This is a genomic window from Formosa haliotis (assembly GCF_001685485.1).
Taxonomy (GTDB): Bacteria; Bacteroidota; Bacteroidia; order Flavobacteriales; family Flavobacteriaceae; genus Formosa; species Formosa haliotis.
In genome coordinates, this window is the sequence record NZ_BDEL01000001.1 from 2,888,326 (window position 1) to 2,945,996 (window position 57,671).

Sequence of the window (57,671 nt, forward strand, 5' to 3'; positions counted from 1 at the left end):
TTTAAAGAGCAGTTTATTAATCATGCAAGGTGTTAATAAAGCGTAGCGATTCGTGTTCGTCTTGTTGTAATTGTGTTTTTAGGTCTTCAACAGAATTGAATTTTTTTTCATCACGAAGGCGGTGTAACATTTCAATCTTTAATGATTTTCCATAAAGATCGTCATCAAAATTAAAGAAATGAATTTCAATATGCTGTTGTGTGCTGTCGGTAATAGTAGGGTTGGTGCCTATATTCATCATCCCAAAAACCGTTTTGTTGTTCATTTCAGATTTTACCACATAAACACCATGTTTTGGTATAATCTTATAAGCTTCTTCTATTTTTAAATTAGCGGTAGGGTATTGTAATTGTTTTCCAATTTTTTTACCCGAGACAACAGTGCCATTTAAACAAAACGGATACCCGAGATAGGTGTTTGCTTTGGTAATGTCTCCTGCATCTAGCGCTTTTCGTATTTTGGTAGAACTTACGGCAACTTCGTTAACATCCTCGGCAGAAATTTCTTCTACTTCAAATCCGTAAAGCTCACCAAACTTGCGTAAATCATCAATATTAGCCGATCGGTTTCTTCCAAAATGATGATCGTATCCTATAATAACGCGCTTAGCGTTTAGCTGATCTACTAATATGGTTTTTACAAAATCTTCGGCAGTCAATCTAGAAAAGTCTTTGGTAAATTTTTGTACACATAAATAATCGACTCCCGATTGCTCTAAAATTGTAGAGCGTTCTTCTATGGTGTTAATCATTTTTATATTCGCATCGTTTTGAAGTACCATTCTAGGGTGCGGGAAAAAGGTTAAAACAACCGATTTTAAATGGGTTTCTTTTGCTGTATTTACAAGGCGTTTTAAGATTTTTTGATGTCCTAAATGAACGCCATCAAAGGTGCCAATAGTTACAACTGTTAAAATATTGGAGTCTAGATTATTAAAATTTCTGACTTTTTCCATTTAATTAAGAGTAATCGTTAAGTAATTATTTAAAAACATTATTTTCGCTTACATTAAAGCAAACATTTAATGATGTAATTTAAAATTTAAGCAAAACTACGTCATGTTTTTACAATGACCATAATTTATATTAAATTAAAATACTGTTTTAATTGCCTAATATAAAAGATTTATATTTATGAAAACCCATTATACGAAAACCCTTTTCTTGCTTTTAGCTCTGTCTTTTAATGCTAACCTTATTTTTGCACAATCGGGTTCGAAATTTTGGAAAGATGTTTCTCAAGAACGTGTTGCGAGTAAAACGTTAAGTAGAAAAACAAACCCTGAAAGTTTTAAAGTATATCAATTAGATTTAGAGGGATTAAAAACGGCTTTACAACAATCGCAAGGAAGCCAAACGCGAAGACATGCAGCGGTTATGGTTATGGAATTCCCTATGGAAGACGGGACATTCCAGAAATTTCAGGTAACAGAATCGTCTATTATGGGACCGAAATTGGCGGCTAAATTCCCGATGATTAAAACGTACAAAGCTGTGGGGTTAGATGATAAAACAGCAACCATGCGCTTTAGTATTACCCAACAAGGCTTGCATGCCTTTTCGCTTTCAGGAAAAAGAAGTTCTGTTTTTATAGATCCTTATACCGTAGATGGGAATAAATATATGGTGTATAACCGTTCGGCTTTAGGCATAGATACGCAAGATTTTGAATGTTTGGTAGATGATAATATCGATTTGAAATCTTTAAAAAATGATCAAGGATCAAGATTGCAAAACACAGACGATCGTACTTTACGCACGTATCGTTTGGCCTTATCGTGTAACGCAAAATACGGTGCTTTGTTTGCCGGTTCGGGTACAGATGCTCAAAAGAAAGCCAATATACAAGCCCAAATGGCTATTACCATAAATCGTGTTAATGAAATTTACGAACGCGATTTGGCGATTAAATTGGTATTTATAGACAGAAATGATGAGTTAATTTATTACGATGTAGACAACGATCCGTGGGGAACCGAGTTTAACGAAAAAACACAACAAGTCATTTCAACCACTTTAGGCGATGAGTCTTTATATGATATCGGACATAATTTTAATACCTCAAACGGAGGAAACTCGGGGTGTGTGGGTTGTGTTTGTGTAGATGCTGTAGCGCCTTATACTGGAGAAGTGTCTAAAGGAAGAGGGTATACCGGAACGGCTAATCCTACGGGAGATGCTTTCGATATTGATTATGTGGCGCATGAAATGGGACATCAATTTGGTGGATTTCACACTATGAACACTTGTTCGCGTTCTGGAAATGGAAAAACAGAAGTAGAGCCTGCATCGGGAAGTTCGATAATGGGATATGCCGGAATTTGCGGTTCAAATAACGTCCAAGCAAATACCGATGCGCATTTTAATTATGTAAATATTAGAGATATTTCTGAAGAAATACAACCGGGAGGGGTTAGCGCTTGTGGCGAACAAACGGCTCTAGATAATAGTCCTCCTGTGGCAAATGCAGGGCAGGATTATACCATACCGGTATCTACACCTTATGTTTTAAGAGGTGCCGCAACCGATCCAGACGGGATAGAAACCTTAACCTATAATTGGTCTCAAAACGATCCGCAACGTGCGCCAGCAGATGGTGCGCCACAACCTACTTGGACGGTCGGGCCTTTATATCGTTCTTTTTTGCCAACAACATCGCCTAATCGTTATATGCCAAATATTCAAGATGTTGCAGCTGGTAATATTACTCCAAAATGGGAGGTAACTCCTGCTGTAGCTCGCACCATGAATTTTGCTCTTACAGTAAGAGATAATGGTAGTGGTTATCCTATAGGAGTTGGGCAAACGGATAGCGATTTAATGACCGTTACTGTAGTAGATGGCACACCTTTTACAGTAAATAAACCAAATACTGCTGTCGATTGGTATGTTGGGATGACACGTGATATTGCTTGGCAAGTAGGGGAAACTTTTAATGCACCCATAAATTGTAAAAAAGTAAATATTAAGCTGTCTTTAGATGGTGGAATAACCTATCCAATTACTTTGGCTTCAAATGTGGATAACGATGGATTAGAGACTATAACTGTTCCAGATAACGAAAGTGCTAACTGTAGAATTATGGTAGAAGCAGCCGATAATATTTTCTATGATATTTCTGATGTTGATTTTAGTATTATAAAATCTGGACCAAAATTTGTTTTAGAGCAAACAAACGAGGATGACATGTATACCGTTTGTAATAATTCTGAAACGTTTAATATTCCGTTTAAATATATTACCGTTTCGGGTTTTAACGAGCAAACCACGTTTAATGTATCGAATTTACCTGAAGGTGTTACAGCCTCTTTTGCACCAGCATCTACACAAACAGATACCGATGTTGTGTTAACGCTAAGTAATTTTGATTCAGCAATAATTGGGAGTCAGGTTATTTCAATTACCGGGGTTGCTAGTTCATTATCATCGACTGTTACCGCAACTTTAAATATTGAAGCTTCAGAAATAGATAGTCCAAATTTAATAAGTCCGGAAAATGCACTTTCCGAAGTTTCGGAAACTGTTACTTTAACTTGGGAAGCTTCACTTCACGCCATGCAATATGAGTTAGAAGTGTCTACCGCTTTAGATTTTTCAACTAATGTGGACAGCTATGTATTAACAGACACCTTTTTTAATTTAACCGATTTAAAATTGTTAACCACTTACTATTGGCGTGTTAGTGCTATTAATAATTGCACGGTAAGCGACAATTCGCCGACCTTTAGTTTTTCAACCATAAATTGCAAGGCTTGTGAATCTTATGGTAACACCTTGTTTAAATTAGAAACATCTACTACCCGAGTTGTTTTTAATACTATAGACAATGTTTCAGGAAAAACCGACTATAGCGATTTTACATCTATATCGACTACGTTGAACAGGGGAGAAGATTATAGTTTATCTACCTATGTAAATACTTCTGGAAACCATACCACCAACACGGTGGTTTGGATAGATTGGAATGACAATTGTAGTTTTGATGATGCAGGGGAAATGTATGAACTTGGCGAAGCTACCAATGTAAGTAATGGCATTACTTCTGCGTCTCCTTTAATTATTACTGTGCCTCTTGATGCTGTATTAACAGAAAAAACTACAATGCGCGTTGCGACGAAGTTTATGACTAAGCCTACCGCTTGTGAAATAGATTATGATGGCGAAGTGGAAGATTACAGTTTACAAATAGAACCAACCTTAAGCATAAAAGATTCTGAGTTTAGTGATTTTAATATTTGGCCAAACCCGAACAAAGGCGTGTTTACGGTATCTTTAAAAGCGACCTCGGCTAATGATGTGCATATGGTGTTATACGACATTAGCGGAAGGCAAGTGTTTTCTAAATCGTATGTAAGTAGCTATAATTTTAGTCAGCATGTTGAGCTTAAAAGTGTAGCTTCTGGAATGTATTTGTTAGAGGTTAATAATGGCGTGCATAAAACCATAAAAAAGGTACTAATTAAGTAGTTAGTATCTTTTAAGAATACTAAGAGCTTGGCTGGAACCTTGTTTATGAATTAGAACTCCTGTCTACCAGTAAGCATGGCAATGCACATTCTCTCCTGAATACTTATTACTGTGATGTGATTCTGAAATACATTTAGAATAACGAATATTAATATTTTTCGGAGAATTTCCTACTTTCCGTTAAACGTATTCATGGTGTTGTTAAGACCTGCAGTTCCGAAAGATTTAATAAGTTCTACAGATTTGTCTAAACGTTCTGGAAGTGTCTCGTTTTCTTCAACAGTCCATTCGCCTAATACATAATCTATTTGGCGACCTTTGCTAAAGGCATCACTAATACCAAATCGGAAACGGTTGTATTGTGTGGTTTGTAATTTATCCTGAATATCTTTAAGTCCGTTATGTCCACCATCGCTACCTTTTCCTTTAAGACGAATACTACCGAAGGCTAAATTTAAATCGTCTGTAATAACAAGTAAGTTTTCTAACGGAATATTTTCTTTTGTTAGCCAGTACTGCACAGCTTTTCCGCTTAAATTCATATACGTACTAGGTTTTAGTAGTATAAATGTGCGTCCTTTAAATTTATAGGTTGTTAAGTCGCCTAATTTTTGAGTTTCGAAGGTTAGCGCTTCTTTTTTAGCTAAATGGTCTAATATTTTAAAGCCAATATTATGACGTGTGTTTTCGTATTTTTCGCCAATATTACCAAGGCCAACCACTAAGAATTTTTTCATAATGTCTTCCGTTTTTATGTTCGTAGATTTTGGTTTAAACAGGGATTTTATAAAAGAGAACATAACACTTTAGTTTTTGCTAAAATAAAAAAAGCATCCTGAATACAGAATGCTTTTAATTTTATTGAATGTTAAAGACTAAGCTTCAGCAGTAGCTTCTGGAGCTGCAGCATCTGTTCCTTCTTCTTCATCTTCTTCATCATCCATAACAGCTGCTCTAGAACGTCTTACTTGACATACTACAGTGTTGTCTGGGTGCATAAATTTGTAAGCATCATTCTCTAAAGTAGTGATGTATAATTTACCACCAATTTTAAGAGGAGAAATATCTGCTTCTACAGTATCTGGTAAGTTAGCAGGTAAAGCTTTAACTCTTAAACTACGCTTGTTTTTACGTAAAACACCACCATTTCTAACACCACGAGAGTTACCTACGAAAGTTACAGGAATGTCCATAGTGATTTCTTTGTCATCAAATAATTGATAGAAATCTACGTGTAAAATTCTGTCAGTTACCGGGTGAAACTGAATGTCTTGCATGATTGCATTGAAAGATTCTCCACTAGCTAAAGTAATTACAACTGTATGCGCATTAGGTGTGTATACAAGTTTAGAGAATGCCAATTCTTCTGCTGTAAAATGAACTGGTTTATCTCCTCCGTATAATACGCAAGGAACCTGACCAGCATTACGTAAGGCTTTTGTTGCTTTCTTGCCCACGCTTTCTCTAAGAGATCCGTTGATTGTAATTGATTTCATTTTTATTTATAATATTTAATTAATATTCACTTTTAATCACAACATTTTGGTGTTGTTTAAACTACATTACAAATTTAGAACTGATAGATTTGTTGTAGTGTACATTTTGCATAACCCCTGCAAATAAATCGGCACAGGTTAACACTCTTATCTTATCGCTTTTTTGGCGTAACGGAATAGAGTCTGTAACGATTAATTCTTGAAGTTTAGATTTTTCTAATTTTTCGTAAGCATCACCAGACAAAATCGGGTGTGTACAAATAGCTCTAACGCTTAAGGCTCCGCGTTCCATCATTAAATCGGCAGCTTTAGTAAGCGTTCCTGCAGTATCTACCATATCGTCTACTAACACAACATTTTTTCCTGTAACGTCTCCAATTAATTCCATATAAGAAATAACATTGGCTTTAGCACGCTGCTTATAACAAATAACAACATCGCTTTCTAAGGCTTTAGAATATGCATAAGCACGTTTAGAGCCTCCCATGTCTGGAGATGCAATGGTTAAGTTGTCTAAGTTTAGGGATCTTAGGTAAGGTAAAAAGATTGTGGATGCAAAAAGGTGATCGACTGGTTTTTCGAAAAACCCTTGAATTTGATCGGCGTGTAAATCCATAGTAATAATACGCGTTGCACCAGCAGTTTCTAGCATTTTAGCTACTAATTTAGCAGCAATTGGTACTCTAGGTTTATCTTTACGGTCTTGTCTTGCCCAACCAAAATAAGGTAAAACAGCGGTAATGTGTCTGGCAGAGGCGCGCTTAGCGGCATCTATCATTAACAACATTTCCATTAAATTTTGCGGACCTGGATGTGTAGAACCTATAATAAATATACGTGTACCACGAATAGATTCTTCGTAAGAAGGCTGAAATTCGCCATCGCTATACGTTGAGGTAATAACATTTCCTAGGTGTGTCCCGTAAGAAGCTGCAATTTTCTCGGCTAACTCTCTACTTTGCGTACAGGTAAATATTTTAGCGTCTGTTGTAACGTTAGGCATGGTAACTTATTGTTTATTAGTGTAAAACACTACAGGTTTTTAAATTGGCTGCAAATTTAGGGATTTATTTTTACTTGGATAGAATTATATGCTGAATTTTTTAGGAAGTTTAAATAAAAATGAATTATTTTTGTGCTCTCTCGGAATGAAAATTCTAAGTAATGCTCAAGTGGTGGGTTAACCTGCCGTAAGCAGGATTGGTAGACCTGTCTGCCGACAGGCAGGCGCGTTAAAAGTGGTAAGTTCTTAATAATATGTTTTATATTTACGCCATATCAAGTATTCATAGAAATTATATTTATGTTGGTATGACTGAAAATTTGGAAGCTCGAGTTGAAAGACATAATAGCGGAAGAGAAAAAACAACCAAACCTTATAGGCCTTTTGAATTGATTTTCACGGAGTCTTTGGACGTAGAAAGAATGGAAGCTAGGAAAAGAGAAAAATATTGGAAATCTGGAATTGGTAAAGAGAAGCTAAGACAGATTAGAGATTGTAAATAATATACCAAAATAATATAAATGCTCAAGTGGCGGAATTGGTAGACGCGCTGGATTCAAAATCCAGTTCTTTCGGGAGTGTGGGTTCGATTCCCACCTTGAGTACTTTTTAAAATCGTAATTGCTTTATTTATAAAGTGTTACGGTTTTTTTGTCGCAAAAAATGAACACGTTTTGCACACAAAGAAAAAAAAGAGAGGTATGTCAGCCTCTCTTTTCTTATTTGTTGAATACTAAACTCCCGCGTGTAGTATGTCATAGCAATATACAAAAAGAATAATGTTAACCTTAACAATACTTGACAATTATAATCCCAGTAATTCTCAGTAATTTTTAGAGAAACATAATTTTCAATTCGGTCAATTTCGGTCAATTTTAACCCGAGTAATTCCGAGTATCTTTCTGAATCACATCTTTAAATGTTTATTGATATCCCTATCAGCTTTTCGATCCAGACTGGTTTTCCATTTTTCAAAAGGAATATCCCCGCCATTTTTGTCTAACCATTCAATGTATTCGTCATACATGGCATCGTTTTCAAACTTCAATCGGTGCATTTGGATATAAGGATTGTCAGCTTTGGAAAGGCGTTGTTTTTTAATCTCTAGGCGTTTAATTATAGGATTAAAAATAGCATTTATGAGCTTCACCCATCCATAAATTAGAGCTGCCCCGACTAATACAAGTAAGGTTATTACAAAACCCATAAAATCTTCTTTAGAAGTAAATTAGTAATGTAATATATTACTTTTTTCTATGTCAAAAAAACCTCATTCAATTCCTATAGGTCATAAAATACCATAAAGAGTTCTGGTTATAATAGAAATTTATTGAAAAGGAAATTAAAAAAGCAGCATGTTTAAAGGGCTCAAGGAGTGTTAACTGTTAATAATTTAATATAAGTGAGAATTGCGTTAGGTTCATAATTTATGGCATTAGAAATGCCATTTTATGCAAAAGCGGATGTAAATTGCCTTACACCCGCTTTCTATTTAATCCAATTAACAAATTTTTTTGTCTCAAAAATGACACAAAAACTATATTTTACTTCATTATCCTAATGTTTTTTAGATTTGGTACAACTTCATGGTTTTCATTTCCAGTATTTTTACTTTCAACTATTTTTAGCCTAAAACAAGTTTGATAAACATCAATGTTAGCAATGATTTTGTTCCCAATTAATTTATTCATTAAGTCGCTTAATTGTTTTGCATCTTCCAATAATTCATTCTGTTGGATTGATTTAGTATAATAAGTATATTCTTGTTCAATCATCTTTTGAACGTCTTCACTCATGATAACATTACCTGAAGAAATGCTGGCATTTATAGTCTTACTTCTATTTACTACATGGTTAAGGGCTAATTTTGCATTGGTTCCATCCTTTCCGTTAAGATCCAGTAGGGTCTCTATTTTTGCATTTGGAAAATTTAACTTTTCTCTCATGAGGCCCTCAACAGCTTTCCAACCTCCGGACATAATATTTGTTAGCTGTTCATCTGTAAGAGGCTCATCAAACAACTCTTTTGTAACGTCAAGCCCTTTTTGAATGTAAACTAACCATTCTTGATATAATTTGTTTGTGGCTGTAATTCGCTCTTCTTCTCGATATAAAAAGATTGGTGTAAATTCTGTTTTTGTGTTCATTTTTATAAAATTTTATTGATTAATTTCCTTTATCTACTGTGAATGCAAACAGTTCTATTCGCAATTTATTAACAGCTCCTGCTATTTCACGAATACCAATCTTTACGGCTTGGGAGTGAACTACTCTAATAATTGGCGCACAAAAATCATTATGACTATTTAAATTTGTGTTATCAGTAAAATAACTAACAACTAGTTTCTTGTTAGAAATTGACTTAGATAAGTTAAGAGTTATTTCGCAATCTGGACCTCCTAAACTTAAATAACTCATGCTCTGAACTATTCCAGTACCGTTACCGTTATCGTTATACTCAACAATATTACCATCTGTAGATCCTGGGTCAAAGAAATCTGAAGAACCCCACAATGGAGGTACGTTTGCTGATTGCGCCAATATCTCGGCTAAAGTGTATTGATTGTCATACTTTAAGTTTGCTAGATAATCATCAATAAGGTTGAAATAAGAATCCCTGAAATCAGCAAGAACACTTCTAATCATCTCAGCGGTGATTTCCTTATTGTTGTTGTCGCGAACATTACCTTCGATCGCTTGTGTAATATTGTTCCTGTCTTTTTGTGCCATAGTATTTAATTTAGATTTTGTTTTATGTAGTTAACAATTACATATTCGCACCATTAACTACTGAGTTATAATTATTGACTCCTGAAATAATGTCTTTAACATCGGTTACTTTTAGCAAATCGAAGTACCTCCAGAAAAACTTCATTGAAAGAACATATCGTGTTATTTCAGCTAATTGCAGATCGTTTAAATCGTTATCTTCTTTAGCCAGGGTTAGAATTTTAACCCTAATTCTATCTATGTCTAACTCTTCATTAAAAGCCATTGTTTCTCATTTACGTCGTTAACATCTATTTTCTTTTAAAAGTGAATCTGGAATTGGTCTTTGATGACTTAGGTACGCTTATGTAGGTAATTGTGCCTTTGTTGATAAGCATTAGAATATTACCAACCTTAAAATTCCCTAAGATGTTTCCTTTGCCGTTTACCAGGACCTTGTTGTTTACTTTATACGCGGAGTCCTTCATAGCAAAAATTTCAATTTTGTTGCCTTTTGAACACCTTAATGTTGTCTCTGGCTTAATTGGGAAATGAATGAGTTTAGAACTTGTGGGATCTAGTTGTTCTATGGAGGTAATAATCCCGTTTTCATACTTAATCAATCTTAGATCCGGCATTAGCGCTTCCCCTGTTAGGTTCTGTTTTTCGTTAACCCAAATTTCGTCACCCACTTCTGGAACGTCATTGATATCAACTGTTGGAAAAGTTAATTCGTCTCCTGTGCAATCGAACTCTAATTTGTTTTTAATTTTCATGATTTATTGTGGTTTTTGGTATTTGCCTAAGGCAATTCGTTTTATAGACTCTGTAATAATGCCGTATTCTATAACGGTGTTTGCTGTGCTGATGCTGTACCCTTCTTTTATTACCAGTTTTAGTAAATCCTTTCTGGTAAATTCATTTGGTAGCTTACTGATAAAGTAATCGTGTGTTTCCATTTATACTTGGTTTAAAATTGATTAGGCCTGTTTTTAAAGAGCTCTTTATATTTTAAGTACCTGTTGAGCACTTTGGTCACGTATTCCGCATTAAATAATTGAAAATGGGGTGTAGGGTCGCCATGATATCCGTGTCTGTCAATCTTAAAAGCAAAACTTAATTCGTTTAAGCTAATTGTTTTGAACCTAGTCAATAGTAAATCTGTAATATCCTCTTTGTTGATCTCTGGAATTTCACCTTTAAAGCCTGATAAAATAGCTACACGAGAAAAGATATAGCCTAGCCCAGCTTTTCTCGTGTCTGGATCAAGGTTTCGTAATTGTGTTTCTGGCTCCCGGTATTCGCAAATTTCTTTGCTTCCAAATGGTCTATTAACCAAATCCAATGCTGTTTTTTGTAGCGCTGGTAAATGTTTGTCCGTTAACTCTAGGCTCTTGTTGATTTTTCTTGTCATTTTGATTGTTATTTTGATTGTTATTTGGGTTATTATTATCGGTTGCGTTCCATTTTCTAACTGCAGCTTTCCAATCTTTCATTTTATTTTTACCTACCATCCATCCGTTACTTTCATAATGATTCCAAAATTTCTTTGGATTAACGGTTTGGTAATTCTTATCCATTATAAATTGTTCAACTTCATAAAGCTCTGGGGGCGTGAACTTCTCTCTCTTTGTTTTAGGTTTATTGGTTAAATGGTTAAATGGTTTATTTATATTACCTCCGCTGTATTCTTGCTGTATAATTGCCGAATCAAGTGGTGACTTACTCGCTGACTTACTCGCTGACTTACTCGCTGACGCATTTTTTGATACACCGTTTATTCTGATTAAATTAGGTGTGTTTTGGTTTGTAGCCTTTTCAATAATATCTATGAAACCCCAATCTGCTAAGTCATGAAATGCCTTGTAATAAGTGTTCTTTGAGCTAATTCCAGAGGCTTCCATAGAATGTAGAGTTGGAAGCCTGAATTTTTCTTTCCATCCTAAACGATTGCATAACTCTATCATCCAAAAATATACTGCATAATGTGATGTCTTTGCTTTACCTGGATTCTCAAAACACCAGTCAAACCATTCTCTGGAAAGTGCGTATCCGTTCATTTTAATTCAATATTGATTCCGTAAATAAATCAGGATTGGTTGTATAGTAATTAGCCTCATGTTTTGAGATCTTACAAAGCCCATTTTTAACCACCATAATTTTATCCTCAAAGCGCAATTCTGCCACATATCTACAAATACTCGCTCGGTAGATCCCTGTTTCCCTACTAACCATTAGCATGGTCTTTGGTGCATTGAAAAATGCCTGAAAAACCCTGTTGATTTGTGAATGGGAAAGCGTATCTTTACGCTTGTCATTTACTTGATTAAGACGATTGTTACTATTAGTGCTATGGGGTTTCTTTAATCTCATAGCATTACTTGTTTACGGCTGTAATAGCACTCTCAATGTCTGAACGTTTGTAGTATCGCTTACCACCAATAGCATAACTTTTTAGTTTGCCTTTATTTTCCCAGCGGTATAGGGTGGGATTAGAAACCCCAAGGAGTTCTCGGGCTTCTTTCTTTTCGATGAAGTTTTTTAGAGGGTCGGGCTCTTGCTCATGGTTTAAATTAAGATTGTTTAAGCGCTTTGTTAGCCTCTCTTCAATAATGTCGACCAGATCACTGGCTGTTATCCCTTGTAAAATTATTTGATGGCTCATGTGTCCTAGATTTTGATTTCTAGAACAAAGGAAGTATTGTGTTTGGCCTACAGCAAGGCCGAATTTAGCCTATTTTTAGGCTTTATGCTTTTTATGAAACCATTCTAACGCCTTTGATAGGTTATTTTCCCTTTCAATGCTATCAGATTTATCTAAAGATTTGATTTGAGAAACTTCTACACCATATTTCCTTATAAGGAAATTTATGAATTCAGGTTGTGTCGAGATGATATATTTAGGATCTGAAAAACATAGACGTTGATAATAGTAGCTTACAACAGTTTGAAACCCTCTTTGATTAGGTTTTTCTAGGTAGTATTTTATATTATTTTCAAATAAGTGCTCCCAAAGGACATAGCCGTTATTAGCAAATATATCATCATGTTTCGGAATTTGAGGTGTGCTGCTTGTAATGCCAGAATCACTTGTTTCAACCTCTGGAATTCTCTGGAATTCATCAATCAAACCATACTGCTCATCCAAAGTATTTTTGACGTAAAGCTCAACAAAATATTCCTCAAGCCGTAACAAGGTATCTGAATCGCATGGGATCTTGTTAAGCTCACTTCGTAAAGAATCATAAAAATAAGTAAGGAGTTCATCTGTATTCCTTAAATGGTATTGCTGAAGGGTAGTTGCTATCATTTCCGTTTCCCAAAAACGATCAATTAATTTTTCATTCCATTTATTCGAGAGATAACTATCAATTTGTCTTTTATAATCATTAAATATCCTTTCTGATCGTTCATGATTACAACTTGATCTAATCGCCTTCAAGTGCTCTTTAAATTGATCAATATAATCCCAGTAGAAAGTCTTAGGGATATCCTCTTTAAATAGATTTTTTACATCTTGGACTAAGTCGAGTATTTTAATTTCTTGCTTCATTAGTTTAATTGTTGCTGATCAAGCCATTTCATAATTTCTTCATCTTGATCAGTCGCTGGATGGATAATATCTTCATACATCATTGCCATGCTTAAATCGTGTTCGTACTCGATCTCATTAAAGTTTATTTTAGATTCCATATCAATGATCGCTTTTCTAACTACAGACCATTTTTTACCTAAATTAGAAATCAGGGTTTCTTTTAAAAGGTTACTGTATTGATCATCAAACTCATTTAATCGATTAATAAGATACTCTGAGCATGATTTTGTGTACTGCTGTAATGATACTACTTCCCCAGTGTTAAGGGTTATGTTTGCTTTGTCTAAAAGATTTTCAATAGTTGTTTTCATGTTTTTTATATTTTACGTTAATCGATCCACATTGTTATTGCACCGGACTGGTTAATTATTGGAAGAACCCTGTTTTCGCCAAACATTTCTTGGCCTTTGTAGTAGTCTTTAATTTTCTTCTTGTAATACTGTTTTTGACTATCTGAAAATGTAGGGTTGTTTGATAACTCAAATATTTCTTGAATTGAAATATCGATAGTAATCTCAATTGGAACTCCCTCTTTATTCTTGTTGAGTTCGAAAAACTGGGATATTCTCTCTCTTTCGTTGGATAACTTGTGCCTTATTGCTTTTGTTGTTTTCATTATTGTTATTTATTTTTGATTCATTTTTAGAAAATATTCGTAGGCATCAAATGCCAGGTCTTTTTGTCCTTTACCAATGTATTCGAGGAACATTTTTTCAGCAGAATGACCAGTTATACCAATTAAAAAAGTCGTTGGTAATTTTCCATAATAGTTTGTAGCGAAGGAACGCCTCCCGATGTGGCTTGTTATTAGTTTGTATTTAGGGTAGGAGCCTTCAACCTTTCTCATGATTGTTTGGTGCTCATCCTCTGAAATGTTTTTGGTGATACGTCCTTTGATCATTTCGTTAATTTCAGCTCTCTTGCATACGTCTTTAATGTATTGGTTGTATTTCTGATCACTTATTGGGGTTGGAAATTCTCCAGAGCGCTTGTCAAGTATTGCCCTTACTTCTGGAAGTACGGGGATGGACATATTCTTGTCGGTCTTAATTTGGGTGAATTCTAAAAGAGGTACACCGCTTTCAAATCTCAGCATTGATTTGTTAAACCTCATGAAATCGCTTATTCTCTGACCTGTATAACATGAAATTAAAAGCCAGTCGCGAGCATTGTTTAAGTAGTTTGGTAGATCCGCTAGTTCTTGAATTGCTTCCAGCTCTTTGAAACTTAAAAATATTTTGGGTGCTTTTTCTTTTTTGAGGTTTATAGTTTCGAATTCGGGATTGATTTCTAGTCCTTTCATACGGGCGTGCTTCACTATGGTTTTTACGTATTTTAAATCCCTGTGAATGGTGTTCTGTGAATAATTTTCTTGATTACACCAGGAAACGAAAAGTTTATTAAAGTCTTCGTTAACGTGTTTTATCATCAAATTAGGATTATACCTTAGTAATTTGTTTTTAACGACATTGTAGCGACCTTTGTGAGCTTCTGTTAATTCGTGTTCTCTGGTTGTTAAATAGAAATCTATGTATTCAGATACTTTTTCAGGTATTTTAATCTCTTTTGGTTTAACATAGAAGGTTTCAATCGTGTTTTTGAACCATTCTTTGTTCACATCAGAAAGATTGACCTTGTCTAATTCTTCAAGGACGTGCTTCTGTAAATCATAAATATGATCGTTAATTTCTTTTCGAAGATTTATCTTTTCCTCATCCTTGAAGTTTGTATTCTTCTTGAGTTCATTCCAAAATTCTTTAGTGACTTCAATTCTGGAACGCTTATAAAATGAGAATGGCATTTCTTTTCCAGACTTAGATAGGTTCTTTCCTGGGATTCTAAATGACAAGCGAGCCTCTAAAAAGGCTTTTGGCTTATCGGAGCGATAAGAAAAAGTGACTGTGGACATATTTTAGTATTCAACATGTCTAAGGTAAAACAATTTGCACACAATTTGCACACAAAAATGAAATTATTTGAAATGGAATGATGATATTTTTTGAAAGTAATGTAATGTGTTACTTTTGATTATAAGGTTTTGTGTTAAAATTTTATATCATAGTGTTTCAAGTTGAATCATTTAACTTGCTCCCACCTTGAGTACTTTAAAACCCTTATAAGCACAGTGTTTGTAAGGGTTTTTTATTTTATGGGGCAACAAAAGGGGCAATGTATATTCTACCATTCCTATTTTTCAATCTTTATTTTTTGAGCTGCTACGTTTAAAATCCTAAGAATATTACTATAACTGCATTATCCTCATTATCCACATTTTTATTTGTAAAACACATATATTCAATTATTTAAGGGTGTTTCAAAATGCAATCAAAATGCACAAAATGCAAAGAGAACAGTAAAATAATGCAAAAATGGGGCTAAGATAAAAACTAACTAACATATTCTCTCATCTTTACGTCCAGTCTAATATAGGAAGTCCAACAGCGGTTTTTTTGTTTTGGGGTGTGGAATATTGCAAGAATTAAAATTTAAAATGAAGTGTTCTGAGCAACTTCACTAAGCAAGGTTAATTTATAAAACGGTTTGTTTTTACGGTAAGCCGTAATATTTCTTACAAGAAAGTAATATATTTAGAGATTAAATGAACGATATCTCTTTATCTTCTCTAGATATTGTGAGATTTAGTGCGGATAAAAGGAGTTAGGCACAATACGAAAATCCTTCTGCAAATTGAAAAACATCGCTAAAATCTTTTATCTCTGTCTAATAATCCAACTTTATGGTTGTGGATTTGGAGATTGGGACGTAACACTTTACGAACAAAAAATAGAAGATTCTTCAAACGTTATCTATGAATTCGATGCTTGGGGTGGATTAGATTCACATAGCGCAGGATATGTTATAATGGATTCTACTAAACAATTTAAAGTCAATTCTGCGAGAAAATTGCCGATTTATTATCTAACATCACTTCCGAACAAAAGAAAAATAAAAGCAATCGGATTAAAAAACCAGTAAACAATGACAGTATTTCATTAAATATTATTGATAGTAAAAAAATCAAAGAATCTGGAATTGATATTGAAATAGACTATTATGAGAAATATTCTGGATATTCGAATGCTACTTGCCTTTTAAATGAATATAAGTTTTCAGAATTTAAGGAAGTGAAAGACAGTATTTATTTCTACGGTATTGAGAAAAAATTTGGGAATAATAAAAAAGACACTACCAATGTTTCTTTTCAAAAAGGGAATATTAAGATAATTGCAGATGACAATGGAAAAATATTTCGTTTAGAAATTAGCGAACTTTTTAAAGACAATGCTACTAAATTTAAATACAAAAAAGGAACTAATGAACTGACTGAAAAAATTGAAAATAGTCCAGTAGTTTGCATTCGAACTTATTATCTAATTCCAAAAAATGAAATTTATGAATCTGAATTTTCTAATTATGGAATTTATAAACGTGTAAAATAAAGTACTGTGCCTAACATTGTGTATAATTCATTACTAGTAAAGGCTTACTTACGAAAATTCCGCTGGAATTTTCTATCCGTGATTATTTGCTAACTTTAGTGCCTAAACACGCAACGAAATCATACACTTTACCGTTGTGGCTAATACCAAAAAAAGTGATTTCTATTTAAAATGTTTAAATACACACCAATAAATTCATATTCTTTGCGAAATCTTCAGAACGGACAGATTTATTTCAACAGTCCGTTAAATTTCAATGACCCTTTTGATACTTTTCACCCAGCCAGAATAACTGAAATAGGTAATTCCAAATTCATTGAACTTTACTGCAAATCAAACAAACGTACATTCAATAAAAAGCATTTAATCGGAATTCTAGATAAAACTATTTCAAAGAAAGAATTCTACAACTTCTGCGAAGAACATATTGATTATATCTTCGATTTCGATAAAACCAATGAAAATCAATTATTTCATAATAAGACTGATTTTTTAAATCAACTCAAAAATGTAGAGGAAACAGAAAATGACTTCCTTGAGAATATTAGTCGGTTTTTTATGACCGTTAAGTCAAGACTTCAAAATACTATTCTCGAAACACTTTTTAATATTCGACAAGAGAAATTTGCAAAGATTGGTGTTTGTTGTTTTTCAAGAAATAACGATAACCTTTTAATGTGGTCTCATTATGCTGATAGTCATCAAGGTATTTGTCTGGAATTTGATACAGAATACGAACCTTTTTCAAAGGCATTTGATGTAGAATATCAAACTGAAATCCCTGATGTGAATTCTGACTTATTATTTGAGGAAGAGGATAATGCAGAGTGGACTTGCAACAAAAAACTGGACAATTAGTTGAATGACTATGCTGCTAGTTCATGATTATACATATCTAATTCAAATTCTCTAATACTTCTGTTTCCTAAAAAGGAATGTCTTCGTCTATTATTATACCATGTTTCTATCCATTCGAAGATAGATAACTCAGCTTCGGACCTTAGTTTATAGTTGTGTCTATATACCCATTCTACTTTTAATGATTTAAAAAAGGATTCTGCCACAGCGTTATCCCAACAGTTTCCTTTGCGACTCATAGATTGCTTGACTAACCCTTCATAGCTTTTAATAATAGAGGTAAACTTTTGGCTTGCATATTGTACACCTCTATCAGAATGAAAAATTAGAGGTTCTTGCAAGGTTGTGTTTTTAATAGCCATGTTCCAAGCTCTTACAATAGTGTTATCTGTAGTAAGATCTTTGCTTAAAGACCATCCAACCACTTTTCTATTAAATAAATCGATAATAACCGTAAGATACAGCCAACCTTGTTTGGTTTGAATATAAGTGAGGTCACTTACCCAAACTTGTTTTTCTCGATTAACATCAAAGCATTGGTTAAGCAAATTAGGAGCTATTGGATAATTATGATTACTATCTGTGGTTGTTTTAAATTTACGTTTTCGTTTAGCAAACAAATAATTAGCGCTCATAATACGGGCTACTCTAGGTTTAGACACCTTATAGCCTAATGCCTCCAATTCTGATTTTATCCTTGGAGAACCATAGCTTTGAAAACTCTTCTCAAATATGCTTCTAACAAGCGAGCTTATCTTTTGGTTTTCTATCCACAACTTACTTGGTCCTGATTGTAACCAGTGATAATAACCGCTTTTGCTTACCTTTAATACTTTGCACATCGCCTCAACAGGAAATTTTAATAGGTGTTGTTTTATAAACCTGTATTTTTCTTGTCGCTCACGGAGAAGATGCCAATCGCCTTTTTTAAGATATCACGCTCTAATTCGGCTTCTTTTAAAGCCTTTTTTAAACGATCTATCTCTTTCTCTTCATCTGTCATTTTAGGCTTACCCCGACCAGGAAAACTGTTTTTACCGTAATCTTTTAACTCTTTACGCCAACGATAAAGCACAGATGGAAATATGTCCAAGTCTTCACAGACTTGCTTTACATTGTCTTTGGCATAACTTAATTCTACTGCCTTTTGCTTAAACTCTAATGTGTAATGTTTCGGTTTACTTCTCATAATTGCTAAATTAATAACTAGAAAACAAATTCTCTCAACTTAGTGTCTAGTCTAATGTAGTAATTCCAGAGTCAATCAAAAAATTACTCTCTTTTAAGTCCATAGATTGGAAACACGAAGAAGAAATGAGAATTTTTCATCAAGAATCTAACAAAAGTTACTTCTATCCTATTCGTTCGCTAAAAGCAATTTATTTCGGCCTTAAAACAAATTCTAGTGATATCGAAATGATTTGCTCGCTTTTCAAATCTAAAAACCCTGACGTAAAGTTTTATCGAATGAAAAAGTTAGATAAAACTTTCGGAATCGTTCCGGAACAATTTCATTATAGCACAGTAATTGAAATTCAATCAAATCTGATTTTAATTATTTCTCATTTGTTTAGCAATAATGAATTTACTCAAGAACAGCTTGTATCGAAAGGAAAAGTCGAAATTCCAGAAGTGCAATTAAAGGCTCATTTAGAGGATTTAAAAAACAAGAATATTTTAATCAAACAGAACGAAAAATATAAATTGAATAGATAAAGTACTAGCCACAACAACGTGTAAGCGCAATAACGGCGGAATTTTCTGTAGAAAATTCTCGCCTTTTTGCTATCTTGTTTGTGTCAACGGAAAATACTCGCGTATTTTTCCGTTACTGACGCTTACACAAAACCGTTGCCAGTAATTTGAAAAAACAGCAGAATTTGAAAAAAACAGCATATTTAGATAATAATATTTTCGTTGACATTGAACAGAATTCATTGTCGATTAACAACTTGTTGAAAAATATTGACCAAAATATAACTGATTTTTTCTATTCAGCATCGCATCTTCAAGAAGCGAATGAAATGACTGCTAAAACAAAAAGCGAACTGAATAATAGACTTATAAAGCGTTTTCAAACAATAAGTTCTGTAACAAACAACAACTATCTTTTTCAAGAATTACCTTCAAATAAAGTTCATAAATTAAAAGAAAAACCTAACGTAGTTTATAACACAATTAATGATGTTCCATTCGCAAGAAATATGATGAAAGGAATGATGAGCACAGTAAATGAAGAACAAAAAGCGGAATTTAGAAAACAACTGAATATAGACCCAATCCGAATTAATAATTATTCGCCTAAAGAAGTTATTGAACAAATCAACTCGAAAAGTGACTTAATGGGAGGATTTTCTCTTGTTGGAATGATTGAGAAAGCAGTTGAACTTCATCCTCAAGGCAAAGAAATGGGACTACATAATCGGTTCGCAGGAATTTTTGAAATGTTAGATATGGTTGGTTATTGGAAAGACAAATTCAATGAAAAATCTAATTACGCTAGACTTTGGGATTCAAGCCATAGTCATTTTTCAAGTTACTGTGATTATTTTATATGTAATGACAAACGAACAAGAAATAAAGCAAAAGTAGTTTTTGAAATATATGGAATTGAAACTAAAGTGTTAGATTCAAGCGGAAAGGAATAAAAACTACTGGCAACAACGTGTATAATTAATGGCTGGTTCTCGCCTACTTACGAAAATCCTCGCGGATTTTCTATTCGGTTTTTATTTGCTAAATTAGGTGCTTAAACACGCCACTAATCATACACAAAACCGTTGTACGCAATGATGAAAAACCTACTTATAATATTCTTTCTAACTTTTACAATTATAGCTTGTAAAGAAAAATCATCGGAAACCAAACCGAATGAAAAACTGGAATTTTATTCTGAAAACAGTAATTTGACTTTCAAGAAAATAGTTGAATTTGAGAATCACGATAGCCTTTACAAATTCTACAGAAACGGGAAAATTTTTAAGAAAGGGAAAATCAAAAAAAACGGAAACCATTTGGAATTTGGAACTTATATTCCAATGATGGAAAGTTAAGGGAAATTAGAGAATGGTTTGTGATAGACGAACATTCAAGAATTAATAGAGCTTGGTTTCTCAATAAAAAAGGAGATACACTAGCTTGGAGAGACCAAGATTCCATTTTTAAACAAAAGGAATTTATCAATGACACTTTAGGAACACGAGCAACTGACTACAATGTTTTCAATTTTAACAAAGACACTATCTACTTGAATGAACCAATTCGTGGAGTGGTTTATTGTAATTCTCGCCGAATAAGAGATTATGATTCTCAAATCAGAGTTTTTTTACACAGCGAAAGTGAAAATTTCAATTCACCTTTTCCAAACGATAGCCTCATTAGAACTGACCATTTTGAAAACTTAGAAACTGACAGTATTAATCAAAAATGGTTTACTAATATTGACCCAGAAAGATATGGACACGTGGCAATTTTTGGAGCTTGGTTTAAAAATCCAGGAAAAAAACTTTTGAGAGGATATATGGAAGAATACTCTTATGGACCATTTAAGGAAAAAGAATTTGATAGTATTACCGCAAAAGTGTATTTTGAGAAAACTATTTATGTAAAAGACACAATTGAATGAAATCACTGCGTACAACAATGTATAACCGCAATTACGGCGGATTCGACTATGTCCGAATCCACTCGGAATTGCTAAAGTCAGTGCTAAACCGAAAATTAACGCATATTAACCCGTAACTGACGGTTATACGAGACCGTTGGCAACAAGTTAAGAGCAGCATTATGAAAATTGACAGAACAATAGAAATTTTAGAAGCATTGGCTTCAGGATGTTCACCTCAAACTGGCGAATTAATTGAAAGTGATAGTGTTTTAAATGAAAGAGATGTAATAAGAGCATTAGAAAAAGCAATTTCCGAATTGGAAAGAATTAATCAATCAACAGAAAATGAAAATCAACCTTCTGAATTAAATATTAGTGCAGAAGAAGCTGACAAAGCTATTAAATTGTTTCAGAGTGTTGAATATAATCCGACTTACAGTCGCTTAACTCATTTCTTTTTAAAATCAAAGGAATTTGAATTTCCTATTCTAAACTCAAATGAACTATATGGAAAATATTTTGGTTACTACACTAAACAAGATTTACATAAATTTTTCAAACATTATTTAATTGAAAACGGTTTTTCACTTCACGGAAAAGTAAAAAAAGAAAGGAAACCACAACCTTGGAAAGATATTGACTTTTTTCAAAAAGAGAAATTTAACAATCTGACAGAAAAAGCAATTGACCAACTAAAAAGCAAAATAAACGAAATCGGAATTTTAAAAACGGAAGATTTATCTGAATATATAATTAACTCAAGAGTAAGACACTTTAGGGCATACGAAAGTTGGACAGACAAAGAAAAAGAATTACTCGAAAAAGCAATGGAATACACGAATGACCTTGAATTATTGTCAGAGTGTTTTCAAAGAGGAATTGGTTCAATCGAATCTTGTGGAAAAAGATTAATTTATGAAAAAAACCAGTTGCCAACAAAGTACTGTGGTAAAAAACAAGTAAAAAAGCATTAACTTTTCACTAAAGTACTTCTATAAGAATCATCATATATTAAACCTGATTTGGCGATGGCAAAAGCCTGTTTTAGAAGCTTATTACACACAGCAATTAAAGCCAGTTTTTACTCTTCCCTTTTGCTACAATTCGTTCATAAATATCTCTGCATGCTTTGTTGTATTTACAGGCATTAAAACTGCACATAAATAATAAATTACGAAGCTTTTGATTTCCTATTTTACTTATTCTACTGCGTCCATTTACACTGCTACCGCTCTTTCTAACCACAGGAGTCAAGCCGGCATAGCTACAGAGTTCACTACCACTTGTAAAGCGCTCAAATCCATCGGTAAGAACCACAAGCATCAATGCTGTTTTATTTCCAATCCCTGGTATACTTTTTAAGCGAGTTAATACATCTTGGTGAACTTCTTTTACTAACACCAATAGCTTATTCTCCAAGATTTCTATCTCTTTTTGTACGTGTTTTAAACTCCGCTTTATAGAACTTACAACTGCTTTGCTAGGGTTTCCTAAAACAGCCTCTCCGTGTAATTTATTTTTAAGCATAGTGCTCTGTTTTGTATATACAGCAAGGAGTCTGGTCATTTGAAGACATTCTGTTTGATGTTTGGATTGACCTTCCCAAAGCTTTAATTCTACTTGTTTTGCATATTCACAAATAAGTTTAGAGTCACTTTTATCCGTCTTGACCTTAGACAACTTCATTTGGATAAAACGTTTGACAGCTAAAGGATTTTCTACAGAAACTTGTACCCCAGATTCAAGTAAATAATAGGCCAATTGATAGTGGTAGTATCCCGTGGCTTCCATAACACAATGACTATCCAAATCTAAGAGTTTTGTAAATTTTTTAAAGCCAGAAATTGTGTTTTTAAATTGGTAGTAATTGCCATCTGAATCTGTCACATCAAAAACTAAATGGCTAATATCAATTCCAAAATATTTAATATCTTTATTCATAAGAAAATGATTTTTGAAAGGACGACTACGCGAGTTTCAACGACTTAAAATCGAGGTCTAAAAGCCTCATAGAACTGTACGAAATCTGGGTAGTAAAAGAGAGGGGATTTTCAATGTTGACGAGATCTCTAGTCTCTCCGTATATAATAACCTTATTCCTCTCTTTTGTTCTTTCTAATTTATAGATCTTAATTTAGTGTTTTTATTAAAATGCTAACTTAAGACGTATATAAAAAATAGCGGTTTAATCGCTTAAACAAAAGTAAATGAATAAATTAAAGGTCATTGTCAAGCTGAAAAATTAGTGCTTAAAATCCGCTACTTTTCATATACAAACCCGTCAGACTGTCTAATAACTATTGCTTTTTTAGTTACATTTTTTAGAAGTTCTCAAGTAATTTCCAGGTGATTTTTGTATCTTTTAGTTATGAAATTCATACCTGGAAAAGACCGAAAACAGACCTGCCTTTTTCCTGTTTCTCTTGATGATTCTATAGAATATGAGAACAGCGTAAGGTCTATAGATCAATTTGTAGATTCACTTAACCTTGCAGAACTAGGATTCCGTTCAAACTTTACCGAAAATGGTCCTCCGACCTATAACCCAGCTGTTCTTCTCAAACTTTACATCTATGGATACATGAACCGTATTCGTTCTTCAAGACAATTAGAAAAAGAATGCAGGCGTAACATTGAAGTCATGTGGCTGCTTGAATCGCTAGCTCCAGATCACAACACCATCAGCAATTTCAGAAAAGATAATGCAAAGGCTATTAAAAAAGTGTTCTTTGCTACCGTGCAAATGGCACGTAATTTTGGGCTTATAGGCGCTACACTTATTGCTGGAGACAGTACTAAGTTTAGAGCTCAGAATAGTAAGAAAAACAATTTTAATAAGAAGAAAATACAGCGTCACATAGATTATATTGACAATAAATTAGAACAATACAACAAAGCTCTTGAACAAAGTGATAGTGAAAATGAAAAAGAGGAAATTAAGAAAGATATTGATAAGCATCAAGGTCGCAGAAAAGAATACGAAAAACTAAATGCACAGTTGAAGGCTTCGGGAGAACCACAAATTTCTACCTCTGATCCCGATAGCAAACATTTAATTGTGCGTAACAATATTACTGAAGTTGCTTACTGTGTACAATCTACTGTAGACGCAGATCACAATATTCCGTTCGACTACTTGGTTACCAATAAAAACGACTCCAAGGCTATGGGACAGATGTTACAGAGAGCTAAAACTATTTTAGGAACGAACACCTTTACGGCGCTCTATGACAAAGGATATCATACGGGAAGTGAATTTAAAACTGCTAATAAACTAGGTATTAAAACCCTTGTTGCTATCCCTGGAATAGGAAGAGCATCGCAAGCTCCAGATCCTAACTATAACTCAGAACATTTTAAATATAATAAAGAACACGACACCTATACTTGCCCACAAGGAAACATACTTAAAAGTAATGGCAGCACTTATAAAGGGCGTAATTATCGTTTCAAACAATACAAAACAAACAAATGTAAAGCTTGCCCCGCAAGAGCATTATGCACAACGTCTAAAGCAAATGGAAAAGTAGTACAACGCAGTGAATTCCATAAATATATTGAAGCCAACGCAAAGAGTGTATTGCAAAATCCTGATGCTTATAAAAAACGCCAAGCCATTGTAGAGCATCCTTACGGAACCATAAAACGTCAGTGGAGTTTTGATCATATCATGACTAAAAAAACGATGCAACGCGCTAGTGCAGATGTAGGGTTTATGTTTATTGCCTATAACTTAAAAAGAATTTGGAATATCATTAGAAATACGAATACACTTCTTGTTCAAGCTCGCTGGTCTTTAATTAGGCTTATTAAAGCTATTCTAACAGGTTTAGAAGAAGCTTACAAACAAAATTCAAAATATAGAATCTTAGCTGCCAACTAATAGAAAAAACTGTATTTTAGTAGAAATATATAAAATTGCAGTCGGTTATTAGACGGACTGACGTTGGCAGCAAGTTGACCCCAAAATAACGTGAGTAAGAAAAAGAAAAAATATTATGTAGTATGGAAAGGTTTTAAAACAGGAATTTTAGAATCTTGGGAAGAGTGTAAAAACTCAATTCACGGATTTAAAGGAGCGGAATACAAATCGTTTAAAACACTTGAACTTGCTAAAAAAGCATATTCTGAAAACTATGACGAATACAAAGGTAAAACGATATTTGAAAGCACACTATCAAAAGAACAGCTTGCATTAATTGGAGAACCAAATTTGGAGACTGTTTCAGTAGATGCAGCTTGTAGTGGAAGTCCAGGAATTGTAGAGTATCAATGTGTTGACACTAAAACAAAAGAGAAAATATTTCATTATGGACCACTTTATGAATCGACAAATAATATTGGGGAATTTTTAGGTTTGGTACACACGCTTGCTCATATGAAAAAAACAAATGACAAAAGACCAATTTATACCGATAGTAAAATTGCTATGGGTTGGGTAAGAGACAAAACACATAGAACTAATCTTGAAAAATGTGAGCAAAATGAAAAATCATTTGAATTACTTGAAAGAGCTGTAAAATGGTTAGAAACAAATGATATAGAAAACAAAATTCTAAAATGGGAAACTCAAGCTTGGGGAGAAATTCCAGCTGATTTCGGAAGAAAATAAAATATGCAAACAACCAAAACCGATTTAAGCGGACTTAATGAAAAACAGAGACAAGCAGTAGTTTCAGAATGTAAAAGACTTCTAGTTTTAGCAGGTGCAGGTTCGGGAAAAACAAAAACATTACTTCAAAAATTAATTTACTTAATTGAAGAAAAAGGCGTTAACCCAAGTAATATTTTGGCAATTACATTTACAAAAAACGCTGCCAATGAAATGCTCGATAGGTTAATCATCTCAGCAGACGACACAGAGGAATATGCTGAAATTCTTGCCGACAAAAATCGAACAACAAAAGAAAAAGACACAGAACGTTACTTTTTTACAAAAAAACATAAGTGGATTGACAACTTAACATTACGAACTTTTCACAGCCTTTGTTATAGCATTATCCGAAACTTTGGCGTGAATGAGTTTGATAACAAATTCAAAATTATTGGAGATACCAAAGCAAAAGATGATGAATTTGCAAAATACTCGGCAACAGAAACTATTTTTGAAGTCATCCATAAAATCTTAATCGAAAACTGTGAATCAAATAAGTATCTATTCGATTTGAAAAGATACATATTGGATTATATGATTGACAAAATCCACATTGAAAAAGACAAACGTATTTCTCTACCAAAAGATGGAAAATATTACACAACATTAAATGGTACAAAAGTTCGGTCAAAATCCGAACAATATATAGCGGATTGGCTTTATCGACACAGCATTAAATTTGAATATGAACCAAACGTAAACTTTAGAGATTTTGATTTTCGACCAGACTTTTATATTCCAGAAGCTAATCTTTATTTAGAACACGTAAGTCAAAAAAGCTATCCAACAAAAGGAAAAGAACAGCAGTTTAACAAAGCCAATAAGCTACTTGTTAAAACATTTGAGCACCAAACAAAAGATACTGCACTATTCAATTTAGCTTTAGAACGAATTGTAAAAAATAGATTGCCTTCAAATTATCATTTTTCAACTGCTTTATCATTCGAAGAAGAATTTAAATCATATCACAAAGAAGTTAAGGACTTCCTTCGACAAACTATGCGAGTAATTGATATGGTAAAAGTGGAGAACTTACCAACTAAAACAGTTTTAGAACAATCGAAAAAAGACCAACACGAAAGAGTAAGAGATTTTTATAAACTTGCAATTCCAGTTATTGAGCAATATCAATTGTATTGCACCAACAAATCATATTTAGACTTTAATGATATGATTACAAGAACTATTTCTTTATTTAAAAATCATAAGGAAATAGCAGAAAAATTTAGAGGAAAATATGAGTACATTCTTGTAGATGAGTTTCAAGACGTGAATAACTTACAAGTTGAATTAATAAAACTTTTGCTAACAGACAGTAACCAACTTTTCTGTGTTGGAGACGATTGGCAAAGTATTTATGGTTTTAGAGGTTCAAACGTAGATTATATAGTCAACTTTAAAGACCATTTTAAAGAATCTGAAACTATAAAATTGAGTATGAATTACAGAAGCACAGAACATATAGTTGGTGCAAGTAATGAAGTAATCAAACACAACAAATTCAAGGTTGACAAAGATGTACGCTCAAATAAAAAGTCAAGTAGTAAAATTCACGTTTATGCAGGTAAAAATCTTGCTGAGAACCTTGAGTACGTTCTTGACCAAGTAAATAAACTAAAAGACAAAGGTTATACAAAAGAAGACATCCTATTTCTTTATCGAAGAAGTAAAATGTATAGTGCATATTTTGAAAGATTTAAACAGGAACGAGTGTTTGTCTCAGGTAAAACAATTCACGCCTCTAAAGGGCTTGAAGCAAAAGCTGTTTTTATCATTGGATTGACAGAAGGAGGCGGTGGATTTCCAGATATTTGGATGGAAGACAGAATTTATCAAGTAATCAAAAAATCAAATCACAATTTACTACTTGAAGAAGAAAGGCGACTATTTTATGTGGCAATTACAAGAGCAAAAGACGACTTATTTTTAATCACGGAAAAAGGAAATGAATCGAGTTTTATAAAAGAAATCCCAGATGACTTTACATTTAAAACAAGTATTCCTTTTAAATCAGTAATTGAGGAAATAACCTTATGCTCGAATTGCAGCAACAGATTGGACGAAGGATTTGCATATTGTCCTTATTGCGGAGAAGAACAAAAAATAGATGAATAAAAACCAGCTGCCAACAAAGTACTGTGGTAAAAAACAAGTAAAAAAGCATTAACTTTTCACTAAAGTACTTTTGTAAGAATCATCATATATTAAATCTGATTCTACTCTTAACTTAAGTGTTCACGACACTTACTTTGTTATTTCCAATTTTCATTTTCTCCTATTACTTGGAGTTTTAGTGTTTTTTGGAATTTACCTTGTCCGAACATTACGCGGGAATTTTAAAAACCTGACTGCAAATCTGATATTAATAATTTCGACAATTTTACTAATAGTAATCCTGAACGGAATAAGTGCAATTGTAGAGAACTTTGTCCAACAAACTTCTGGTTGGACTATTTATCCGCCTTTGAGTGATGGAGATGGAATAGAACAAATGGAACAAGAAGTTGAACCGAAAGAAAGTAGTTTTGTAATTTTATCAAGTGCTCTTTTTTATATACAAATAATATTGCTAATTTTCTTAGCGTATTGCGGATTTAAAACTGGACTGAATTATAAACGAACTGAATAAAACACTATGCACAATAATGACAATAAGTAATTGCTTGTGCTCGCCTATATTAGAAAATTCGTCAGGGTTTTTAGTTTTGTGTGTACTTGACAAATTAACGGTTAAACGGCGTAACTACTCACAAACGGAGACTGTTGTCGGTCGTAAAAATCAATGATAAGGAAGAAAACAACATTTAAGAATAGGACAATAATGTTTACAGTAGAACAAATTGAATTAGCCCATAGTAAGATTAAATCAGGGGCGGAATTTCCAAAGTACATCGAGGAAATTAAACAAATCGGAGTTGTGGCATTTGAAACTTGGGTATCGGATAGTCATACTGAATATTTTGGAAAGGACAATTTTCGGACGAAATCTAAACCGAAATATGAAGAATTGCTTATAGCGGATTATACTGATAAGCAAAAATTTGAAGAATATTTGAAAATCCACCAAAAAGGAGAAACAGACTATTTTACATTTTGTAAACATTGTGCTGAAACAGGAATTGAGAAATGGATAGTAAATCTTGAAAAAATGACCTGTATTTATTTTGACAAAGTTGGAAATGAAGTTACACTTGAAAAGGTACCAACTGTATAAAACAACGAACTGCCAATATTGTATAAAAAACAATAGCTAAGTTCTAGGCGGCTCACGAAAATTATCTTGGATTTTCTATTTGGTTTTTAAAAACAGAGTCTAATAATGGCTCCTATAATAAATTACTTGTGCTGGCTAACTTCTGAAAATCCATCAGGGGGTTTCCGTAGGAAATTGTATTGTAGTTTATGATGCATAAGGCTATAAATCTTCTAAAATAGAAGGCGCACTTTGCAGAAGTTTATGAGTATTTTGGTGGACAGTGAATACTGTTAATCATTTGATTTAAAGATGTCTTTAACTGCTCTAAGTAAGTGCAGTATTTGATACGATTCCTCAAAAAAAATATTTTCAATACATCAAAAGTTAGTATAAAATTAAAAAGTGATTTTTAATTCCTATTTTTAGACCACAAAATTAATAACTAAACACCTTATACTCATGAAATATTTGTTTTTACTAGTCGTTTTAATGTTAAGTCTTTCTGTTAATGCTCAAAGTATTCTTGGAACATGGGAAACTTACGATGATAAAACCAACGAAAAAAAGGCACTAATTGAAATCTATCAAACTGGCGATGCCTATTTTGCAAAAATAGTCGACAAATATATTGGCGATAAAAATTCTGTATGCGAAAAGTGTGAAGGCGATAAAAAAAATAAACCGATCATTGGTTTAGTTATTATAGAGAATCTTAAAAAAGACGGAAAAGAGTATAATGGTGGAAGCATTCTAGATCCTGAATCGGGAGATGAATATAGCTGTTATGTGAAGTTGGTAGATAACAATAAACTTAAAGTAAGAGGTTTTCTAGGGATGGCGCTTTTAGGAAGAACTCAGTACTGGCTTAGAAAAGAGTAGCTTGACTTTTTAAATACTAACTAGGGGTAGACATTGTTTGTTTAAAATAATGCGTTAAGATATTATAGCTTATTGTTGTAATCTTTTTATTAATTTTGCCGCTGAAAATTTTTATGTAGAGTGCTTTTTAATACGCTTTATTTTATATCATTTTCAATTCAAACATAAAGCTCCAAACCCCAAGTTATGCTAGACGATTTTCTTTTTTACGTACAATACGGTGTAAATCATGTGTTAGATATTAATGGTTACGACCATGTATTATTTTTATTGGTGCTTACCGTGTCTTATGTTTTTAAAGATTGGAAACGCGTTCTGGTACTCGTATCTCTATTTACGCTAGGCCATACTATTTCTTTGGTTTTAGCGGCTTATAATGTGGTTAAAATCAATGGTGTTTTGGTCGAATTTTTAATTCCCATAACCATTCTTATAATGGCACTTTATAATGTGTTTACAGCTGGTAAGACCATCCAAAAAGGTGCCGGGGTGTTGTTTTTTTCAGCGTTGTTTTTCGGAATTATTCACGGTTTAGGTTTTGCTAGAGAGTTTCATTTATTAGTGGGTGGTAAACGAGATAAGTTGCTCCCATTGTTGGAGTTCGGATTAGGCATAGAGGTGGCGCAAATTATAATCGTGTTTGTTGTATTGTGTCTCAGTGTTGTTATGCAATCGGTATTTAGATTTTCTAAACGCGACTGGGTCTTAGTCATGTCGTCTATAGTAATTGGTTTGGTTATTCCTATGATTTTAGAAAATGAATTAATCTCCTAACTCTCAAAAGTTTTCTCAAAATTTTAACGATTTCACATTGTAATTAAACCCTTAACCGAGTATCTTCGTTATGGAGTTCTTCAATATAAAAGGAAAATGGCATTGTAAATTTTAATTTATTTTTATTTTCTTTATTCTGAAAGAATTTACTTAAAATCAATACTTGTTAATGCCGAAAAAAAAGCAGCTTAAATACGATAAAGCTTATTTACGAATAGCTAGAGAGTGGGGAAAATTATCCTTTTGTGAACGCAAACAAGTAGGGGCCGTTATTGTAAAAGATCGCATGATAATTTCAGACGGTTTTAATGGTACACCTACAGGCTTTGAAAATTTCTGCGAAGATGAGGAAGGCTATACCAAATGGTATGTTTTACATGCCGAAGCTAATGCCATTTTAAAGGTTGCAGCCTCTACGCAATCCTGTAAAGGAGCTACATTGTATATCACGCTATCGCCTTGTAAAGAATGTAGTAAGTTAATTCATCAAGCGGGAATTGTACGCGTGGTGTACTGCCAAAAATACAAGGATAATTCGGGATTAGAATTTTTAGAAAAAGCAGGTATTATTATAGAATACATCGAAGATTTATCGGCATAATGGCGTTTAAAAAAAAATATTTACCCTTGGTTATCGGAGCTGCTGTAGCGGCCGGGATATTTATTGGGGGTAAATTAAATTTTTCAGATCGCTCAGATAGATTGTTTACTTCTAATAGTAATAAAGAGAAATTAAATCGGCTTATAGATTATATTAATTACGAATATGTAGATAATGTAAATACCGATAGTATTGTAGATGTTACCGTAAACGGAATCCTAGAAAATTTAGATCCGCATTCTGTGTATATTCCTAAAGAAGATATGGAGCGTGTGGCCGAAAATATGAAAGGCGATTTTGTTGGTATCGGTATTCATTTTTACACCTATAAAGATACTGTTACGGTTATAAGAACTGTTGAAGATGGCCCTAGCGATAAGGTTGGTATTTTAGGAGGCGACCGTATTATTTATGCCAATGGCGATTCTTTATTTGGAAAACATCTTGTAGATGGCGATATCGTACACAGACTAAAAGGCCCGGTAGACTCGAAAGTACAGTTAAAAGTGTTTAGAAAAGACACGAATGAAATTTTAGATTTTGAAGTGGCTCGCGATCTCATTCCTATTAAAAGTGTAGATGCTAGCTATATGCTTACCAATACCCTGGGTTACATAAAAGTGAACCGTTTTGCAGAATCGACCTTTAAAGAGTTTAAAAAAGCACTATTAGATTTAAAGGCGCAAGGTGCCAAAGAAATGACCATAGATTTGCGAGACAATCCTGGTGGTTTTTTAAGCGTTGCAGAGCAGATTGTTGACGAATTTTTAGAAGATGAAAAACTGATACTATTCACTAAAAATAAAAGTGGAAATATCGATAAAGACTATGCGACGGCAAAAGGCGATTTCGAGCAAGGTGAAGTTTATGTGTTAATAAACGAGAATTCGGCATCGGCCAGCGAAATTGTGGCAGGGGCTTTACAAGATAACGACAAAGGAACCATAGTGGGGCGACGGTCTTACGGAAAAGGTTTAGTGCAACGAGAAATGGAGTTAGGCGATGGTAGTGCTGTGCGTTTAACGGTGTCTCGCTATTACACGCCTACAGGGCGCTCAATTCAGCGATCTTATAGTCATGGAAATAAAGATTATTACGACGAATATTTTGAGCGTTTAGAAAGTGGTGAACTAATAGACCCTACAAAAATTAAAGTTTCCGACTCTTTAAAATTCACAACACCAAAAGGTAAAATTGTATATGGTGGCGGCGGAATTATTCCTGATGTTTTCGTACCGCTAGATACCAATATGCAAAACGAAACCTTATTGTTTTTGGAGCAACGCGGATTTATAAGTTATTTTATTTTCGAAGAGCTAGAAAAAGACAGGCATATGTTTGATGGCTATACCCGTCGTAATTTTATAGATGATTTTATTGTGAGCGACGACTTAGTGATTAAGTTTCAAGATTATTTAAATATGCGTACCGCTTCAAATATTACGTTTGTAGCTTTTCATGAAGAGGTTAAACAATATTTAAAAGCAACTATAGCCGATCAATTATTTGGAAAAGGCGCCTATACAGAAGTCTTTAATGCCAACGACGATATGATTAATGAAGTTCTTAAATTAAGTGAACAACATCAAGACTAGTTAGCATTTTCCTGTTAAAACAGAATTTACTTCTTGTTTTTAAATTTTTCTTCTATCCGTTTAGATGTATTCAAAATAAGTAATAATACAATCGCGCATAAAAGTGCCATTATAGTAATTAACGTTACAATGCTTTCATCTCCAAAAGGCGCATCAAAATTAATTTGAGAGGCGTTAAAAACAATAAGTGCAATGGCTATAACCCCGAGTATAATTGAGAATATTTTCATATTAAATAAATAAGGCTTTAATGTTGTGTGCAAATAATTTTACTGCAATGGCTAGTAATATAACGCCAAAAACTTTACGAATTATATTAATTCCGTTTTGTCCTATTAAACGTTCTATTGTAGACGATGTTTTAAGGACTACATAGATTAAAATTACGTTTAATAATACGGCTACAATAATATTTTCAGTTCTAAATTCTGCTCGTAACGATAATAGGGTGGTTAAACTTCCAGGGCCAGCAATTAGCGGAAACGCTAAAGGGAACACTGTTGCGGTAACCGCAGATTGTTCTTCTTGTTTGTATAACGTAATACCTAAAATCATTTCTAAGGCAATAAAAAACAGGATAAAAGAACCTGCAACGGCAAAAGAATTTACGTCTATCCCAATTAAATTTAAGATACTTTTTCCTAAAAATAAAAATACAATTAAAATAGCTCCGGCTATAACGGACGCTTTTTCGCTCTGAATTTGTCCCATTTTTTTTCGCAAATCGATTACGATAGGGATGTTTCCAATAATATCTATTACAGCAAATAGAATCATAAAGGCTGTAAATATTTCTTTAAAATTGAACTGCATTGCTTTTGTGGCTAAAATTTTGCGCAAAAGTAGTGGATTATAACAGACTATCTATAATAATTAAATAGAAAGTTTACCTATTTTTGCATCATGTTTCAATTAGGAAAAACCATAGTTTCAGAAGATATTATAGAGAAAGATTTTCTTTGTAATCTATCGGCGTGTAAAGGTGCATGTTGTATTGATGGCGACGCCGGAGCGCCTTTAGATAAGGAAGAAATAAAAATATTAGAGGATATTTACCCGAAAGTAAAACCGTTTTTAAGACAAAAAGGGATAGACGCTATCGAGGCTCAAGGTACTTATGTAACTACAGATTTTGGAGATTTAGAAACCCCGCTTATTGATGGAGCAGACTGTGCTTATGTTATTTTTGATAAAAAAGGCACGGCACTTTGCGCTATCGAGGAAGCTTATAATCAGGGTGAAATAAGCTGGAAAAAACCAGTGTCATGCCACTTATATCCGATTCGAGTGAAAGATTTTACCGAGTTTTCGGCGGTAAATTATGACCGTTGGGACATTTGCGACGATGCATGTACTTTGGGTAAAGAGCTACAAGTGCCCATTTACAAATTTGTAAAAGAAGCTTTAATTAGAAAATTTGGCGAAGACTGGTATATGGAGTTAGAGAAAGTGGCCGAATCTTATAAGTAAATTAAGCGTCTTTATAGTTAGGTATCGGGATTTGTAATATAATTCGTGTTCCTTTTGGTCGGTTTTTGTCGTTGTATAAATCTTCAATATTAAATTTATAATCGTTAGGAAAACGTTTAGAGAAATTGGCTAAACGTGCCTTTGTAATAGCGATACCCACAGATTTTCGTTTTAAAACTTTTAGGCTGTTTATTTTTTCCGATTCAACACGGCCAATACCATTATCTTCAATGCTTATTGTTATATAATTTGGCGTGTCTTTATAAACGTGTAGGTTTATGCGTTTATCATGTTTTTTAGACGATAAACCATGCCAGAGTGCGTTCTCTAAAAAAGGTTGCAGGATAAGAGACGGTACCTTTAAATTGGCAGTATTTATACCTTCATCTACCTGAACATTAAATTGAATTTCGTTCTGGAATCTAATATTTTCAATATTAATATACAGTTGCATAGTGTCTAATTCTTCTTCTAAAGTCATTTCTTTTTCGGTAGAAGCAATTAGAATTTTACGGATTAATTTTGAAAATTTATTTAGGTAATAAACGGCTTTTTCTTTGTCGTTATTAATAATATAAAGTTTGATAGAGTTTAACGAATTGAAGATGAAATGCGGATTCATCTGATTTCGTAACATGTCTTGCTCTAGCGTAATAATTTGTTTTTCTTGTTTTACTTGACGGTGTCTAATAATAATAACAATCATGGTGGTAAACAACGAAATTAAAATCGCCGTATACCAGAATAATTTTTTGTTACGCTCTAATTTGTGTTTAACAGCTTCGTTTTCGTCGGCAAGTTTTTGTATTTGATTGTTTTTAGTTTCGTGTTCGTATTCTATAATTAAATCGTTAACATAGTTTAAATTGCGATCGTTAGTAATGCTTTCTTCAATGGTTTTACTTTCTTTAAAACTGTTTAAAGCCTCCTTGTATTTTTCTTGCTTGGTTTGTAAATCTGATAAGTGATTCAGGCCTTCGGCAGTAAATGTTTTAAGCTCATAGGCTTTAGAAATTTGTAAACCTGTCTTTAGGTTTTTTTCGGCTTCTGCGTCTTGGTTTAGTTTTTCGTTAGTCCATCCTAAATTAATATAGGTTTGTGCCAAATAATATTGGTCGCCCAAATCCATAGCCTTGTCTAGAGATTTGTGCAAAATGGCTAGAGCTTCGTTAAAGCGTTCTTGTTTTATGTAAACTTGTGCAATAGAGTTGTAGCAGATAACGCGCCCAATGTCTGAGTCCATTTCTTCGTTATACCCTAGCGATGTTTGGTAGTTTTCTAGTGCTTTGTCTAAATCGCCTTTGGCTTCGTGAGCATACCCAATGTTTTGATGGTTTATAGCAAGTCCTAAAATATTGTTTTCTTTCTTTTCAATAATAATAGAGCGCTCGAATTGTTTTAGAGCAAGATCGTTTTGTTTTAACGCCAGATAAATATTTCCCATGCTATTTCTAGACACGGCGATACTGTGCTCTAGTTCTGGGTCTGGGTTTGTTTTGTAGGCTTTGGTAGCTAAATCGTAAGCCTCTTTATGGTAGTCTAATGCCGGTTTTACTAAATCCATACGGCGATAAACCACCCCCATTAAATTTAGAGAAATAACATGTAAAGCGTCGTTTTTACCATCTATTGCCGCATATATAGCTTCTTTGTGGGCTTCTATCGCGCGTTCGTAAAGCGACATGTTTCTATAAATTCTTCCAAGCGCGTTTAAAGCGTAACTTCTACCTTCAGAATAATTATTGATGGTCGATTGCTTTTCTAAATATTTCATCTTTAGGCTATCGCCTTTGGCCGACCGAAATAGGTTTTCTAAAGTTCTATAATCTTTTGTTTTTTCTTTTAATGTGGTTTTTACATTGCTAATAAACAGCGTGTCTAGGGCCTGATTTTGACCAATAGAGCTATTGAAAACTAAAAAGAAGAGGAATGTACAGTACAGACTGCTTCTTAGGTTAAAGTTAAATATATTTAAAAAAGATGTTGGCATGTTATAGTTTCTCTAAGAAATCAGATTTACGTTGTCGTGCAACAGGAATCTTATGGTTGGATTGCATAACAACATAGCCATCATTTTTAATGTATTCTTTTATTTTATTCAGGTTAACAATATATGAGTTGTGTATTCTGAAGAAAAAATGTTCAGGTAAAATGGTGTTTACGTCTTTCAATTTTTTGGTGATGACAATTTTTTGATTTTCATTTAAATAGATTGTGCTGTAATTTCCATCCGACTCGACAAACAAAATATCATCGGCATCTACAAAAATTAATTTGCCATCGGTATTTATGGTAATACGTTGCGAATTAAATTTTTCGTTAAACTCTGTTATGACGTTTTCAATCTGAATCGACTTGGTAAATTTAGAGTTAAATTTTTTAACTTTATATAAGGTCTCTTTTAAATCGTCTGAATCTATTGGTTTTAATAAATAATCTATAGCCTCTTGTTTTAGCGCTTTAATACCGTACTCGTTATAAGCTGTGGTTATAACTACAGCGAAATCTCTGTTTTTTAGTTTGTCCAGAAACTGAAAACCATCCATAGTTGGCATTTGTATATCTAAAAATAAGCAGTCGGGTGGTGTGCTATTTAGGTAAAAAATAGCATCTTCTGGAGTGGTAAACGTTTTAATAACTTCAATTTGGTCGCTAAAGTTGCTTAACTCCCAAGTGAGGCTTTGTATGGCTTTTGGTTCATCATCAACTATAACGGCTTTTATCATAATGGTATAAATCTTAGCATAAATATAAAGGATTAATATAATTACTTAAACGTAATTTCTATTAATTTATTTTTTGAGCAATATCATCGCTAAATACACATAATTTTATACCAACCATACAAAAACGAGTCGATGGTTTCTAGTAATTGTTGATATTTGGTTTATGTTTTCATTTTAAATTAGGAAGTCAAGGTATCGTGATTTTTATGGGGTAATCTTAAAAGCTGATTTAATAATGTATAAAAATTTAAAATAAGAATAAAAATATAGAATTTTTTTTTAGTTAGTTTAGTTAATTATTGGGGGAGAAGAGAGCTTATAACAGCTCTCTTTTTGTTTGTGTTAAGTTTAGGTTTTTTGTGCTCTTTTATAGTGAGGTAAAGGGTTTTAGCGTAATTTTTTTTGAAACTTTTTAAGTAGGTGTATTTTGTAAACTTCTGAAATACAGTGTTATAAAATATTTTTATGAAAACTTATGAGTTTTGTTGTTGAAAAGTGTTGTTAAAAACTTGTTAACAACGTTTATCCAATTGCCTTTCTTTTTAGATGTTAATTTTGAATATTTGTTACTCACTGAAAGTAATACTTTTTATCAACCCATAAAACTTAAAAAACTAAAATAATGTCTCAAGCGATAGAACCTATTCTGCAAGAAAACAAAGATCGATTTGTAATTTTCCCCATTCAGCACCACGATATTTGGGAATGGTATAAAAAATCTGAAGCCAGTTTCTGGACGGCCGAAGAAATTGATTTGCATCAAGATCTTTCTGATTGGAAAGATAAATTAAACGACGACGAGCGTTATTTTATAAAACACATTTTGGCTTTTTTCGCGGCGAGCGATGGTATTGTAAACGAAAATTTAGCTGAAAACTTCGTGAGCGAAGTGCAATACAGCGAAGCCAAATTCTTCTATGGGTTTCAAATAATGATGGAGAATATTCATAGCGAAACCTATTCTTTACTTATAGATACTTATGTAAAAGATGAAAAAGAAAAAAATATGCTGTTTAATGCTATTGAAACTTTTCCGGCTATTAAGAAAAAAGCAGATTGGGCACTTAAATGGATAGAGTCTCCTAGTTTTGCAGAACGATTAATAGCCTTTGCTGCAGTAGAAGGTATTTTCTTTTCGGGGGCATTTTGTTCTTTGTTTTGGCTTAAAAAACGAGGCATTATGCCAGGATTAACATTCTCTAACGAGTTAATCTCGAGAGACGAAGGCGTGCATTGCGATTTTGCTGTGCATTTACATAATCATCATTTAATTAATAAAGTGCCAAAAGCTAGAATTACAGAAATTTTAGTTGATGCCTTAAATATTGAACGCGAATTTATTACGGAGTCGCTTCCTGCAAGTTTAATTGGGATGAATGCTACTTTAATGACACAGTATTTAGAATTCGTAACCGATAGATTACTAAGCGAGTTAGATTGCGAGAAAGTGTATAATACTTCAAACCCATTCGATTTTATGGATATGATTTCTTTGCAAGGAAAAACCAATTTCTTCGAAAAACGAGTGTCAGAATACCAAAAGGCAGGGGTTTTAAATAAGGAGGAAGAGGAAGATAAATTTAATTTCGATGCCGATTTTTAACCCTATTTATCACATTTCAATTTTAAAATTATCAATTCATTTTAAAGGTTTCTATTTTAGATAGGCCTTATTTGAGTTGCAAGAATAAAAAACCAAAATAACTAACCGGTTTCCAATATTTGGTGTGTTGGAATCAAAACTAAAAACGTGTAAAAAACTATGTATGTAATTAAAAGAGACGGAAAACGAGAACTTATCATGTTCGACAAGATTACCGCGAGAGTAAGAAAATTATGCTACGGTTTAAATGAACTAGTAGATCCTGTAAAGGTTGCCATGCGTGTAATTGAAGGCTTGTATGACGGTGTAACAACCAGTGAGTTGGATAATTTGGCGGCAGAAATTGCTGCAACTATGACTACTGCTCACCCTGATTATGCGCGTTTAGCAGCAAGAATTTCTGTGTCTAACTTACATAAAAACACAAAAAAGACGTTTAGCGATGTCATGCACGATTTGTATACCTATGTTAACCCAAGAACGGGTAAAGCAGCAGGGCTTTTGGCAGACGACGTTTACCAAGTGATTATGGATAATAAGGAACGTTTAGATTCTACAATTATTTATAACCGTGATTTTGGTTATGATTATTTCGGATTTAAAACCTTAGAGCGTTCTTACCTTTTAAAATTAGATGGTAAAATTGCCGAACGTCCGCAACACATGTTAATGCGTGTCTCAATAGGGATACATTTAAACGATTTAGATGCAGCTATAGAAACTTACGAGCTGATGTCTAAAAAATATTTTACACACGCTACACCAACCTTGTTTAACGCAGGGACACCAAAGCCACAAATGTCGTCTTGTTTTTTATTAACTATGAAGGACGATAGTATCGATGGTATTTACGATACGTTAAAGCAAACTGCAAAAATATCGCAATCTGCTGGAGGTATCGGTTTAGCTATTCATAATGTCAGAGCCACAGGGAGTTATATTTCTGGAACAAATGGAACGTCTAACGGAATTGTGCCTATGCTACGTGTTTTTAACGATACGGCACGTTATGTAGATCAAGGAGGAGGAAAACGTAAAGGAAGTTTTGCCATGTATATTGAAACTTGGCATGCCGATATTATGGATTTCTTAGACTTAAAGAAAAATCATGGTAAAGAAGAAATGCGTGCTCGCGATTTATTTTATGCGATGTGGATTTCAGATTTATTTATGAAACGTGTGCAGGAAGATGGACCATGGACCTTAATGTGCCCGAACGAATGTCCAGGTCTAGACGAGGTACACAGCGACGCCTTCGAAGCGTTATATTTAAAATATGAAACAGAAGGTAAAGGTCGTAAAACCATAAAAGCTCGCGAACTTTGGGAGAAAATATTAGAATCTCAAATAGAAACCGGAACGCCATACATGTTGTATAAAGATGCGGCAAACCGTAAATCTAATCAGCAAAATTTAGGAACCATACGGTCGTCTAATTTATGTACAGAGATTTTAGAATATACTTCGCCAGACGAGGTTGCTGTTTGTAACTTAGCATCTATCGCGTTACCGATGTTTGTTAAAAACGGTGAATTCGATCATAAGGAATTATTCAAAATTACAAAGCGCGTAACCAAGAATTTAAATCGTGTTATCGACAGGAATTATTATCCAGTAATAGAGGCCGAAAATTCAAATATGCGTCATAGACCTATTGGTTTAGGGGTGCAAGGTTTGGCAGATACTTTTATTAAGCTCCGTATGCCGTTTACCAGCGATGAAGCTAAAAAATTAAATCAAGATATTTTTGAAACTTTGTATTTTGCTGCTGTAACGGCAAGTATGGAAGAAGCTAAAGCCGATGGTCCATACCAGACTTACGAAGGGTCTCCAATAAGCAAAGGTGAATTCCAATATAATTTATGGGGATTAACAGAAACCGATTTAAGTGGACTTTGGGACTGGGATGCATTGCGTAAAAATGTGTTAAAACATGGCGTTCGTAATTCGCTTTTAGTGGCACCAATGCCAACAGCTTCTACGTCGCAAATTCTGGGTAACAACGAATGTTTCGAGCCTTATACCTCTAACATTTATACGCGTCGTGTATTGTCGGGTGAATTTATTGTAGTTAACAAGCATCTATTAGAAGATTTAGTAGAATTAGGACTTTGGAACGACGGCTTAAAACAAGATATTATGCGTGCTAATGGCTCAATTCAAAATATAGATAGTATTCCACAAGACATAAAAGAGCTGTATAAAACCGTTTGGGAATTAAGCATGAAAGATATTATAGATATGTCCCGCCAGCGTGGTTATTTTATAGATCAATCTCAGTCTTTAAATCTATTTTTAGAAGGTGCTACCATGGCCAAATTAACCTCTATGCACTTCTATGCATGGAAGAGTGGCTTAAAAACAGGAATGTATTATTTGCGAACTAAAAGTGCTGTAGATGCTATTAAATTCACTTTAGACAAAGCTAAAAAACTAGAGCCTAATGCAGAGGTAGATGTTGAAACGCCAGTAGTGAATCATCAAAAGGAACAGGCGGTAAAAACAGCGGTTAAGTTTGCTAAAGAAACCAATGAAAATGACATTAATGTAGAGCCTATGTCTCCAGAAGAGATGAAAGCGCTTATTGCACAAGCTAAAGCAGCAGAAGGCGACGACTGTTTAATGTGTGGATCTTAAAAAAAAACAGACCATTAAATAATTTCAATTTTAGAGCGAGGCTCATTATAGGCCTCGTTTTTTTATATATTATTGGGTCTAATTATATTTAAATAGTGCATATTATAGTTGAAGTTAGTACTTTTACTTTAAAGGCATTCACTAATGAAACACATTTCTTTCTTTATTTTTTTTCTATGTCTATTTTTGGTATTACCCGTTCAGGGCCAAAAAGAACGAAAATATGTTTTTAAAGATTCTCTAGATCATAAGCTAGATTTTAGTGATTTTTTATTGAATCCGAAGGGGTTTATTCCTTTTGCACAGCCAGTAACAGAACCTGCTTTAGGAAATATTGGTATTATGGGAGGGCCTGTATTTATTCACCCCAACAAACATCCAGTTAAAGAATATACGCCACCAAATATAACTACCATTTTAGGAGGATATTCTGCTAATAAATCGTGGGCCGTGGGCGTGTATCATTTAGGATATAATACTAAGCATAAATTTAAATATTCGTTTGCTACAGGGTATGGTTCGGTAAATATGGATTATTATAGAGAAGTTTTAAATCAAGGTGAAAAGGACTTCGAATTTAATTTTAAATCGATACCCGTAGATCTTACTTTTATGAAACAAATAGGAGATTCTAAATTGTATTTGGGAGTAGAATACGACTATATGCACAGTGAGATAACTCCGAATTTTGATTTTGAACACCTTCCAGATTTTGTAAATGAAAAGGATATTTCTAGTACCCTAAGTAGTCCCGGTTTAATTGTAGAATACGATAGTAGAGACTCTATGTTTACACCCGATAAAGGAACCTTTTTTAATGCTACATATCATATAAATGAACAGTGGACAGGTAGCGATTATAATTTTCAAGATCTTAGAATTGAAGCGCTTCAGTTTTTACAATTCACACATAATTGGGTAAGTGGTTTTCGTTTACAATTAGAATTTCAGAGCGATAATGCACCATTTTATTTAGAGCCTGCGGTAGAATTAAGAGGTGTGCCTAAATCTAGATACCAAGGGAAATCTACTTATCTAGTAGAAACAGAACAGCGTTACGATATAACAATGCGATGGAGTGCTGTAGCATTTGCGGGTATGGCTAAAGCTGTTAGAGAAAAGGAAAATTTTGATGCAGCACGCTTAGTCTATAATTACGGGTCTGGATTTCGCTACTTAATTGCACGTAAATTTAAGCTTAGAGTAGGTCTGGATTTCGCCTGGTCTAACAATGATTTCGGATATTATATCGTGTTTGGTTCGTCTTGGAACCAGAGAAACTAGACGCTCTTTTTTGTTTTTCTTCATTATTAATTTTAATATATTTACTTCACCTTTTTTTGGTTTCAATACTATAGAGAGGGTATGTTTTATGAATATAAAAACGTGTAAAATGAAAACAAACAGTGTTAAAAAACAATGGCACCTTAGGGTGTTTTTACAATTAGCTTGTTTAGCGATGCTACTTACAAGTTGCTATCCTGGTGGAGCAGAATACGTAGAGGACTACGATGCTGTTTACACAAATTATTCGTCAGATTTCAATTTTAATACAACCTATTCCTATTCCTTACCAGATCGGGTGATTAAAGTTGGCAATAATAATGACGATGATGATACCGAATACATAAATGAAGCCTATAGCGACGCTATATTAAGTAACTTAAGAAGTAATTTGAATGCTTTGGGGTGGACAGAGGTTTCTGTAGATGCTAACCCGGAAGTTGTTGTTTTGGCTTCAGGTTTCGATCAGAGTTTTTATTACTATTATAATCCGTGGTATTGGGACTGGTATTACCCATGGTATGGCCCAAATTGGGGCTGGTACTACCCATTTACTCCAGGTTATGTGAGTGGATATAAAACAGGTTCTGTGCTTGTACAAATGACTGTGCCAGACGATGCCGAAGATAACAAAATCCCAGTAGTTTGGATGGCAGCCTTAAATGGTTTGTTACAAGGTGGTCAAGCGAATATCGTTAATAGAATCGATACCAATTTAGATCAAGCGTTCTCTCAATCTCCATTTAATAATTAAATAAGAAACAAGATGAAAAGTAAATATATTTGGTTTTTCGCCATGATGGTTTTATCATTTTCGGCGATGTCTCAAGAAAAGTATAGTGTTAATTATAGTGTGGGTATTCCAACAGGAGATACAGCCGATTTTACAGAATCTGTAAGTTGGAGAGGTGTAGGGTTTGATTATACTCATATGTTAAATCAGGAATGGGGAGTAGGTATTAGTGCTTCTTTACAGACATTTTACGACGATTTAGGATATGTAACGACAACCGAAGGCAAAGAAACAGTATCTGCTAACCGATATAATTATATTAACAGTTTACCTATTTATGCAACAGGAAGTTACTTTATTAATGAATCTGCCGATTTTACTCCGTTTGTGTCTTTAGGTGTTGGTGTAATGTATAACCAAAAGGAGCAGGATTTAGGGCTTCATGTTTTTGAAGAAGAAGCTTGGCAGTTTAGTTTAAGACCAGAAGTAGGTTTTGAATACGATGTAAGCTATGGGTTAGGATTACGTGCCGCAGCAAGATATAATGCAGCTTTTAAATCGGGAGATTTAGAAGGCTTATCTCATTTCTCTATAGCTGTAGGGGTAATCTGGACAAACTAGCTTATTGAATTTTTTAGTTCTAATTTTATAAAAACAATATTTATAAGTTGATTTAAAAACAGCTTATTTCTTTTTATATTAAGTGTTATATTTTAAACCCACTAGGTATGTAAGCTTGGTGGGTTTTGTTTTACATAGAAGTGTCTTTCAAATTGGTTTAATGCTATTCGTGAAATTTACTTAGTTAGAATTAAATTAATACAATTCAGTATTGAAATTTGTACCCCTGTTGAATAATTAGGTTGTTCATTTAATTAATTTTTTATTAACTTTATAATTCTATCAATCAAATCATTATAATATGAATAGTATTAGAATTGCACGAATAGCTCTGCTCACATTTCTTTTTTTATTTTGTTTTAATTGTGAAAAAAAAGAGGAGATTATGTCTTATAAAAAAGGAACATTATCTCCTATAAATTGGTCTGAAAGTTTATTTGATACCGTGGGACCTTTTAAACTAATTAATAAGGAAGTTTCTAAGTCGTATAACGAAAGTATGGTGGCGAGTTTAACTGGTGCAGCTGGTGCTTTTGCTGGGAACAAAGCACTTGAGGCAGGAGGAAGTGCAGTTGATGCTGTGCTAACGGGTGCTATGACAAATATTACTAAAGGCTTGGGTAGTGTGTATAGTTTTGCGGGAATTTCCACTTTAGTGTATTACGATGTAGAAAGTGGTAAGGTTTATTCTTTGGATGCAAGTTATGGTAAACCTGCTATCATTAAAACTGTCGAGGAACACAGCTCAGATTCTACAGCTAGATATGTTGGAAAAGATGTTATGGTGCCAGGGTTTATGGCTGGCGTAGAGGCTGCTCATAAAAAATTCGGAAAATTACCATTTGATGCACTATTTGAGCCTGCAATTTATATCGCTGAACACGGACTACATGTGCCTCATGATATCATTCCTTTAATGCAACAGAACGATGTAGGGAAAGGTTTCCTTTCTAAATTTAGTGAATCGGACTCACTTTTAAAACAACCAGAGCTAGCAAATACACTAAAAAATGTGGCTGATAAAGGCGCTCAATATATGTACACAGGCGCTTGGGGACAGGAATTGGTAAAGCAAGTTCAAGAGAATGGTGGAGATATGACGATAGAAGATTTAAGTAACTATCAAGCCATTTGGGAAGACCCATTTTCAACCGATTTTTCAGGGTATAAAGTGTACTCGGCAGGAATAAATTCCATTGGAGGTGTAAGGGTAATAGAAACACTTAACCTGCTTAATGAAGCCCAATTGAGTAGTGAGAAACACTATGCCGAAACATCAAAAGGAACTGAAAAAATATTAAAAGTTCTTCAGTATAATAGTATCGTACGGGATGATAGTTTGGTAAGCAAATATTTATCAGAATTTAATATGAACCCTAGTTCTAGAGTTACTAAAGCACATGCTGAACAATTATGGCGTTTTATGGGGACCGAAGCATGGAATAAAGTTTTCAATGCAATCGCACAAAATGAAAATGAGGGACACGGAGGACATACCGACGGTATGATTGCTGTAGATAAGCAAGGAAATGTGGCAGTATTAGTTTATAGTCATGCTATGCCAATACCTTGGGGCACTAGTGGTATTAAAGTTGGAGGAGTAGTTATACCTAACGCTGCAGATTCACCTATTCGTAGTTTTTATGAAACTGCCAAACCAGGAAATCATGTCGCTCTTGAAATGAATCCTACCATTGTATTAAAAGATGGTAAGTTTAGTATGGCTTCCGCTACCATTGGAAATGATTTAAATACTATTTTAATTCAACATATAATAAACGCTACTGTATATGATATGACCCCAGAAGCCTCTCAAAAAGCTCCAAAAATATTAATTGATGCATGGCCAGGACTCAGAAATTTCGGAATAGACCTGCCGGAAGTATCTGAGTATACACGCTTGGTTGGAAGTAGTTTTAATGATTCCGTTATACACTCAGTTAATCAAAATAATATTCAATTAGTGAAAACTGAAAACCCAATGATAGAATCAATAACTGCAGGAACTACGATAATTAAACGGGATTCTAATAGTAATCAATTAAATGGTGCAAATTATCCCATGTTTCCTGGTGATATTTTTGGGTCTAATAAATAATATTTTAAATCTAGTTTAAAAGGAGGCTTCCCGTTTTAATGGAGTATTGGCTCATATCTTAAAGAAAAACAAGGCCGTTTAAAATAAATTAAACGGCCTTGTTTTTGGATTTAAAAGTAGAGAATTGATTTATTCTTCCTCTTCAGGTTTAAAGATTTTCGGCACATGGACAGAACCATCGTGAGCATTGTGGTACTCTTCTAGTAAATTCATAGTGGCTGTCAATAAATCTTTTGTTTCTAACAATAAACTAAAGTAAAGTGTCGTGTTTTTAGGGCTTACCTCTTCGGTTCTTGTACGTTCTACTTGTCTTTGTATTCTTTCAGTAATTTGATTAAACACTGCTTTTTTAGTGCTTAATATACTTCCAATTTCTTCAAAGGAACGATTTAAAAACGCTGTTTGTGTATCTGTAAATAACTCATCCAGAGTTTTATCTATTTGTTTTAATTCTTTTATCTGGTTGAATTTTAATTTTTTATGGTTGTTATTTACGTGTTTATGGCTCACTTTAGAAATGTATTCTAAAGATTGTGACATGTCTTGTAAATAGCCTAAAATGTTAATGTAGAAGTTACTTGCCGCTACACTAGACTCGTCTAAGTTTTTAATGAAATAGAAAATATTATCTCTTAATTCATCAATTTCGTTTGTAAGTTTATCGACTTGCTTTTTATTCTTCTTTAAAGCTACTAAGTCTTGCTTGGATAAACCATCTATGGCTCCGGTGTAAATTTTATTAACACGTTTAATAGCATTCGCTATGTTTTGTGCACTTTCATGAATAACACCTTGAATAGAACTACTTTCGGCGCGAATAAGTTGACCTTCAGCTTTTAGTTCTTTGTTCTTCTTATTCATGGAAAGATAGTTTCTAACCAACAATAGTAATGCTATTAATAGTAATATAGCCACCATTGAAGGTACGTGTAAGTTTATTAAATATGCAATTGCTGCGGCAGATAAAAAAGCTATAAGCGCTGTAAAAAACCAACCTCCAATTACATTTAATACTCCAGCTACACGATATACAGCACTTTCTGCTCCCCAAGCTCTATCGGCTAAAGAGGTACCCATCGCTACCATAAAGGTTACATATGTAGTAGATAATGGTAATTTCATAGAAGTTGCTATAGATATAAGTACACTGGCAACCATAAGGTTTACAGCTGCACGAACCATATCGAACGCAGGTAATTCGTAAGTCTTATCACGATTTAGCGCAATGGTAGGCTTTTCGAATCGTCTATCTATTTTTGCTTGTGTAGCATTAGGCATTAAATAGTTTATAAGGTCTGAAATACCAACAGCTGTTCTTACAAATCCACGAGATAAAAAGTTAGGCTGAAAACGCTCTTTTGTGTCACTTTGGCTAGATAAATCGATAGATGTTTTTACTACCGCTTTTGCTTTACTAGAAAACCATAAGGTTGCAACCATAACCATACCTGCTATAAATAACATTAACGTAGGTGTTTTTACCGATTGTGCTAATACCTCCATGCTAAATTGATCGGCAGGAATTCCAGATGTAGACCATTCTTGGTACGATTGCCATGCTGCAATAGGCACCCCGATAAAGTTTACCAAATCGTTTCCTGCAAAAGCTAGGGCCAATGCGAAGGTTCCGATTAAAATGATTAGTTTATAGATGTTTAGTTTAAAAACGGCCGTGTATATATAAGAGACTAAACTCCAGAATACTAAGCTGATTGCTAAAATTAATAGTACTTGAGTTTCTAAGTAATGTCCGATAGTTAATCCGCCTAAAATGTCATAACTTTCTTTTGCAAAGGCCGTACCACCAATACCTTTTATAAAAATGAAATACGAAATAGCTGTAATGGCCATACCTCCAAAAAGGGCGCCAACCCATTTTGCTTTCTTTTCAAAATTATAAGATAACAGTAATCTTGCAACCCATTGAACCATAGCACCAACAGAGAAGGCTATAACTACCGAGAGGAGGATACCAAATATAATTTGAGTGGCTTTAGAGGTGTTTATATAGTTTACCAAATCTGAAAAAGAACCGCCATCATGACCAATTTTAATTAATGCAATGGCTACCGATGCTCCTAATAATTCGAATACAATAGAAACCGTTGTCGATGTAGGCATTCCTATAGTATTAAAGAAATCTAGTAGTAATATGTCGGTAATCATTACAGCCATGAAAATAATCATGATCTCACTAAACATGAATTCTCCGGGGTTAAAAATACCTTTTCTGGCAACTTCCATCATCCCACTCGAAAATATGGCCCCAACGGCAACTCCAACACTGGCAACGATCATAATTGTTCTAAATGATACAGCCTTCGATCCTATAGCAGAGTTTAAAAAGTTAACCGCATCGTTACTAACTCCTACTACTAAATCGGCAATCGCTAAAACCGCCAAGGCAACAATCATTAATAAGTAAATATTCTCCATAATTTAATCTAAAATTGTTTGCAAATATCTATAGTGTTTTTCACTGATATGTTACGTTAATGTTATGATTTTAATTAAAAATGCATCTCAAATTGCAGTCTATATAATAGCATATCTTTGTTGCTAGCATTGGTTAAATAGCCTAAATCTGTTTGCACTTTTAATTTATGTTTTACTATATATTTAGATACACCTGCCGTGTACTCATTTTCGGTTCCACGACCGGTAATTTCTTTATCAAAATTTGTTGTGGCATACCGGCCAGCAATTTCCCAGTTAGATTTAAATAGATAGCCCATTTGTAAATTTAAGGCATTTCCTATTAATACAGTTTCTCCGGTTTCTGTGCCATCAGAATTTCTTGCAATTGGGTCGCTTGCTGTTCTGTCTGCATATTCAGTCATAAAAGATACGCCTTTATATTTAAACATCCCATCTATAAACACGGTACCAATGTTGGTTTTATGAAATCCTGAATCTGTAACCATATAGGTTCCCATATTACTACGTGTTCTTACGGCATTATTATTAAAATCGTAACCAGCAGCGAGCGATAATTTAGGATGATCTTCCCTGCTTAAGTCACTTCCAAAATAATCCCCTTTATCTTTAAATTCACCAAAAGGTAAAAATTCTAGGCGTGTAGTATATTGTAAGCCACCTAAATTACCGGTAGTTACATTTCGGCCTTCCCCTTGGGAGACTGCTACTATTTGTCGCATAACAAAATGGTTTCCTATGGTGTTTTGATGATGTAATTGTAATCCAATATCTCTGTCTATATTAAATGCGGCATTTAATATGGAACGATCTACAAGTTGAAGATTTGCCGATGAAATAACACGACCACGATTACCAGGAAGTTTTGTTTGTCCGAACCAGAATTGAAATCCTTTATGGAATTTCCATTTCATAACAGCATCCATAATAATTCGCGGTGTATTATGGGTGTAGATGGAGCTTCCCGACATGTCTCGGTTAGACACTCCTAATTCTATTTTATAAACTAAGTTTGGACTAAAAGCAAATCCATCGAACTTTAGCCTCGCTCTACGGATTAAAAAAGATGAGTTGGTTTCTTTTAAGACGTTATTATCGTTATAAGTAAAAACGGATCCTAAAAATTGCATACGTGCCCCAAATTTCATAGACCAAGTACTGTCCTTATCAACAATATTAATTATGCCTTTACCAAATTTGGAAGGCTTAACTTCTTGAGCATGAATAAAATTTGAAAACGAAAAAGTCAATGCTAGAACTAGCAGTACTTTAAGTTTCATATATGTTATAGTTTTTGTCGAGGCAAAGAACTAAAACCAATGTTAACTGAATGTTTCTTAAAAGTTAACAATGAAAAAAGAACTGCCTCCTGAGAGGCAGTTACTAAATTCATGATAAAATAGTCGACAAAAACTAATAGTTTATATGAAGTTATAGCAAATATCAACTATAGACATTATATAAACGTGAAGCCATTATTATGTTAATATTAATACTTTAAGCTTTTTAAGCCTGTTGTATTGTGTTGAAAATTAATAAAATACACTCCAATGTTAAATTAATGTTACGTAAACATTGCTTTAAAGTTAACTATTTGCTATCTTTGTTATGTAGAATTAGATAAACACTTAGAATATGAAAACGAAAATATTATTTGTAATTGCATTATTAATGACTGCTGTGTCATTTGCACAAGATAAAAGAGACTTAAAAATTAATGAAGGAGCTGAGCTAATTGAAGTTACTTATTATCATGATAATGGTGTAGTAAGTCAGACTGGGTTTTATACTTTAGACGGAAAGTTGCAAGGAGAGTGGAAGCAATATGATGTTAATGGAAAAAAATTAGCCTCTGCAAATTATGATAAAGGTAACAAAGTTGGAAAGTGGTTCTTTTGGAATGATAAGACATTAAAAGAAGTAGACTATTCTAACAACGCTATTGCTAGTGTTAGCGAATGGAACAATAAAACCAAATTAGCTGGTAACAACTAGTTTAATTTCAATTTTTATAAAACAAAAAAGCATCCTTCTCAGGATGCTTTTTTTATTAGGTATGAATTTAAAAATTCAATTACATTTTAGAGTAATTAGACCAACCATCAAAAGCAGTAGCATCTGCTCCTGTAGCTTCGCTGTTTTCTGTAATGAAACTATCTGGTAAATCAGTTCCGTCTACATTATTAACATATAAGTTAGTGTAACCAGAGAAATTAGCATTTGTAAATACTAAAGTACCATCGTTAACTTCATTTAATTGGTTGTTTACAAACATGATAGTTTGAGCATTTGTTACAACAATGTTATCGAAAGATCCAGCAGTACCTTGTTTAAGGTCGAAAGCAGCTTTTCCATCTCTGTTGCTAGCTCTAACAGTTACATCTTTTACAGCTGCGTTAGATCTTGGAGATGCATTGTTTTCTCCACTTCTGTTTGCTAATTCGAAAGCATAATCTCCAACATTGTCATATTGGTAAATTACAGCATTTGTAATAGATCCTTGGAAACCTTCATCCCAGTCGATAGAATCATCTTCCATACCAACCATAGATAAGTTTTTAGCATTTACAGTACCACCGTAAAATTCGAATCCGTCATCTGCACCTTCGAAAGCCTCACAGTTTTCAACGATAGTTTCGCTACCACAAGCAAAGAATGAGAAAGCATTAAATTCGAATTCACCATCAGAAGATGCTTGACCAGCATATTCAACGATAACATATTTTAAAGATCCTGAGCTGTCTTCAGCATCAGTTCCACCGTAAGGTTGTTGTCCAGCTTCAGATAAAGATGTTCCACCAGATGCATTCATTGGCGCGTAACCGTGTAAAGTGATTCCTCCCCAGTCACCGTCTCCGCCTTCTGCGTTTTTGTTTTCAGAAGTAAATACGATTGGCTCGTCTGCAGTACCGTTAGCAACTAACTTACCACCTTGTAATACCATTAAAAGGTTGATTCCTGCTGCTTGATCTGCTGAAGTAACTGTAATTGTACTTCCTTTTTCGATAGTTAAAGTGGCTCCAGATTGTACAGTTACAGCACCTTTAAGTGTATGGTTTCCTTTAGGGATAAATAAATCTTCTGTGATATTTCCGCTAATAACAATAGGATCTGCATTTTCATTTCCGATGTTAGCATAGTTAGACCAACCATCAAATACACTTTCGTCTGCACCTGTAGCTTCGCCGTTAGAAGTAATAAAACTATCTGGAAGTGTAGTTCCGTCTACGTTATTTACATATTCGTTTTCGCTATAAGTAAATTTAGCATTTGTAAATTTTAATGTCCCGTCGTTAATTTCGTTTAATTGGTTGTTTACAAACATTACAGTTTGTGTGTTAGACACAATGATGTTGTCGAAAGTACCAGCAGTACCTTGTTTAAGGTCGAAAGCAGCTTTTCCATCTCTGTTGCTAGCTCTAACAGTTACGTCTTTTACAGCAGCGTTAGATCTTGGAGATGCATTGTTTTCTCCACTTCTGTTTGCTAATTCGAAAGCATAGTCACCAATGTTATCGTATTGGTAAATTACAGCGTTAGTAATAGATCCTTGGAAACCTTCATCCCAGTCGATAGAATCATCTTCCATACCAACCATAGATAAGTTTTTAGCATTTACAGTACCACCGTAAAATTCGAATCCGTCATCTGCTCCTTCAAAAGCCTCACAGTTTTCAACGATAGTTCCGCTACCACAAGCAAAGAAAGAGAAAGCATTAAATTCGAATTCACCATCAGAAGATGCTTGACCAGCATATTCTACGATAACGTATTTTAAAGAACCAGAGCTGTCTGCAGCATCAGTTCCACCGTAAGGTTGTTGTCCAGCTTCAGATAAAGAAGTTCCACCTGTAGCATTCATTGGCGCGTAACCGTGTAAAGTGATTCCTCCCCAGTCACCGTCTCCGCCTTCTGCATTTTTGTTTTCAGAAGTAAATACGATTGGCTCGTCTGCAGTACCGTTAGCGATTAATTTACCACCTTGTAATACCATTAAAAGGTTGATTCCTGCTGCTTGATCTGCCGAAGTAACTGTAATTGTACTTCCTTTTTCGATAGTTAATGTAGCTCCTGAGTGAACCTGAACATTTCCTTTAAGTGTGTAGTTTCCTTTTTCAAGGACCATGTCTTCAGTAATATCTCCAGTAATAACGTTTTCTGTTGGATCTACTGGATCTGTTCCTCCCATATCATCATCATTGTTACAAGACATTACACCTAGTAGTAATGTTGCGATTAAAGAGATGTTTAAAAAATTTGTTTTCATTGTTTTAGTATTTTAATTGTGTTAAATTAAATTAGGTTTATAATTGATAAGTTAAGTTCAAACTAAAGTTAACGCCCAGGTTAAAGTTTTCTATAACGTTACTATAATCGTCTGGAAATTGAATTTCTCTAGTTGCATCTTGAGTAAAAAGAGTTTCTTCGTTAAGAATGTTTCTTACGGTAAAACGCAAGCCAAATTTTTCATTAAATTGAGTGTTCCAAGATAAATCTAATTGGTTAACAGGTTTTTCGTAAATTTCATCTGCACCTTCCACACCTACTGCGTAGATACGTTTTCCATAGGTGTTAAAGATTAAGTTTATAGACGATGTTGTTTCTTCTCTGTCGATAAGATTGTAACCTAAATCGGCATTCACTCCCCAGTCTGATGCTCCTTGAAGTTTTCTTGTTTTATTTGTTACAGTTGCAAAATCTGGATTGTTAGGGTCTGCAGAAGCTTCAGAATCCATTAAGATTCCATTAAATCCGAAGGTAAATGGGTTTAAAGATTCAAGTTTTGTAATACTACCAATATTTACCTTAGCTTCTAATTCTAGACCATAAATGTAAGCTTCATCGAAATTGTCGAAGAATGTTCTATACCCAATAGATGTAGATCGTGATAAACGCTCGATAGGATTTTGAATGTACTTACCAAATACGGTTAAGGCTAAAACCTCAGATCTAGAAGGGAAGATTTCATATTTTAAATCGGCATTATAGTTTGTAGAGTTTTCTACCTCAGGATTACCAAGAACTTGGTTACCATCTCCATCTTGGAATGTGGTTGGTAAAATTTCTCTTAAACGTGGTCTTGTAACGGTTTTAGATCCTGCAAATCGGATATTCGATAAATCGTTTAAAGTATATTTAATGTTTAAAGATGGTGCAATATCAAACGGATTGTATTCTATGCTTTTGTAAGGATCGTTAATAGAACTTAATTGCTCGCGATAAATAATTTCTCTAAAAGCAGCTTCTCCTCTAATTCCAACTTCTACTAATAATTTGTCCCACTCTTTTGTGAAATCTATGTATGCAGCATTAATAGTTTGGTTGATTTTACTTTTTGCGGCAGGATCGGCAGTGTTGCTATAAAATAAGTAGCCCCCTGCAAATCCTTGTTCGAAAAAGTCTTGAGGATCGTTAGTGTTAATATAAGGTAATGGATCCTTACTGTTTTGTTCTGTAGAGATGGTTCTGTTAAAGAAATCGTATCTAATATCATCAAAGTTGTATCCAACTTTTAAGATGCTTTTAAACTTATCTGAATCTTCGTCTCTTTGAAACCCAACTTGATATTCTACTTTAGCATTAATATTGTTATTATTTAATTCTTGGTAGAATTTAAACGGGTCGATACCATTTGTTGTAATATACTCGGCTTCTTCTCCAGATCCAGCAGTTCTTAATACACGACGATCTGGAAGGTTGTTGTTTCCTATACCATAAGACCCAGCAAAAGTTAAGATGTGCTTGTCGTTATTCCAAGATTTATCTCCAAACAACTGGAAAGATAATAAGTCGTTTTCGGTGTATTTAATATCTCTAATGTAGAAATCTTTGTTGTTCAACTGAGTAAATCCGTCATTTAAACCTTGTGCTTCTCTAATAAAGTTAGATGAATTTTGTAGGTAAATGGTGTTGAAGTTTAAACTGAAATTATTTCCTCTAGAAAAATTTAAACCAAGTAATCCCGATTTTTGAGTAGAGAAATTAAAATTTGTTGTTGTAAAATCTTGTTGCGCTGTTCCTTCAGAGTTCAGTGCTCGTTCTACACCTTGTTGTGTTAGGTAAGAGTTTCTGTAGTCTAAACTAAAATAGAAACCTACTTTACTTACGCCATTATCAAAAATTTCTTGTCCGTGAGACAAACCGAAACGAGTCGATAAAGGTGCCTTTGTGGTTGTTGGTGTCCAAGAGGTATCGAAAATAGTTGCCGATTCCGATGGCGATGCCGTATATCCTAACTGCGCATCTTGACCCCATTGCGATGGTAAGTGACGTCCGCCTCCTGTGTATCCAAAAAACTCAGAATCTCCACTGTCATCGGTCTTAAAACTTTTAAGAGATGTGTTAGTGTTTAATCCAAACCCAACACTAAATTTAGTTTGAGGTTTTGACGGGATTTGTTTGGTGTTAATTTCAAATGTTGCCCCAGCAAAATCTTGATATATAGAACTATTAAATGTTTTTAAAACATCTACAGATCCTACAATACTGGTTGCAATATAGCCTAAAGGTATAATTTTATTATCTGGGTCTGATGAAGCTAAAGGAAGCCCGTTAACTAACAAGAAGTTATATCTATCATCTAAACCACGAACAAAGATTCCTCTATCTTGTACTGTAGTAATCCCAGAAATTTTTGTAAGTCCTTGTTCAACGTTAGTTACGGCTTTTCTAACTAATTCGTCTGTACCAATACTTTGCTTTATTTCAACAGCCTTTTTTTGTTCTAATAATAAAGCTGTTTCACTTTCCTTGTTTGTAGTGGTAGTAATTACTACTTCGTCTAGGGCAGCTGCACTAGCACCCATAATAATATCTACTTTGGTTTCTTTTCCTGCTGTAACTGTAACCGGTACTTCTTGGGTTTCATACCCAACAAAACTATATAAAAGCGAATAAGATCCTGCCTCTAAATTTTCGAAACTATAATTACCATCCATATCAGATGTCGTTCCCTTTGTTGTGCCTTTAATTAAAATATTAGCAAATGCTAAAGGTTCATTGTTATACTCTTTGTCTGTTAATGTCCCTACTATAGAACCCGTTGTTTGTTGGGCGTAAGAAAACATAGTTGTTAAAAAAACTAATGCGATTAAAATTTGTTTCATTTTGTCGTTTATTATCATGCGGCAAAGAAACTTGCACAATGTAAAGTCAAGGTTAATCACGGATTAAAGATTAATGATGAAAAGGTTAACTAAAGGTTAGCCGATTTAATTTTTTCTCGATTTTCTAAACATTATGTTAACATTAAAGATTTTAATTTTGGTGTTCAATCACGCTTAAAGCATTGTGTTTATTAGAAAATGCTATATTGCGTTCACTTAAAATAGTATTATGAATTGGGAACAATTATTATCTCTAAAACGTTTTGGAGATGTTAAAAAGCGTTTAAGAAAGGATCAAGATGAAACCCGTTTAGGGTTTGAAGTTGATTATGATCGTATTATATTCTCTTCAGAATTTAGAAGTTTACAAGATAAAACTCAAGTCATCCCTATGTCGCAAACCGATTTTGTGCATACACGGTTAACCCATAGTTTAGAGGTAAGTGTTGTAGCTAGGTCTTTAGGGCGTAAGGTTGGAGAGAAACTACTTATAAAACATCCAGAACTTAAATTAGAACACGGCTATTTGCCAAACGATTTTGGAGCTATAGTAGCTTCGGCGGCTTTGGCCCACGATATCGGGAATCCGCCTTTTGGACATTCCGGCGAAAAAGCTATCGGAGAATATTTTAAAACCGGTTTTGGGCAAAAGTATAAAGCTGGATTAACGCCAAAGCAATATCAAGATTTATGCGATTTTGAAGGAAATGCGAACGGATTCAAAATTTTAACGCAGAGCCGTGCCGGCCGTATTGGTGGGCTGCGTTTAAGTTACGCTACTTTAGGAGCTTTTATTAAATACCCAAAAGAATCGTTACCTAAAAAACCTACCCAACATGTATCTGATAAAAAATATGGTTTTTTTCAAAGTGAAAAGGAAGCCTTTCTAGATGTGGCCCAAGAACTTGGTTTAATTGAAACAGGAGCGTCTGGCGATATACGTTTTAAACGCTATCCATTAGCGTACTTGGTAGAGGCTGCAGACGATATTTGTTATACGATTATCGATTTTGAAGATGGGATTAACCTAGGGTTAATTGAAGAAGAATTTGCTTTAGAGTACCTTATTAAATTGGTGAAAGATGTTATTGATATTAATAAATACAATCAATTAAATAATACCCAAGATCGTATTAGTTATTTAAGAGCTCTGGCCATAAATACCTTAATAAATGAAGCAATTTCTGTGTTTGAAGCTAATGAAGATGCTATTTTAAACGGAACCTTTGGCGTGTCTTTATTAGACAAAAGTAAATACGAAGCACAAATAAATGACATTATTAAACTTAGTGTAGAAAAAATCTATCAGTCGCGAGAAGTTTTAGATAAGGAGATTTCAGGCTACGAGGTCATTTCAAAATTATTAGACACCTATATTACTGCTGTTAATAATAGTTTCGAGGGGAATGCTTCAAATTACGATAAGCTAATTTTAAAAATTCTACCAAAAACCATCAATTTTAACGAAGACGACTTATATATAAGGCTTTTAAATGTATGTCATTATGTGTCTTTGTTTTCTGACAGTCAAGCTATTTTAACGTATAGAAAATTTTTAGGTAAGCATTATTAGTTCTATTTTTACGTAAAATCAATACTTTAATATGAAAAAAAAACTACCCATTGTATTAGGGCTTTTAGCTCTTACTTTAATTTTGGCTTTTAGTTATTATTACTCTAGCCAAAAGGCAGAAACAGAACCCAAAACTTCAATTTCAGAACTGAAGGCTGCTCATAAAAAATTCCTTGAGAACAGTCCGTTTAAAGGAACTCAGGATTTATCTAAAAAAGAACGTGTAAACATGGGCTTACCACCAAAGCGTTATATGGAACGTTTATGGGAATTAACCATGAATCCAGAACTCGGTCGTCCAACACCAGAGAATCTGGCTGTTATTCAAAAAGAACTTATTGCTAAGCGAAATTCAGATTTAGCTCAAGGGCGTGTTCCTGGAGACGCCTCGAATAACAACTGGGTAGAACGTGGACCGAATAATATTGGCGGACGTACACGTGCTCTTATTTTCGATCCAAACGATGCTTCTAATGAAACCGTTTTTGCAGGAGGTGTAAGTGGCGGATTG

Annotated in this window: 55 protein-coding genes, 1 tRNA gene and 2 pseudogenes (2 of these 58 only partly in view); 29 read left to right on the forward strand and 29 right to left on the reverse strand. The window is 33.9% G+C overall.

From position 1 onward, the window contains the following. Both A9D35_RS11985 and A9D35_RS11990 read right to left on the reverse strand, forming a co-directional pair. Positions 1–24, reverse strand: a pseudogene (locus tag A9D35_RS11985) (HTTM domain-containing protein); it reaches 1,289 nt to the left of the window's first position. Further along, positions 17–955 carry a bifunctional riboflavin kinase/FAD synthetase gene (locus tag A9D35_RS11990; protein ID WP_066223340.1) on the reverse strand — a complete coding sequence of 313 codons (939 nt, stop codon included), beginning with the start codon at positions 953–955 and terminating at the stop codon, positions 17–19. Before A9D35_RS11990 ends, A9D35_RS11985 begins: the two are co-directional and overlap by 8 nt. 178 nt (positions 956–1,133) lie before the next feature. Between A9D35_RS11990 and A9D35_RS11995 the strand changes: the two genes are divergently transcribed. After that, a complete protein-coding gene (locus A9D35_RS11995) occupies positions 1,134–4,466 on the forward strand; it encodes a reprolysin-like metallopeptidase (RefSeq protein WP_066223343.1) in 3,333 nt (1,110 codons plus the stop codon). A 170-nt stretch (positions 4,467–4,636) separates the two neighbouring features. Here A9D35_RS11995 and pth read toward each other — a convergent pair whose 3' ends face one another. The 3 genes from pth to A9D35_RS12010 all read right to left on the reverse strand — a co-directional run bounded on the left by pth (position 4,637) and on the right by A9D35_RS12010 (position 6,965). Then, the gene (gene pth, locus A9D35_RS12000) at positions 4,637–5,203 is read right to left on the reverse strand and encodes an aminoacyl-tRNA hydrolase (protein ID WP_439951244.1); all 567 of its coding nucleotides are present in this window, start codon (positions 5,201–5,203) and stop codon (positions 4,637–4,639) included. A 138-nt stretch (positions 5,204–5,341) separates the two neighbouring features. Then, positions 5,342–5,962, reverse strand: coding sequence for a 50S ribosomal protein L25/general stress protein Ctc (locus tag A9D35_RS12005; protein WP_066223347.1), 621 nt, complete (start codon positions 5,960–5,962; stop codon positions 5,342–5,344). Between the two features lie 61 nt (positions 5,963–6,023). Beyond that, on the reverse strand, positions 6,024–6,965 hold the full coding sequence (locus A9D35_RS12010) for a ribose-phosphate pyrophosphokinase (RefSeq protein ID WP_066223349.1): 942 nt from the start codon (positions 6,963–6,965) through the stop codon (positions 6,024–6,026). 254 nt (positions 6,966–7,219) lie between these two features. On the opposite strand from A9D35_RS12010, the gene A9D35_RS12015 reads away from it, so the two are divergent. Further along, on the forward strand, positions 7,220–7,468 hold the full coding sequence (locus tag A9D35_RS12015; RefSeq protein ID WP_066223351.1) for a GIY-YIG nuclease family protein: 249 nt from the start codon (positions 7,220–7,222) through the stop codon (positions 7,466–7,468). A gap of 20 nt (positions 7,469–7,488) precedes the next feature. Next, a tRNA-Leu gene (locus A9D35_RS12020) sits at positions 7,489–7,570 on the forward strand. A gap of 302 nt (positions 7,571–7,872) precedes the next feature. On the opposite strand, the gene A9D35_RS12025 is transcribed toward A9D35_RS12020, so the two are convergent. The 14 genes from A9D35_RS12025 to A9D35_RS12090 form a co-directional block, all read right to left on the reverse strand. Beyond that, positions 7,873–8,172, reverse strand: coding sequence for a hypothetical protein (locus tag A9D35_RS12025; protein ID WP_066223354.1), 300 nt, complete (start codon positions 8,170–8,172; stop codon positions 7,873–7,875). Between the two features lie 337 nt (positions 8,173–8,509). Then, entirely contained in the window at positions 8,510–9,112 is a 603-nt protein-coding gene (locus A9D35_RS12030) for a hypothetical protein (protein ID WP_066223355.1), read from the reverse strand. A gap of 19 nt (positions 9,113–9,131) precedes the next feature. Beyond that, positions 9,132–9,695: a hypothetical protein gene (locus A9D35_RS12035; protein WP_066223356.1), complete on the reverse strand. Its 564-nt coding sequence runs from the start codon at positions 9,693–9,695 to the stop codon at positions 9,132–9,134. Positions 9,696–9,732: 37 nt separating this feature from the next. Continuing rightward, positions 9,733–9,960 carry a hypothetical protein gene (locus A9D35_RS12040; RefSeq protein ID WP_066223358.1) on the reverse strand — a complete coding sequence of 76 codons (228 nt, stop codon included), beginning with the start codon at positions 9,958–9,960 and terminating at the stop codon, positions 9,733–9,735. 25 nt (positions 9,961–9,985) lie between these two features. Next, positions 9,986–10,450, reverse strand: a complete 465-nt coding sequence (locus tag A9D35_RS12045) for a hypothetical protein (protein WP_066223359.1) — start codon at positions 10,448–10,450, stop codon at positions 9,986–9,988. 3 nt (positions 10,451–10,453) lie between these two features. Next, a complete protein-coding gene (locus tag A9D35_RS12050) occupies positions 10,454–10,633 on the reverse strand; it encodes a hypothetical protein (protein WP_066223361.1) in 180 nt (59 codons plus the stop codon). A gap of 11 nt (positions 10,634–10,644) precedes the next feature. Further along, positions 10,645–11,013, reverse strand: coding sequence for a hypothetical protein (locus tag A9D35_RS12055; protein WP_159427056.1), 369 nt, complete (start codon positions 11,011–11,013; stop codon positions 10,645–10,647). Then, a complete protein-coding gene (locus tag A9D35_RS12060) occupies positions 11,006–11,734 on the reverse strand; it encodes a hypothetical protein (protein WP_066223363.1) in 729 nt (242 codons plus the stop codon). Before A9D35_RS12060 ends, A9D35_RS12055 begins: the two co-directional genes overlap by 8 nt. A gap of 1 nt (position 11,735) precedes the next feature. Then, positions 11,736–12,047: a hypothetical protein gene (locus A9D35_RS12065; RefSeq protein WP_066223365.1), complete on the reverse strand. Its 312-nt coding sequence runs from the start codon at positions 12,045–12,047 to the stop codon at positions 11,736–11,738. Positions 12,048–12,051: 4 nt separating this feature from the next. Next, positions 12,052–12,339, reverse strand: coding sequence for a helix-turn-helix domain-containing protein (locus A9D35_RS12070; RefSeq protein ID WP_066223367.1), 288 nt, complete (start codon positions 12,337–12,339; stop codon positions 12,052–12,054). Positions 12,340–12,414: 75 nt separating this feature from the next. Continuing rightward, positions 12,415–13,227: a hypothetical protein gene (locus tag A9D35_RS12075; protein WP_066223369.1), complete on the reverse strand. Its 813-nt coding sequence runs from the start codon at positions 13,225–13,227 to the stop codon at positions 12,415–12,417. Continuing rightward, positions 13,227–13,580 carry a hypothetical protein gene (locus A9D35_RS12080; protein WP_066223372.1) on the reverse strand — a complete coding sequence of 118 codons (354 nt, stop codon included), beginning with the start codon at positions 13,578–13,580 and terminating at the stop codon, positions 13,227–13,229. The genes A9D35_RS12075 and A9D35_RS12080 overlap by 1 nt, the downstream gene beginning before the upstream one ends. A 17-nt stretch (positions 13,581–13,597) precedes the next feature. After that, positions 13,598–13,885: a hypothetical protein gene (locus tag A9D35_RS12085; RefSeq protein ID WP_066223374.1), complete on the reverse strand. Its 288-nt coding sequence runs from the start codon at positions 13,883–13,885 to the stop codon at positions 13,598–13,600. Positions 13,886–13,894: 9 nt separating this feature from the next. Further along, positions 13,895–15,178 (reverse strand): phage integrase SAM-like domain-containing protein, encoded by a 1,284-nt coding sequence (locus tag A9D35_RS12090; protein WP_066223376.1) that lies wholly within the window; start codon positions 15,176–15,178, stop codon positions 13,895–13,897. Between the two features lie 779 nt (positions 15,179–15,957). Between A9D35_RS12090 and A9D35_RS12095 the strand changes: the two genes are divergently transcribed. The 3 genes from A9D35_RS12095 to A9D35_RS12105 all read left to right on the forward strand — a co-directional run bounded on the left by A9D35_RS12095 (position 15,958) and on the right by A9D35_RS12105 (position 17,567). Next, on the forward strand, positions 15,958–16,245 hold the full coding sequence (locus A9D35_RS12095) for a hypothetical protein (RefSeq protein WP_066223378.1): 288 nt from the start codon (positions 15,958–15,960) through the stop codon (positions 16,243–16,245). A 149-nt stretch (positions 16,246–16,394) separates the two neighbouring features. Continuing rightward, positions 16,395–16,709: a hypothetical protein gene (locus A9D35_RS12100; protein WP_066223380.1), complete on the forward strand. Its 315-nt coding sequence runs from the start codon at positions 16,395–16,397 to the stop codon at positions 16,707–16,709. Between the two features lie 204 nt (positions 16,710–16,913). Beyond that, on the forward strand, positions 16,914–17,567 hold the full coding sequence (locus A9D35_RS12105; protein WP_159427057.1) for a DUF2971 domain-containing protein: 654 nt from the start codon (positions 16,914–16,916) through the stop codon (positions 17,565–17,567). Positions 17,568–17,575: 8 nt separating this feature from the next. Here A9D35_RS12105 and A9D35_RS12110 read toward each other — a convergent pair. After that, positions 17,576–18,756 (reverse strand): IS3 family transposase gene (locus tag A9D35_RS12110; protein ID WP_141675471.1). Its coding sequence is split into 2 segments (ribosomal slippage): positions 17,576–18,501 and positions 18,501–18,756, totalling 1,182 coding nucleotides; the frame shifts between segments, so codons are not numbered across the junction. A gap of 278 nt (positions 18,757–19,034) precedes the next feature. On the opposite strand from A9D35_RS12110, the gene A9D35_RS18570 reads away from it, so the two are divergent. The 5 genes from A9D35_RS18570 to A9D35_RS12140 all read left to right on the forward strand — a co-directional run bounded on the left by A9D35_RS18570 (position 19,035) and on the right by A9D35_RS12140 (position 22,148). Then, the gene (locus tag A9D35_RS18570) at positions 19,035–19,283 is read left to right on the forward strand and encodes a hypothetical protein (RefSeq protein ID WP_141675530.1); all 249 of its coding nucleotides are present in this window, start codon (positions 19,035–19,037) and stop codon (positions 19,281–19,283) included. A 164-nt stretch (positions 19,284–19,447) separates the two neighbouring features. Next, positions 19,448–20,215, forward strand: a complete 768-nt coding sequence (locus A9D35_RS12125) for a hypothetical protein (RefSeq protein WP_141675531.1) — start codon at positions 19,448–19,450, stop codon at positions 20,213–20,215. Positions 20,216–20,356: 141 nt separating this feature from the next. Continuing rightward, positions 20,357–20,620, forward strand: a complete 264-nt coding sequence (locus A9D35_RS12130) for a hypothetical protein (protein WP_066223388.1) — start codon at positions 20,357–20,359, stop codon at positions 20,618–20,620. A gap of 20 nt (positions 20,621–20,640) precedes the next feature. Then, the gene (locus tag A9D35_RS12135; protein ID WP_066223390.1) at positions 20,641–21,192 is read left to right on the forward strand and encodes a hypothetical protein; all 552 of its coding nucleotides are present in this window, start codon (positions 20,641–20,643) and stop codon (positions 21,190–21,192) included. 161 nt (positions 21,193–21,353) lie between these two features. Then, positions 21,354–22,148 (forward strand): hypothetical protein, encoded by a 795-nt coding sequence (locus A9D35_RS12140; RefSeq protein WP_066223391.1) that lies wholly within the window; start codon positions 21,354–21,356, stop codon positions 22,146–22,148. On the opposite strand, the pseudogene A9D35_RS12145 reads toward A9D35_RS12140, so the two are convergent. Further along, positions 22,145–23,115: pseudogene (locus A9D35_RS12145) on the reverse strand (IS110 family RNA-guided transposase). The gene A9D35_RS12140 and the pseudogene A9D35_RS12145 sit on opposite strands and share 4 nt — an antisense overlap. 427 nt (positions 23,116–23,542) lie before the next feature. Here A9D35_RS12145 and A9D35_RS12150 point away from each other — a divergent pair. The 8 genes from A9D35_RS12150 to A9D35_RS12190 all read left to right on the forward strand — a co-directional run bounded on the left by A9D35_RS12150 (position 23,543) and on the right by A9D35_RS12190 (position 32,873). Further along, positions 23,543–25,057, forward strand: a complete 1,515-nt coding sequence (locus A9D35_RS12150; protein ID WP_066223392.1) for an IS1182 family transposase — start codon at positions 23,543–23,545, stop codon at positions 25,055–25,057. Positions 25,058–25,147: 90 nt separating this feature from the next. Further along, positions 25,148–25,786, forward strand: coding sequence for a ribonuclease H1 domain-containing protein (locus A9D35_RS12155; protein ID WP_066223393.1), 639 nt, complete (start codon positions 25,148–25,150; stop codon positions 25,784–25,786). A gap of 3 nt (positions 25,787–25,789) precedes the next feature. Then, positions 25,790–27,943, forward strand: a complete 2,154-nt coding sequence (locus A9D35_RS12160) for a UvrD-helicase domain-containing protein (protein ID WP_066223395.1) — start codon at positions 25,790–25,792, stop codon at positions 27,941–27,943. Between the two features lie 706 nt (positions 27,944–28,649). Beyond that, positions 28,650–29,042 (forward strand): DUF1398 domain-containing protein, encoded by a 393-nt coding sequence (locus A9D35_RS12170; RefSeq protein ID WP_066226059.1) that lies wholly within the window; start codon positions 28,650–28,652, stop codon positions 29,040–29,042. Positions 29,043–29,483: 441 nt separating this feature from the next. Then, complete coding sequence (locus A9D35_RS12175; RefSeq protein ID WP_066223400.1) at positions 29,484–29,903, forward strand: DUF2147 domain-containing protein; 420 nt, start codon at positions 29,484–29,486, stop codon at positions 29,901–29,903. 186 nt (positions 29,904–30,089) lie between these two features. After that, a complete protein-coding gene (locus A9D35_RS12180) occupies positions 30,090–30,677 on the forward strand; it encodes a HupE/UreJ family protein (RefSeq protein ID WP_066223401.1) in 588 nt (195 codons plus the stop codon). 169 nt (positions 30,678–30,846) lie between these two features. After that, positions 30,847–31,278, forward strand: a complete 432-nt coding sequence (locus A9D35_RS12185) for a deoxycytidylate deaminase (RefSeq protein ID WP_066223403.1) — start codon at positions 30,847–30,849, stop codon at positions 31,276–31,278. Beyond that, entirely contained in the window at positions 31,278–32,873 is a 1,596-nt protein-coding gene (locus tag A9D35_RS12190) for a S41 family peptidase (RefSeq protein ID WP_066223405.1), read from the forward strand. The genes A9D35_RS12185 and A9D35_RS12190 overlap by 1 nt, the downstream gene beginning before the upstream one ends. A 26-nt stretch (positions 32,874–32,899) precedes the next feature. Here the strand turns inward: A9D35_RS12190 and A9D35_RS12195 are convergent, their stop codons facing one another. Then, positions 32,900–33,103 (reverse strand): hypothetical protein, encoded by a 204-nt coding sequence (locus A9D35_RS12195; protein ID WP_066223406.1) that lies wholly within the window; start codon positions 33,101–33,103, stop codon positions 32,900–32,902. A 1-nt stretch (position 33,104) separates the two neighbouring features. After that, positions 33,105–33,686, reverse strand: a complete 582-nt coding sequence (locus A9D35_RS12200; protein ID WP_066223407.1) for a MarC family protein — start codon at positions 33,684–33,686, stop codon at positions 33,105–33,107. A 90-nt stretch (positions 33,687–33,776) separates the two neighbouring features. Between A9D35_RS12200 and A9D35_RS12205 the strand changes: the two genes are divergently transcribed. After that, complete coding sequence (locus A9D35_RS12205) at positions 33,777–34,343, forward strand: DUF3109 family protein (RefSeq protein ID WP_066223408.1); 567 nt, start codon at positions 33,777–33,779, stop codon at positions 34,341–34,343. A 1-nt stretch (position 34,344) separates the two neighbouring features. Here the strand turns inward: A9D35_RS12205 and A9D35_RS12210 are convergent, their stop codons facing one another. Then, positions 34,345–36,333, reverse strand: coding sequence for a tetratricopeptide repeat-containing sensor histidine kinase (locus tag A9D35_RS12210; RefSeq protein ID WP_066223411.1), 1,989 nt, complete (start codon positions 36,331–36,333; stop codon positions 34,345–34,347). 1 nt (position 36,334) lies between these two features. Further along, complete coding sequence (locus A9D35_RS12215; RefSeq protein ID WP_066223412.1) at positions 36,335–37,069, reverse strand: LytR/AlgR family response regulator transcription factor; 735 nt, start codon at positions 37,067–37,069, stop codon at positions 36,335–36,337. Positions 37,070–37,691: 622 nt separating this feature from the next. On the opposite strand from A9D35_RS12215, the gene A9D35_RS12220 reads away from it, so the two are divergent. The 6 genes from A9D35_RS12220 to A9D35_RS12245 all read left to right on the forward strand — a co-directional run bounded on the left by A9D35_RS12220 (position 37,692) and on the right by A9D35_RS12245 (position 46,045). Continuing rightward, entirely contained in the window at positions 37,692–38,672 is a 981-nt protein-coding gene (locus tag A9D35_RS12220) for a ribonucleotide-diphosphate reductase subunit beta (protein ID WP_066223413.1), read from the forward strand. 159 nt (positions 38,673–38,831) lie between these two features. Further along, positions 38,832–41,309 carry a ribonucleoside-diphosphate reductase subunit alpha gene (locus tag A9D35_RS12225; RefSeq protein ID WP_066223415.1) on the forward strand — a complete coding sequence of 826 codons (2,478 nt, stop codon included), beginning with the start codon at positions 38,832–38,834 and terminating at the stop codon, positions 41,307–41,309. A 144-nt stretch (positions 41,310–41,453) separates the two neighbouring features. After that, positions 41,454–42,593, forward strand: coding sequence for a BamA/TamA family outer membrane protein (locus A9D35_RS12230; protein ID WP_066223417.1), 1,140 nt, complete (start codon positions 41,454–41,456; stop codon positions 42,591–42,593). A gap of 109 nt (positions 42,594–42,702) precedes the next feature. Next, entirely contained in the window at positions 42,703–43,347 is a 645-nt protein-coding gene (locus A9D35_RS12235; protein WP_066223419.1) for a DUF4136 domain-containing protein, read from the forward strand. A gap of 12 nt (positions 43,348–43,359) precedes the next feature. Further along, a complete protein-coding gene (locus tag A9D35_RS12240) occupies positions 43,360–43,947 on the forward strand; it encodes an outer membrane beta-barrel protein (protein ID WP_066223421.1) in 588 nt (195 codons plus the stop codon). 385 nt (positions 43,948–44,332) lie between these two features. Beyond that, the gene (locus A9D35_RS12245) at positions 44,333–46,045 is read left to right on the forward strand and encodes a gamma-glutamyltransferase (RefSeq protein WP_066223423.1); all 1,713 of its coding nucleotides are present in this window, start codon (positions 44,333–44,335) and stop codon (positions 46,043–46,045) included. Between the two features lie 129 nt (positions 46,046–46,174). Here the strand turns inward: A9D35_RS12245 and A9D35_RS12250 are convergent, their stop codons facing one another. Then, positions 46,175–48,481, reverse strand: a complete 2,307-nt coding sequence (locus A9D35_RS12250; RefSeq protein WP_066223424.1) for an inorganic phosphate transporter — start codon at positions 48,479–48,481, stop codon at positions 46,175–46,177. A gap of 74 nt (positions 48,482–48,555) precedes the next feature. Next, positions 48,556–49,761 (reverse strand): porin, encoded by a 1,206-nt coding sequence (locus A9D35_RS12255; protein WP_066223426.1) that lies wholly within the window; start codon positions 49,759–49,761, stop codon positions 48,556–48,558. Positions 49,762–50,116: 355 nt separating this feature from the next. Here A9D35_RS12255 and A9D35_RS12260 point away from each other — a divergent pair, with 355 nt between their 5' ends. Then, positions 50,117–50,476 (forward strand): toxin-antitoxin system YwqK family antitoxin, encoded by a 360-nt coding sequence (locus A9D35_RS12260; protein ID WP_066223428.1) that lies wholly within the window; start codon positions 50,117–50,119, stop codon positions 50,474–50,476. A gap of 79 nt (positions 50,477–50,555) precedes the next feature. On the opposite strand, the gene A9D35_RS12265 is transcribed toward A9D35_RS12260, so the two are convergent. Then, positions 50,556–52,748, reverse strand: a complete 2,193-nt coding sequence (locus tag A9D35_RS12265; RefSeq protein WP_066223431.1) for a beta-helix domain-containing protein — start codon at positions 52,746–52,748, stop codon at positions 50,556–50,558. 37 nt (positions 52,749–52,785) lie between these two features. Beyond that, entirely contained in the window at positions 52,786–55,587 is a 2,802-nt protein-coding gene (locus A9D35_RS12270; protein ID WP_159427058.1) for a TonB-dependent receptor, read from the reverse strand. Positions 55,588–55,816: 229 nt separating this feature from the next. On the opposite strand from A9D35_RS12270, the gene dgt reads away from it, so the two are divergent. Both dgt and A9D35_RS12280 read left to right on the forward strand, forming a co-directional pair. Beyond that, entirely contained in the window at positions 55,817–57,160 is a 1,344-nt protein-coding gene (gene dgt / locus A9D35_RS12275; RefSeq protein WP_066223435.1) for a dGTP triphosphohydrolase, read from the forward strand. Positions 57,161–57,191: 31 nt separating this feature from the next. Then, positions 57,192–57,671, forward strand: the start of a protein-coding gene (locus tag A9D35_RS12280) for a PA domain-containing protein (RefSeq protein WP_066223437.1). 2,727 nt of this gene lie beyond the right edge of the window; only the first 480 of its 3,207 coding nucleotides appear in the window; the start codon lies at positions 57,192–57,194; its stop codon lies beyond the right edge, outside the window.

Coding starts and splice junctions, on each gene's coding strand:
- A9D35_RS12005 (WP_066223347.1), bottom strand. CDS start 5,962: ATGAAATCAATTACAATCAACGGATCTCTTAGAGAAAGCGTGGGCAAG.
- A9D35_RS12080 (WP_066223372.1), bottom strand. CDS start 13,580: ATGAAAACAACTATTGAAAATCTTTTAGACAAAGCAAACATAACCCTT.
- A9D35_RS12215 (WP_066223412.1), bottom strand. CDS start 37,069: ATGATAAAAGCCGTTATAGTTGATGATGAACCAAAAGCCATACAAAGC.
- A9D35_RS12140 (WP_066223391.1), top strand. CDS start 21,354: ATGAAAATTGACAGAACAATAGAAATTTTAGAAGCATTGGCTTCAGGA.
- A9D35_RS12205 (WP_066223408.1), top strand. CDS start 33,777: ATGTTTCAATTAGGAAAAACCATAGTTTCAGAAGATATTATAGAGAAA.
- A9D35_RS12220 (WP_066223413.1), top strand. CDS start 37,692: ATGTCTCAAGCGATAGAACCTATTCTGCAAGAAAACAAAGATCGATTT.
- A9D35_RS12190 (WP_066223405.1), top strand. CDS start 31,278: ATGGCGTTTAAAAAAAAATATTTACCCTTGGTTATCGGAGCTGCTGTA.
- A9D35_RS12025 (WP_066223354.1), bottom strand. CDS start 8,172: ATGGGTTTTGTAATAACCTTACTTGTATTAGTCGGGGCAGCTCTAATT.
- A9D35_RS12090 (WP_066223376.1), bottom strand. CDS start 15,178: ATGTCCACAGTCACTTTTTCTTATCGCTCCGATAAGCCAAAAGCCTTT.
- A9D35_RS12085 (WP_066223374.1), bottom strand. CDS start 13,885: ATGAAAACAACAAAAGCAATAAGGCACAAGTTATCCAACGAAAGAGAG.
- A9D35_RS12070 (WP_066223367.1), bottom strand. CDS start 12,339: ATGAGCCATCAAATAATTTTACAAGGGATAACAGCCAGTGATCTGGTC.
- A9D35_RS12180 (WP_066223401.1), top strand. CDS start 30,090: ATGCTAGACGATTTTCTTTTTTACGTACAATACGGTGTAAATCATGTG.
- A9D35_RS12160 (WP_066223395.1), top strand. CDS start 25,790: ATGCAAACAACCAAAACCGATTTAAGCGGACTTAATGAAAAACAGAGA.
- A9D35_RS12075 (WP_066223369.1), bottom strand. CDS start 13,227: ATGAAGCAAGAAATTAAAATACTCGACTTAGTCCAAGATGTAAAAAAT.
- A9D35_RS12230 (WP_066223417.1), top strand. CDS start 41,454: ATGAAACACATTTCTTTCTTTATTTTTTTTCTATGTCTATTTTTGGTA.
- A9D35_RS12030 (WP_066223355.1), bottom strand. CDS start 9,112: ATGAACACAAAAACAGAATTTACACCAATCTTTTTATATCGAGAAGAA.
- A9D35_RS18570 (WP_141675530.1), top strand. CDS start 19,035: ATGAAAAAGTTAGATAAAACTTTCGGAATCGTTCCGGAACAATTTCAT.
- A9D35_RS12225 (WP_066223415.1), top strand. CDS start 38,832: ATGTATGTAATTAAAAGAGACGGAAAACGAGAACTTATCATGTTCGAC.
- A9D35_RS12200 (WP_066223407.1), bottom strand. CDS start 33,686: ATGCAGTTCAATTTTAAAGAAATATTTACAGCCTTTATGATTCTATTT.
- A9D35_RS12060 (WP_066223363.1), bottom strand. CDS start 11,734: ATGAACGGATACGCACTTTCCAGAGAATGGTTTGACTGGTGTTTTGAG.
- A9D35_RS12195 (WP_066223406.1), bottom strand. CDS start 33,103: ATGAAAATATTCTCAATTATACTCGGGGTTATAGCCATTGCACTTATT.
- A9D35_RS12255 (WP_066223426.1), bottom strand. CDS start 49,761: ATGAAACTTAAAGTACTGCTAGTTCTAGCATTGACTTTTTCGTTTTCA.
- A9D35_RS12015 (WP_066223351.1), top strand. CDS start 7,220: ATGTTTTATATTTACGCCATATCAAGTATTCATAGAAATTATATTTAT.
- pth (WP_439951244.1), bottom strand. CDS start 5,203: ATGAAAAAATTCTTAGTGGTTGGCCTTGGTAATATTGGCGAAAAATAC.
- A9D35_RS12040 (WP_066223358.1), bottom strand. CDS start 9,960: ATGGCTTTTAATGAAGAGTTAGACATAGATAGAATTAGGGTTAAAATT.
- A9D35_RS12260 (WP_066223428.1), top strand. CDS start 50,117: ATGAAAACGAAAATATTATTTGTAATTGCATTATTAATGACTGCTGTG.
- A9D35_RS12210 (WP_066223411.1), bottom strand. CDS start 36,333: ATGCCAACATCTTTTTTAAATATATTTAACTTTAACCTAAGAAGCAGT.
- A9D35_RS12170 (WP_066226059.1), top strand. CDS start 28,650: ATGTTTACAGTAGAACAAATTGAATTAGCCCATAGTAAGATTAAATCA.
- A9D35_RS12270 (WP_159427058.1), bottom strand. CDS start 55,587: ATGAAACAAATTTTAATCGCATTAGTTTTTTTAACAACTATGTTTTCT.
- A9D35_RS12265 (WP_066223431.1), bottom strand. CDS start 52,748: ATGAAAACAAATTTTTTAAACATCTCTTTAATCGCAACATTACTACTA.
- A9D35_RS12175 (WP_066223400.1), top strand. CDS start 29,484: ATGAAATATTTGTTTTTACTAGTCGTTTTAATGTTAAGTCTTTCTGTT.
- A9D35_RS12050 (WP_066223361.1), bottom strand. CDS start 10,633: ATGGAAACACACGATTACTTTATCAGTAAGCTACCAAATGAATTTACC.
- A9D35_RS12010 (WP_066223349.1), bottom strand. CDS start 6,965: ATGCCTAACGTTACAACAGACGCTAAAATATTTACCTGTACGCAAAGT.
- A9D35_RS12235 (WP_066223419.1), top strand. CDS start 42,703: ATGAAAACAAACAGTGTTAAAAAACAATGGCACCTTAGGGTGTTTTTA.
- A9D35_RS11990 (WP_066223340.1), bottom strand. CDS start 955: ATGGAAAAAGTCAGAAATTTTAATAATCTAGACTCCAATATTTTAACA.
- A9D35_RS12065 (WP_066223365.1), bottom strand. CDS start 12,047: ATGAGATTAAAGAAACCCCATAGCACTAATAGTAACAATCGTCTTAAT.
- A9D35_RS12045 (WP_066223359.1), bottom strand. CDS start 10,450: ATGAAAATTAAAAACAAATTAGAGTTCGATTGCACAGGAGACGAATTA.
- dgt (WP_066223435.1), top strand. CDS start 55,817: ATGAATTGGGAACAATTATTATCTCTAAAACGTTTTGGAGATGTTAAA.
- A9D35_RS12130 (WP_066223388.1), top strand. CDS start 20,357: ATGATGAAAAACCTACTTATAATATTCTTTCTAACTTTTACAATTATA.
- A9D35_RS12245 (WP_066223423.1), top strand. CDS start 44,333: ATGTCTTATAAAAAAGGAACATTATCTCCTATAAATTGGTCTGAAAGT.
- A9D35_RS12240 (WP_066223421.1), top strand. CDS start 43,360: ATGAAAAGTAAATATATTTGGTTTTTCGCCATGATGGTTTTATCATTT.
- A9D35_RS12250 (WP_066223424.1), bottom strand. CDS start 48,481: ATGGAGAATATTTACTTATTAATGATTGTTGCCTTGGCGGTTTTAGCG.
- A9D35_RS11995 (WP_066223343.1), top strand. CDS start 1,134: ATGAAAACCCATTATACGAAAACCCTTTTCTTGCTTTTAGCTCTGTCT.
- A9D35_RS12035 (WP_066223356.1), bottom strand. CDS start 9,695: ATGGCACAAAAAGACAGGAACAATATTACACAAGCGATCGAAGGTAAT.
- A9D35_RS12185 (WP_066223403.1), top strand. CDS start 30,847: ATGCCGAAAAAAAAGCAGCTTAAATACGATAAAGCTTATTTACGAATA.
- A9D35_RS12150 (WP_066223392.1), top strand. CDS start 23,543: ATGAAATTCATACCTGGAAAAGACCGAAAACAGACCTGCCTTTTTCCT.